Here is a 53,800-nt window from a genome sequence, read left to right as displayed (position 1 = left end):
TTGAGTCATGATCGTCTCCTTGTCTGTTAGTTTTGTCAAAACCATCAAAACAAAGAGCGGGATCTGGCTCAACCTTTTTCTTCATCTGCCGTTACCTATTTTACACCAACCTTTGAGACGCTACCTAACCAGGCAGGATTGGTCAAAAAATGATGATCAATACCAGAGGAAGTACTATTCTAGGGAGTTGATCAAATATTCCAGGCTCTATGACGTAAGTGAAGAAGCATATGACCAGGCTTCGACGTATTCTCTCACGTATTTCCTGCGTACTTTATTCCGTAAAAAGAAGTTCATTGAAGGTCAGCTAGATATTCTGAGGCATGCCCTCAGACTTGATTCTGTGATTGGCCTGCTGCCAACCGGCGGGGGAAAATCGCTCATCTACCAACTGAGTGCTCTCATGCAGCCGGGCTTCGCCCTGGTTATCGAGCCCATCAAGTCCCTGATGAAGGACCAATATGACGAAATGCTGATGCTGGGGATAGATTCCGTCTACATCAATTCTGATAAGAGCAAGGCTGATAAAGCGACCGCAGAGTTCAAAATGCTATCGGGGCAAAGCTTGTTTACCTTGATCTCACCCGAAAGAATGCAGATCCAGGAGTTTCGCAACGCATTGATGGACATGGCCGCTGAAGATAACTATTTTAACTATTTCGTGGTTGACGAAGCCCATTGTGTTTCTGAATGGGGCCACGACTTTCGGCCCAGCTATCTGAGCCTGGCAGCTAATGCCAATAGGTTTTGCAAACCCTTTGATGCCGGAGATATCACGGTCATCGGGCTTACTGCAACCGCCTCTTTTGATGTTCTGACCGACGTCCAAGCTGAGTTGGAAATCAAATCCCAAAAACCAATCCAAGTAGAAAAAGCACTTTCCCTCAAACGGGATGAGATAGTCTATAAATTCATCAGGTTTTCAGCCAAAAAAAACACAGAAGACGGTAAAAAAATTGAGTCGATTAAATTGGCCAAGAGACAAGAACTCCTCAGTCTGTTAAATGATCGCTTGATTGAGGATATAAATAGTGTCAACAGAACCTTGGGTCAGGAAAGCAAGAACTTCCTGATTAATGGCAATACCGGTATAAAACTTAACGATGAGACAGGAATCATAGTGTTCTGCCCCCATGCCACTGGTGTACTGGGAGTTAGCACAAAGGTTGGTCAGAAAACTGATAATCCAGTTACCGGAACTTATGAGTTTCTGGCGAGGGAGCTTCAAATCGAAAGGAACATCAAACCAGGCTATTATAGGGGAGGTTTGGAATCAGACTTCAAAGATAGCAGCATGGAGGACTATCAACGTTTATACAAGGAGAACAGGATCAACCTGATGGTCGCGACCAAAGCTTTCGGTATGGGTTTCAATAAGCCCAACATCCGTTTCAGCGTGCATTTGAACTTTCCTGGTTCGATAGAAGGTTTCTCGCAGGAGACTGGGCGCATAGGCCGAGACAGGAAGCTCGCGCTGGCATACCTGATGTATTCAGATCTGGATATGGAAGTACCAAGGTATCTACACGATAATAACTACCTTGAGGTTCAACGGGAGCTTGAACTTACTAAGAAGATACTAAATTACAAAGATAAAACCGAGAATAAGTCAATCAACGACTGTTTACGGGACAAGGGTCGTAAACGGGATTTTGTGATCGAAGTAGATTCGGACGATAGTTCATATACAGAATACATTGGGGTTGGTAAAAGAAAAAACAAGACTGTCTTTGGTAAGATCATCTACAGGCTTGCTTTGGTTGGTGTAATTGATGATTATACGATAGAATATCGCAAATCAACAGTTTACCGGCTGACCATAACCCCAAAGGAAAGGGAATCATTGACAACAACCATGAAAAACTATCTGATGAGGTACTTTACTGAGAAAAAAGCGCAGATAATGGTAGATGAGTTCTTCAAAAACAAGGATAAGCCAAACTACAGCGATCTGATAAGATATTACATTGAGTTTGAGCATAACTATATAAAAAAGAAGAGAGAACAAGCCATCTCGGACATGGATTTTGCTTGCCGCTATGGACTGGATAATCAGGATTCGGATCCTCTTTCGGAAAATTTTCGTGAATACATCGATGTGTATTTCAGTTCCAAATACTTCCGGGATAATTACTTCACCCCGGACGGAAGAGAGGCTTCCCTTACCAATGCCACAGAACGGGGCAAAGTGCAAAGTGAAGATATTATAACCCTGTTTATCGACATCGTAAAGAATGATGCCGGTGGCCTAATCCCTAATTGCAAGGAACTTCGTGGTGCGTGTATAAGGCTTCTGAACGACAATCCAAACAATTACAGCCTTCATATTCTAAATGCGTTCACCAATATCATCATCTCCAAGAAAAAGACATTGGAGTTCAATCAAGGCACGAAAGAGCTGCTAAAGGGTGTATCCCTGTATTTGGAAAGCAGAAGTGAACTGCTTGGTTTCAAAGAATTCAAGGCACTTCTGGGGACATTTTGGCATAGTGTTAGTGAAGAAATGCCGGATTTTGAAAACCACCTTCATCAGACAACCGGATATGATTTCAATAATCTTGAAACGCTGGCCTATTTGGCCAGTGCAACCCAGTCCATCTCGAAAACAGTTAAAGGAGATTAACATGGAAAACAAGGATGTACAAGAATTTGCAGGCAGTCTATCCACTCTTATTAACAAAATCAAAAACAACATCGAAGAACTTGAGGGTACATCCGGATCTCTTCGGGCCCAATTGGATGGACAGCAGGACAAAATAAACCAACTTGCTGCCCTTAATGACCAAATCACAAATTCGGTAAATGAATACCGAGTATTTATTTCCCATAACCTTGATGATCTAACCAACCAATATGAGGATTTTACCAAGGAGCAATCTGAGAACACCGCTGAATTGGCAGAAAAGATAGAAACCTTTAAAGATATCTTAGCCTCCTTTAAGGTGACCATGACCAGCCTTGGGGTTGATCTGAACGAGATTGCGGAAGACACTTCAAAGAAGATCGATACGTTTGTAACTCAATTGAATGAAAGTTACGAAACCTGGAATACCAACTCAAGTACATTGATAACCGGATTTGAAAGCAGACTTATGGAACTGGATCAAAAGATATCCATCAAGCTCGACTCAGCAGCTAAAACTGTTTCTGAAAAACTTGAGATAACTCTAAGAGGAATAATTGATGCACTCGAAGCTACTAACGCAAGTATAAAACGGGTATTGATGATAAATTATGCTTTGACACTTGCAGCCATAGTGGCTATTGCATTGGCCATTATATTATGAGGATAAAGGTTGGATTCATAATTATTTCTATAATTCTAATGACGCGTATAGCGTGGTAACGATTCGCTGTTTGACTCCGGAACGAAAGATTTACTTGATCAATTCACTTCGGAGATTACTGTTGAAAAGCTACTCGGCTGACACACTATTATCAGCGTACCCGAATCCAAATTTTACTCCAATAATCTATACCACCCCATTTTATTCAAATTCCTGAGTTGACCCAGGATACCTTTCTGGACTTTTCTACCGATTTTGGGCACGTTTTGGCGGGAGATAACCACATAAATGTGCTTCCTTAGGTCTACAACCTCTATCGATGCCAGAGCCTCAAGATAGATATAGACCCACTGTCTGGATTTGCCAATTGCTTCTGCAATATCTCGGATGGACTTGAATCTGCCTTGTTCCAGGATCTCCAGTAGCCTGTGAGCATCTGTTATGCTGAAAGTCCAGCCTTTATAATGCTGATAGCCGATCCTGGCTTGGTAGCGGTTGGCTCGGACGTAGATAGGAGGACTATCTTCTATCTGCTTGATCGCTTGGCTTTGGAGTAGTTCAGGCAGTAGCATTTCTATTGCTTCTCTGCTTACACTGGTCAGTTTGGCTATAAGTTCTGCATTGAATGGGCGGTCATATTGGCTGACGAAGTTGAGGATCAGTTCTTTGTCTGTCATGTTATCCTCAGTCATCCAGATCGGCTTGGGTAACCAGTTCAAGGTTCTTGTATCTGCCTATCTCTTCCACAGAGCGGATGAGCTTCATGGCTTTGCGGACATTACCGCAAGAGTGGAAGTGGACATAGTCGACTATGTCAGAATGGAACTTGATCTCCAAAACCTCACTGCATAGTTCTGCAATGTCCTTCTTGGGTAGGTCTTGGAACTCATAGAAGAAATTGCATCTATCGAAGTAATACTCGTTGATCTGATTGAGTTTATCCTTGGCATTCTGCATTCCGACCAGGATCACTATCGCTGTGGTCACATCCACGATATCCCTGATCGCTCCCAAGAGCTGTGGGTGTCGGAAGGCGTAGTCAATTTCATCAACAACTATGATCGTATCCTTGTGATCCTCCAGAAGGGTTATACACATCATGAAGAGGTCATTGGCTGTTCCGTAGGGGATGTATTCTCCCATGCCAAATCTCTTGTATAAGGCTAAGAGCAGCTTGGATGCGAAAGCCTTGGGAGTGGTAGTTGCCTCCAGCCGGACATATAGATAGCCCTTACTGAAAGCAATCCGACTCGCATAGGTGGTCTTTCCCGGGCCTGGTCTGCCATACAGCAATCCAAGCCCCACCATCTCCAGCTTAGGTCTGGTTAGCAGGTATTCGATGCATTTGTCTGCGGCTATCACGTTCTGCGTTCTGACGAGTGTTCCCTGTTTCATGTTATCCTCCTAATTTATCCCGATGCGTTTGAGGAGTTCCGCTCTGGAGAGGTGTGCGAATGGTGACTGCCCATTCTTGGCCTCATCCTGTGATTGCTTATCATCAGGCAATTCTGCTGGGTTGGAGATCTTTTCCGCTGGATCATGATCTTCAGATTCTATACCTGTGGCATCTTTTGTTGCGGTGGCAGTGGGTGCTTCATCTGATGCTTCTTGTTCAACCTGGGCTCTTTGTTGAGCTTTGTAGTACTCTCTGGCTGTTTGGCTGAAGCCGATCGCAAACTCCAGGGGAGGCTTATCATTACTAGTCTGGTATTCGAGCCCTATACGGTCGAACGATTCTTTGATTTCCTTGAGGATTATCCTATCCCTCTCCTGCTCTGCCAATCTCTCCTTCTCTTCCGCATCAAGCTTCTCCCGTTCTTCCGGACTCAGCATATCCGGATGTTTGGGCTGTCTCATCATCATCTTTCTGGTCATCTCCTCGATGATCTCGTCACTATCCTTAGGTGGTGCTTCCAGCATGGAAGGACTGCTGAAGAGCGCTCTGGCACCCTGATCCTCAAACTTCTCCTGCTTAGATGGGGAGTTGCTCAGTATCTTATCGACAGCCTTCTGCGAGTTGATCACCCACTTCTTGGCACTGCGTTCTTTCTCTCGTCTAAGACCCTTGATCTCTTTGTATTCCTTGTTCAGTTCCTTATGCGAGACTGCCTTGTCCATCGAGACTTCAATGAAGGGATGCTGCGTCTTTCTTAGTGCAGCCTGGCAGATGAAGACATCGTTCTTGTCATAGACCACGATCCACCTGGCATCGCTGTAATCGAACCTGATGATACAGGGCTGTCCCACATGATTAACAAGTTCCCGGTGCCAGTAGACCTTTTTATCCAACCTGATACCCTCCGCGCGGATATTCTTGCGTTCCATCGCCATCATCAGGAAGTTGAGCCTGGAGATCTCTATCTGGCGACTCTCGGCTATCCTGGCAGCACTGAAGACCTCATAGGGTGTGCGTCTGTTGAGTGAGCTATGCGGTGTCTCTCCATAACAGAATCTCACATAGAAGGCGATCATCTGCATTGTCTCTTCAATGGTAGGTGGCTTACCGGTATAGATCTTCTTTGCCCAGACTTCATTGCGATTCAGCACAGATGGCTTGTCGTCAATCGATGCGCCTCTAAAGGTAGTGATGAACCGCTCAAACTGCTCCTGGAAGGTCTTGAAGAAGCGTTCGATGATCTTGGCTTTGGCATTGTAGCTCTCGGCGAATCTTACTCCGATATTGAGTCTGGGAAAGATGCCACCCAGTTCTTTGTTCAGATCATGCTCTTCCCATTTCTCATGAAAGAGTTTGGCTCGGAAGGCTTTGCCGTTATCCAGATAGACATACTTTGGTAGCACTGCCATCGTTCCGCTATTGTTATCTGCGATCTGGGCGCAGTTGATAAAGCCATTACGGAAGGCAGTGAGGATATGCTGGCTATCTTCAGTGAAGGCGAGTGAGGCTCCCACCGGATACCTACTTGCCCAGTCCATCACCATGATCATCGTCATGCGTTGGGCTCTGCCGGTCTGGGGATTGAGGATATCGAAGGAGAGGGTATGTCCATCTGCCACCCAAACTTCACCTACCTTGAGAGTACTATCGTCTCTGCGGATAGACTTGATTATCCGCTCAGAAACATACTTGCTGCCATCCCTGGCCTGATGCCACTCTGCCGGATGCCTGGCAGCCCATTCCTCGCACCAGCGTCTAAGCGTCCGTTCATTGGTTTCGGATTCTATTATTTTGTTTCTGCTCATCTGTTTGAGGTTGGTGATGGCAGAGCCGATTTTGATGCGATTGGGATTGAGCAGCAGGTGCAGCAGATACTGCTGTTCCTGATAGCTGATCTTGCGTTCTTTGTACTTGCCCTTGCTCTTATGGATCAGGGCATACATATCCAGATTGGTCTCATGGTAAACGCGTAACCACTCTCGCAGTGCCCGCTCTTTTCGGGGTCCCTTGAGATTGTAGAGCTCCGGCACCAGTCTCTTGCCGTTATAGTCACTGGTGATCCGTTTCCAAGCTAATACTTTGGACTCAGCTCCATATACTCTGCGAATCACTTCCTGGCAGAACCTGCCGTAGAGTTGAGCTTCATCACTGTATAACAGCCTTTCCTCTTCCACCGGAGCCAGATCGAGAAAGTCACTGCCGAAGTCGATCACTACACCATTTTCCTTGGCTTCGTGGATTAGGGTGAGTTTACGCTCGAACTCCAGATTGTCTTCATAGGTCTCATAGACGGTCTCTGACTCCAGATCGTCTTCTGAACTATCATCTTTGGCCTTGGCATTGTACTGCTGGCGGTAGCCGAGCAGGAAGCTATAATCGACAGACGTATCACCTTCACCACTAACTTTGCCTATTCCAGCCTTTACCTCTGGAGCTACTTTACATCTGCCACCGCTCTTGATCTCCAGCTTTAGTCCCTGGCTTTCCATCAGTTCTTGCAGTTCATTCAGTTTACTGCGATACTCTCTCAGGAACTCCTCAGTCGGTCTGCCGCTATAGGGAAACATCTGAACCTCCTGCTTTCTCGCTAACCTTAGAAGCCAGATCCTTACCGCTCTCGTAATAGACCAGGAAAACGCTGGAGTAGCCATGCTCACCTAAACCGATCTCTTCCTCAAAGTAGAGCTCCGGTTTGCGCAAGCTGTCTCTGAATCTGTCATACTCAGCCTGAATGATCTCCTCTGTTGCCAGAACAAAGGTCTTGATCGTGGCTCCGTTCTTGGTGGGGATCTGATGCTTGAGCGCGGTCAGCTTCCCGGCATCGACCATTCTTCTGATCGTCTTCAGATTTTTGTTCAGCAACATGGCAACCCTGTCGATGGGTAACCAGATCAAATCCACATTAATGTCCATGTCCAAATCCTTCAAATACTGCGACCCGCTTGGACCTTTCAGCCGGGAATCTTGAAAAATGAGCTCAAGCGCTTGGACATTTTGGCCTCTCATCATAGTTATCAATGAGTTAAGCCTCATGCCTACCCCCGCTTGGACAGGGGTACCCGCTTGGACATTGCCCTGATTCACCCGTTTCTGCACTTCCGCTTGGCGTTGTTTCTTGGTAGTCATTCTACACCTCTCTTATGTATTTAGTAGGGTGCTAAGAACTACAAGCGCAGAACCTTGGGAAGTCTTTTCTGCGAGTTTGCCAGCTTTCTTACGCATTCTCCGGCAATACTTTATATTCCACCTGGGTCACACTATAATCTTTAGTATTGACTCCAAACCGCCTTGCAGCAGAATGGCATCTGGAACTAATCTTGCAGCCATGCGGATATAGTCAATAGCAAAGTTTCTACATGGAGTTCACGATGAATAAACCGACTATCGGACAACGCCTTAGCTTGGTGATTAAGGCCATGCGACTCAAGGATTACCAGTTTGCCACTAAGTATGGCATCTCCCGTGCCTCGCTTTCCCGCTACAAGCTAAACGAGAGATATCCCGATCCGGAGTTCTTAGAAGCACTCTCCAAAGATCAGATCAACATCCACTGGCTCTTTACAGGAAACGGCTCCATGCATGCCAAAGATGAGTTTCAAGAGCTCATCCAATCCATCCAGGCACCTACACCCCCAACCAATCCAGACAGCTCAATCCCCACCATAATCTCTCCAATCCTGCACCCTATCACCAATCAGGACTTCGATCCCACTAGATCTATCACCTTTCCCATAGTTGGAGAGATAGCTGCCGGACCGCCGATGGAGATCAAAGACGAGTGGAGTCAGGTGGGGCAGATCCAATTACCAGTCTCATTCCTGACCGGCAACCCCAAGCAATACACTGTCTTTCAAGTAAATGGCAGAAGCATGGAGCCCGTGATCCAGCATCAGGACATCGTGGTCATCAAGAGTGATCTGAGCTGGGAAAATGCTGATGGTAAAATTGCAGTTGTAAGGACTGACGATGGTCTCACCATCAAGAAGGTGCAGATCGATCACCGCAGGCAACAGATTGTCCTCCAACCATTTAATATAGACTATCCGGTTCTTGTTTTAGACTCGGATTGGAATTACGGAGCTTTCCTGATCGGCACAATCGCACTCCAATTGCGGTTTTTCTAATTTCAAAGTTCCGATTTCCCAACTGCTCTTTCCAAAGCTTGTCCAAACGCCTCGCTAATTTGCAGTAATAGTGTCAGCAAACAGTCCAAATACGTCCAAATCAGCGCTTGGACATTTCCATAACCAGTCCATCGCAACTCACCACCACATAAAGCCTTATCCCCACTTTCCCCTTGTGTCACAACTTGCAGCTTTGGGTGTCAGTTTATACAGGGGCTGAAAAAGCGCCGGGAAGACAACTAAAGTAGCATCGCGTTGCCCGGCGGACAAGGAAAATCATTGACATATTAGCAGTCTGTTTTTTTTGGGATTATCACAAACATATGAGGAGTATAAAAATGCTCAGGTATAAACTGCTTTCCAAGCTGCACCGGGCCACGGTTACCGAGTGCGATCTGAACTACAACGCCAGCATCCAGATAGACAGCGAGCTGCTGAAACTGAGCGGCATGCACGAGCATGAGCGCGTGGAGATCTGGGACGTGAACAACGGAGCGAGATTTTCCACCTACATCATCGCCGCGGCACCCGGCAGCCGCAAGATCAGCATCAACGGCGCCGCGGCCCGCATGGTGCATACTGGCGACAGGATCATCGTAGTCAACTACGGCCTGATGGACGAAGCGGAGATGGAAACTTACCAGCCCAGGATCATCATTTTGGGTGAGGGCAACGAACCGGTTAAATGATGCGTGTTTGCCAGACGGTGGCGGAACTGCGCCAGGCCCTGGCTGAGATCAGAGGGGACCTGAGGGTGGGTTTTGTGCCCACGATGGGCGCGCTGCACCGGGGCCATCTTTCCCTGGTGGAAAGGTGCGCGGTTGAGACCGATCTGAGTGTCGTATCCATCTATGTGAACCCCGCCCAGTTCGGTCCCCAGGAGGACCTGGGCAGATATCCGCGCGACCTGGAAGGCGATCTGGAACTGCTGGCCCGGCACAGGACCGACCTGGTTTTCTTTCCGGACGACGCGCAGATGTATCCCCCGGGGTATCGCACCTGGGTGGAAGTGGAGGGCCTTGCAAACGTACTCTGCGGGGCCAGCCGGCCCGGACATTTCCGGGGAGTGGCCACCGTGGTGCTGAAACTCACCCAGATCGTGAAGCCGGATCTGATGTTCATGGGCCTGAAGGATTTTCAGCAGATCGTGGTGCTGGAGCGCATGCTGCAGGACCTGAACAGCGAAACGCGCATCGCGCGCTGCCCCATCGTGCGCGAGGACGACGGGCTGGCCCTGAGTTCGCGCAACGTGTTTTTGAGCCCGGAGGAACGCGTCCGCGCCCGATGCCTTAGCCAGGCCTGGAAACAGGTGCGGGCGATGGTCGCCAGGGGCATCAGGGACAGCCGGGAACTGCTGGCGGAAGCGGAAAGAATTGTGCTGGAAGCCGGCGGAAAGATAGACTACATCAAGATCGTGGACTCCGACACCCTGGCCGACGCGGACCCGGTGGACCAGAATTCCCGCCTGCTGCTGGCCGTGAAGATCGGCAACACCAGGCTGATAGACAATTCTTCACTACCAGCTTGACAGCCGGACGGGCCGCAAAAACTTGACCCATCAAGCTTACCATATATACATTCCAGATATCACCCGCGAAAGTGGCGGAATTGGCAGACGCGCTGGACTTAGGATCCAGTGGGGTGATCCCGTAGGGGTTCGAGTCCCCTCTTTCGCACCATAACATTCAGGAGACAAAGTGCAAACAGAATTCAAACAGATCGACCCGACCACCAAAGAGATAGTTCTCACCGTGGAAACCGAAAGGGTGGACGCGGCCTACCAGAAATATCTGCGGAAAGCGGCCAAATCGCTGGAAGTGCCGGGATTCCGCAAGGGCAAGGCCCCGCTGAGCATGGTTATCAGGCTGCACGGCGACAGGATCAAGGACTATTTCGAGAAGGACTTCGTGGACGAAGCTTTTGGCGAAGCCGCGCGGGAGCATGAGATCCGCTTCCTGCTCTATCCGGAAGTGAAAGAGATCGAATGGCAGCAGGGATCAGAGATGAAGATCACCCTGGAGATCGAGCATGAACCGCCGGTGGAATTCAGGCAGCTGGACCATCTGCAGGTGCCCTTCCAGCCTCTGGTGCTGGAAGAGGAGGTGGAGAAATTCATCCAGAACCTCAGCACCGAGCACGCCACCGTCCAGGACGTGGAGTTGTCCATAGCCGGGGACATGGTGAAGGGCCACCTGATCTTTGAACAAAACGGCGCCGGGCATACCCGCGAAACAGCGCTTTACGCCGGCGACGAGGAGGTGGAGAATTTTCCCGGACAGTTCGTGGGTGTCCGCACCGGCGAGAAGGTCGAGGCGGAAGTGGATGGCAAAACAGTGGCCATGCTGCTGCCCCACGACAGCGAACTGGCTGTGGAGGATGACAAAATGTACGCCTGCAGCTTTGAAGTGAGCGCCATCACCCGCAACGTGGTGCCGGCCATTGACGACGAATTTGCCAAAGACATGGACTTTGCCGACCTGGCGGAAATGCGGGCCAAGATCGCGGAAGACATGAAAGCCAGGATCGAGCACAGCAACTTCGACGGCGAAAACTCCGCCATCCTGGCCAAACTTTACCACGACAACCAGTTTCCCCTGCCCAAAAAAACCCTGCAATACATCGTGGCCCAGGAGCTGGAAAACTACGACGAGAAATACCGGCATTTACTGCAGCAATACGTGATCGAAAAGGTGATGCAGGACATGGCCAGCATGTACCTTCTGGCCGCGCTGCAAAAACAGAGTGGAGTGGAATTCAGTGATGAGATGAGCGACGCCTACATAGAACACAAAGCCATCCTGGAAGACACCAATCCCGCCGCTTACCGCGAACACAACGAGGAAAAGATCGCCGGAGAGGACTTTCGCGAAGGCGCGCTGAACTATCACATCCTGCGCGGGATCGCCGCCACCTGCACATTTGTGGAGCCGGAGCCGGAACCGGAGCAGCCTGAAAACACCGAGTTTGAGGTTTCGCAGGAAACCGAGGAGGAAGAGGTATGAGCTACATTCCCATCGTGATCGAACAGGTGGGCCGCACCGAGCGGGCCTACGACATCTATTCCCGGCTGCTGAAAGACAGGATCGTCTTTGTCAGCGGCGTGATCGAGGACAACCTGGCCAATTCCATCGTGGCGCAGCTGCTGCATCTGGAAGGCGAGGATCCCGAACGCGACATCTACATGTACATCAACAGCCCCGGCGGGATAATCTCCTCCGGGCTGGCGATCTACGACACCATGCAGTACATCAAACCCAACGTGAGCACCATCTGCCTCGGCCAGGCCGCAAGCATGGCCGCGCTGCTGCTGGCTTCCGGCCATCACGGCAAGCGCACCGCCCTGCCCAACAGCCGCATCATGATCCACCAGCCTCTGGGTGGCGCGCAGGGCCAGGCCAGCGACATCGAGATCCAGGCCCGGGAGATCCTCTATCTGCGCGAGCGGATGAACGAGATCCTGCACAAACACACCGGCCAGGACCTGAAAAAACTGATCGATGACACCGACCGCAATTTTTACATGGACGCCCTTCAGGCCAAGGAATACGGCATCATCGACGAAATGATCGCCACCCGGAAATAACTTGACGGGATTTGAGGCAAAGCAATAGATGACCCCAGCGGCATCCAATCCGACCAATAAACCAGGAGGATTTCTTGGATAAGTTCAAGAACCTGAGCTGCTCATTCTGCGGCAGAAACGAGCTCGAGGTGAAAACCCTGATCCGCGGGATCGCGGGAAACATCTGCGACGAATGCATCGCCATGTGCCACAACATTGTGGTGACCAGCGTTCCGGAGACCACGGAAGAGGTGACCGACCTGCCCCGGCCCAGCGAGATCAAGAGCTATCTGGACCAGTACGTGATCGGCCAGGAACAGGCCAAAATGATCATCTCCGTGGCGGTTTACAACCATTACAAACGCATCTTCCGCCAGGAGAGGAACGACTCCATCGAGCTGGAGAAGAGCAACATCATGATGATCGGCCCCACGGGCTGCGGCAAGACCCTGATCGCGCAGACCCTGGCCAACTATCTGAAAGTGCCTTTTGCCATTTCCGACGCCACCACCCTCACTGAAGCCGGCTATGTGGGCGAAGACGTGGAAAACATCCTGGTGCGCCTGCTCCAAGCCGCGGATTATGACGTGGCCAAAGCCGAGCGCGGCATCGTTTACATCGACGAGATCGACAAGATCAGCCGCAAATCCGAAACGCCCTCGATCACCCGCGACGTCTCCGGCGAAGGCGTGCAGCAGGCTTTGCTGAAGATCCTGGAAGGCACCAAGGTGAACGTTCCGCCCAAAGGCGGGCGCAAACACCCGCAGCAGGACTTCATCGAGATGGACACCAAAAACATCCTCTTCATCGCCGGCGGGGCCTTCTTCGGCCTGGAAAAGATCATCAAGGAACGCCTGGACACCAAGGCTATCGGCTTTGACGTCAAGCTGGGCCGGGTGACTGAAGACTACAACATTTTTGACCAGACCGTCTCCCACGATCTGCTGAAATACGGGCTGATCCCCGAACTGATCGGCCGCATGCCAGTGCTCTGCACCCTGCACGAACTCAGCGAAGAAGCGCTGGTGGACATCCTCACCCAGCCCAAGAACGCCATCTGCAGCCAGTACAAGAAGTACTTCCAGATGGACGGCGTGGACCTGGAATTCGACCCCGACGCCCTGCGCGAGATCGCCAGCATCGCCATCAAGCAAAAAGCCGGCGCGCGCGGCTTGCGGGCCATCATGGAAAAGTTCATGCTGAAGATCATGTACGACATTCCGGACATGGAAAAGCTGCGTGGCTGCAAAATCAGCGCGGACGTGGTGAGCAAAGGCATTTCACCCGAATACACCTTCACCGGCAGTTCCGCCCGCAGGAAAGCGGCCGGGACCAGTTGATGGGCCCTGGCGATGAAACGCGGGCTGCTGCTGTTGCTACTGCTGGCCTTGGTGCTGCCGGTGCTGGCCTGCGTGGCCGCGGAAGGCGAGCTGAGGATCCGCAACCGCAGCGCTGACGAGATCTGGGTGAGCGTGGCCAATTCGGAACCGCGCAAGATCAGCGGCTGGTCGAACTGGTCGCTGTTTTACAAAGAAACCGCCATCCTCAGCGTGAGCTACATCGGCAACTACGTTTTTGCCGACGCGGTGGAGCAGACCGTGCGCCCGGGGCTAATCTCCACCGTGGACGTGCTCCCCTCCGGCGGCGCCATCGCCTTTGCCAACGATGCCGCGCTGGCCATTGCCGAGGTCTATATCTCCCCCACCGGCGATCTCGACTGGGGCCCGAACGACCTCGCCGGCGTCCTAAACCCCGGCCAGACCACCATCTGGACCGTTACAGAAGGTACCTGGGACCTGAAGCTGGTGGATGCGGACTACCGCGAATATTACAAATACGGCATCGCCGTGACTGCCAATCAGACCCAAAGCCTGAACTTTTATGAGTTTGGCAGGGAAGGCGACGCCAAAAACGCCTCCCTGGACCAGCCCTCAGACAATTAGAACAAGGAAGAACCATGACTGCTGAAATCACAGCGCCGCGCCGGGAACGCCTGGCCGCACTCCTTTCCGACGGCGAACACGTTATTGTCTTTGCCAATACCCAAGGCAAACTGCAAAAGTTTAGCCAGGACAAAAATTTCCTTTACCTCACTGGGCTCAACCATCCTGAACTGATCTATGTGGCGGGCAAATTTGGCGGTCGCTTCAACGAGATGCTCTTCATCGAACGCAGCGATCCCGAACGCATTGTCTGGGAAGGCGAAAAACTGGACGCGAAGGAAGCCACGGGGATCAGCGGGATCCAGCGCGTGCGCTATCTGGACGAGTTTTACCCCACCCTTTCCGCGATGTGTCCCTTCATGCAGGTGATCCATGCCAACCTCGGCTTCGCCGGCCTGAACCAGCCGCCCACCCTGGCCATGCACATGCTGCAGCCCGTGCGCGACCGCCATCCGCAGATCCAGATCAACCAGCTGAACGACCTCATCGCCCCGCTGCGCAAGCTCAAGGATGCCTGGGAGGTGAAGCAGCTGCAGAAGGCCATCGACATCACCGGCCAGGGCATCGAAGACATCGTGGGTTCCGCCACGGCAGGCATGATGGAATACGAGCTGGAAGCCACCCTCTTTTACCGCATGCAGGTAAGCGGGCTCCAGGCCTGGGGTTTTTCACCCATCATCGCCGCCGGGATCAACGCCGCCACCCTTCACTACGAAAAGAACAACTGCCGGGTGGGCGAAAATGAACTGGTGCTGATGGACGTGGGCGCCGACTGCAACGGCTACAGCGCCGACATCACCCGCTGTTTCCCCAGCGGCCGGAAGTTCACCGCGCGCCAAAAGCAGATCTACAGCCTGGTGCTGGAGGTGCAGAAAGAGGTGATCGCGGCCGTGAAGCCCGGGGTGACGCTATCCGAACTTAACGACATTACCAAAAAGGGACTGGCGCGGGGACTGATCTCCTTGGGCCTGATCGATTCCGAGGACCAGGTGGGCAGATATTACATGCACGGCGTGAGCCACTTTCTGGGCATGGACACCCACGACCTCGGCGGCCGCGAAGCCGCTCTGGAAGAGGGCAACGTGATCACCGTCGAGCCCGGGCTCTACCTTCCGGAGGAAAGCCTCGGCGTGCGCATCGAAGACGACGTGCTGGTTACCAAAACCGGCTCCAAAGTGCTTTCCGCCAAGATCCCCAAGGAGATCAAGGACATCGAGAAACTGCGCCGCCGGGTGAACGCGTCATGATCAGCAAAGCCATCTATCCCGGAACTTTCGACCCCATCACCCTGGGCCATGTGAACATCTTGGAAAAGGCCGCCAAACTCTTTGATCGGGTGATCCTGGCCGTGGCGGGCTACACGGGCAAGGAAAACCTGTTTGGCCTGGAAGAGCGCATCCGGCTGTGCTCGGAGGCTGTGAAACACATTCCCAACGTGGAGGTGCGGGGTTTTGAAGGCCTGGCGGTGGAGTTCGCCCGCGGGCAGGATTGCCGGGTGATGATCCGCGGCTTGCGCGCCGTTTCGGATTTTGAGTACGAGCTGGCCCTGGCCCTTACGAACACCAAGCTCGATCCCGCCATTGAAACCCTGTTTCTGGTGCCCAGCCTGCGCTACATGTACCTCTCATCTTCCATGATCCGCCAGCTGGCAGAGCTTGGCTCCGAACTCAAGGATTTCGTGCCGGAAAATGTGGCCCAAGCCCTCTCGGAAAAGCTGAAAGATGGCTAAGAAAGCGGATCCCGCCCCCAAAGACGTCACTCAGATCTCCGACCGCGCCCTGCCCACCGACGTGAACGCCGAAGCCGGAGTGCTTTCGGCCATGATCATCGATTCCAGCATGGTGAGCAAAGGCATCGAAACCATCAAGGAAGAATATTTTTCCCGTGCCGCCAACAAGCTGGTCTTCCGCGCCATCTGCGAGCTTTTCAACGAAGGCGTGGAAACCGACCCCGTAACCCTGGCCAGCCGCATGGAGCGCAACAACACCCTCGAAAAGGCCGGGGGAATACCCTATATCAACGATCTGGCCGACTTTGTGGTCTCGAGTGCCAACTTCGACTACCACCTGAACATCCTCACCGAGAAAGCCCTGCTGCGGCATCTGATCGTGGCCTGCAACGGCATCATCGAATCCTGCTACAGCTCGCCCAAATCCGTGAAGGACATCGTCGACGAGGCCGAGCAGGAGATCTTCAGAATAGCCGAACTCCCTCACCATCAGGGTTTCCAGCGTTTCGACGAGATCAGCCACGAGGTGCTGAAGACCATCGACGCCATCGCCACCTCGAAGATCCCGGTGGTGGGCGTTCCCAGCGGCTACGGCGACCTGGACCGCCTCACCGGCGGGTTCCGGCCAGGCCAGTTCATCATCATAGCCGCGCGCCCCGCCATGGGCAAAACATCCTTGGCCCTGAACATCGCTTCCCACGCCGCGGTGAACATGGGTAAAACAGTGGCCATCTTCACCATGGAAATGGCCGCCGACGAAGTGATCATGCGCATGTTCAGCAGCGCTTCAGAAGTGAACATGGACGCCATGCTCAAGGGTTACGGGATGAACGAGGAAAAGCTCATCCGCATCATGCAGGCCTCCGAAGTGCTCTCCGCGAAACCCATCTACATAGACGAATCCGGCACCAACACCCCTCTGGACATCCGCGCGAAAACGCGGCGTCTGGCCGCCGACGCCGGAGGCATCGACCTGGTCATCATCGACTATCTGCAGCTGATGACCCTGCCCAAGGACCGCGACAGCCGCCAGCAGGAGATCTCGGAGATCTCACGCGCGCTGAAGATCCTGGCCAAGGACATGAAGATCCCGGTGGTGGCCCTATCCCAGCTCAACCGCATGCTGGAAACCCGCGAGGAAAAACGCCCCCGCCTGGCTGACCTGCGTGAGTCCGGAGCCATCGAACAGGACGCCGACCTGGTGATGTTCATCTACCGGGACGATTATTACTTCGGCGAGAAATCGGAAAAACCCGGCGTCGCGGAAGTGATCGTGGGAAAAAACCGCCATGGCTCCACAGGCTCGGTTGACCTCGGCTTTGTAAAGGAATACACCCTCTTCCGCAGCATCGACACTGCGCATGAAACTTGATTTCCTGGCCGGTGTGGGCGCTTTCACCATCTTCAACGGCAGGGTGCTGAAACGCCTGCCTCATCTGGGCAAAAGGCGTCAGGAACTTGTAATCCAGATCAAGCGCATCGGCGTGGATTCCCTGCCGCTGATCGCCCTCACCTCTTCCTTCACCGGCCTCGTGACCGCGCTGCAGCTTGTCTATCAGGGACGCGGCTACATTCCGGACCACCTCTTCAGTGTATTGATCAGCAAATCCACCATGATCGAGCTGGCGCCGGTGCTCACGGCCCTGGTGATGACCGGCAAGGTGGGGGCTGCCATAGCCGCGGAGATAGGCTCCATGAGGGTTAGCGAGCAACTGGATGCCCTCAGCAGCATGAGTGTGGAACCCGAGGAATTTCTCTACCTGCCCCGCATCGCGGCCGGCGTGGTGGCCTTTCCCCTGCTCACCATCTTCGCCAACGTGGTCGGCATCGGCAGCGCTTGGTTTTTCAACTGGCTGCGCAACGGCATCCACTACCACACTTTTTTCAACAACATCCGCAGCTACTTTCAAACCTTCGATCTGCTGAGCGGCATCGTGAAAGCGATCGTGTTCGGCTTCGTGATCACTTCCCTGGCCTGTTTTTTTGGCGACCGCACCAGAGGCGGCGCCGAGGGCGTGGGACGCAGCACCATGCTAACCGTGGTCTATAGCGCCGTGTGGGTGCTGGTGATGGATTTCATCGTGGCTTTCGTGATCTTGGGCAGCGTGTGATGCAAGCACGCAAGCTGATCCCCGCCGCCACCGCGGTCACGCTCGCTTTGCTGCTGGCCTGCGGAGATTGCAAGCCCAAACCTGAACCGAAAGCGGAAAAACCCGCCCCGACCAGCTCTCTGACCATCTTCGCCCTGCAGCACATCCGCTCCTCCGGCTTCGAGGCTGCCGTCCTCAAGGACTTCGGGGCCAAAAACAACACCGCTCTGAACGTGGTGATCTTCCCGGACCTGATCTCACTGATGGATTCCCTCAGCGTGTCCGACAGCCTGGCCAATGCCGACCTCGTGCTGGGGCTGGACAGCTCGTTCGCCATCTCCGACACCATCCTGGATCCCTTTGCCGCCCTACCGGAGATCGCGCTCTCGGAAATCAGCCACGAGATCCCCCGCGACCCGGACCAGCGCCTCATCCCCTACGCCAGCGCCAATCTGAGCTTCATCTGCGACACCCGTAAATTTCCGGACCCGCCCCGGTCTTTTGGCGAACTCCAGGACGCGCGCTATTTCAACCAACTGGCCCTCTGCGATCCCTCCGCCACCGGCCTGGGCCGCGCTTCCCTGCTCTGGACCGTGGCCCTGTTTGGAGAGCGCGGATACGAGCAGCTTTGGAATAGCTTCCGTAAAAATGTCCGCCATCTCTATGCCGACCATCATGAAGCCTTGAACGCTCTGCGGAAGGGAGATTGCGGCCTGATGATCGGCTACAACTCTGTTCCGGCCTGGATCAGCGAGTTTTACCCCTCCGAAAGCCACATCCAGGCTGTGATCCCCCAGGAAGGATCGTTTCGCCACACCGAATACGCCGCCCTGTGCAAAGGCGCCGCCAACCGCGCCACCGCCCTGCTTTTCCTGCGCCATCTGATCTCCGCGGAAACCCAGCAATTTGTGATGTTCAAGCTGGCCATGCTGCCCGTGAACGGACGCACCCCCCTGCCGAGAGGCTTTGCCCGTGTGCCCTGGAGCGTTTACAGCGTCAACAGCCGCCTGGATAGGTATGAAGCAGCCCAAAACCTGCCCCTCTGGCTGGAAAACTGGGATCGCCTGATCAAAAGCCTCCCCGGCCTCTGAAGATGCTGTCCCTGCCGCCAGTGGACCTGAACGTGGTTCTGTATGAACCGGAAATACCGGCCAACACCGGTAACATCGGCAGGCTCTGCGTGGGCACCGGAGCCACTCTGCACCTCATCCAGCCCTGCAAATTCCTGCTCACGGACAAGGCGCTCAAACGGGCCGGGTTGGATTATTGGGAACACCTGGAACTGAGGCTGCACAAGGATTGGGAGGAGATCCCCCTCCTCTGCCCACCGGAGAGGATCTGGCTCTGCAGCACCAAAGCCCGGCGCAGCTATCTGGACGCGCGCTATCAACCGGGCGATTTTCTGGTCTTTGGTCCCGAATCGCGCGGCCTGCCGCGAACACTTCTGGAGGCTTACCCCTCACAAACCCTGACCATACCCATGCACCCCCAAATCCGCTCGCTGAACCTTTCCAACGCCGTCGCCATAGTCTTGTTCGAAGCGCTGCGCCAGATCGGCTGTCCCCGGGGCTGAGCCAGATCTGGCGGCGTGAGCCAGGGGAAACAAACTCCAGCTGGGAATATTTTGTGGCTCAAGTTCATTTATGGTGGGTAAACTCTAGTACCCTATCCGTCATTCCAGCGCAGGCTGGAATCCAGGTCTTTTATCGGGTTCGTAGCGCAGCATGCCAATGCTGCTTTTTGGCTTTTTGCAGGATCGGAATCCTGCGCCACGGGGCTTTTCTGGATCCCAGCCTACGCTGGGATGACGGACCCACTCTATTTGAACATGAGCCTATTTTGTCACCCAATCCACCTGGTTTGACATCAAGCCCCAAAGAAATGGGCCCGGGTGTTGATCCCGGGCCCTTCTGATGTATGCAGATTTTTTAGAGTCAGAACTGAATGTCATCAAGTTCCAGCGGGGTGAGCATCAGCGCTTCACCATCGCCGAAATCACGCCAGAGTTCATAAACGCGGATATAGTCTCCCAGAAATTCGTCCAGGGCGGCATTCCGCAGGGACGTTCCGAGGGGATTTCCCTGGAGTTTGATCTGCACGCCCGCCTGGGAGGTGGTGGCGTCCACAAGCTTGATGTGGCCTTTGATGCCGGTGAGTTCGCGCATTTCCTCCACAGCGGTGTCGAGGCCGCCAAGCGCGTCCACAAGCCCGTTCTCCAAGGCCTGTTCGCCGGTCCAGACGCGACCCTGGGCGATGGCGTGCACCTGGTCGTAATCCAAACCGTCGCGTCCGGCGTCCACTTTCCTCACGAAATCTTCGTAAACGGCTTCAATGTATCCGGACATCCGGCTTTGCTCTTCCTCGCTCCAATAGCGGTGGGTGGCTCCGACATCGGCGTTGGCGCCTTTCTTCACAGTGGACCAGTTCACGCCGAGCTTGTCGTAGAGCTTCGGCAAGGCGAACGAGAGCCCGATCACCCCGATGGAGCCGGTGATGGTGGCAGGCTCGGCCACGATGCGGTCCGCCCCGCAGGCGATGTAATAGCCGCCGGAACCGGCCACGCCGGCCATGGAGACCACCACGGGCTTCTTGTTTTCGCTTTGGGCCAGTTGGAGTTCACGCAGGATGATGTCCGAGGCCTGGGCCGAGCCGCCGCCGCTGTCCACGCGCAGGATGATGCCTTTGTACATGGGGTTTTTCCGCGCGGCGCGAATCAGTTTCACCGTGTTTTCGTGGGCGATCACGAAGCCGGGCTCGCCTTTGCCCATCACGATGTTGCCCTGGGCGTAGATCACGGCAATGAGGTTCTCGCGGGGCTGGCTCCAGCTATGATCGATATATTGGGGAACGCTGCCCTGGGTTCCGGCAAAGCTGAATTCGTCCTTCAGCAGCTTGTTGAGTTCGTCTTCATAGATCACCTTGTCCACCAGGCCCGCCGCGAGGGCGTCTGAGGCCAGGTAGTAAGGACCGGCGTCGATGGTTTCCTGCACGGAGCTTTTCAGTTTGTCGCCCCGTCCCGCGTTCATGGCGGCTGCCATCTGGTCGTAGATGCTCTGCAGCAGGGAATCGTAAACCTCACGCTCGGCCGCGGTCATCTCAGTTTCGGAAAACATGTTGCCGGCGTTTTTGTATTTGTGGCTGCGGAAGTTCATCACCTCCACGCCCAGGCTGTCCAGCAATTCCTTGAAGTAGGGGCTGGTGGTGGAAAGGCCGCGCAGGTCCACCGCTCCCAGCGGATTTAGATAGATGGCGTCGGCGATGGAGGCGGCGAAGATGTAGCCGGCGTTGCCTATATTGTCGAAATAAAAGACGACGTTCTTGTCGGCGGCCTTGAATTCCTGGAAGGCGGCGGTGAGTTCCTGCAGCAGGGCGTAGGAAGTGGAAAAAGAAGGATTCTTGAGCAGGATGCCGTGCACGGAGGGATCGTCTTTGGCCCGGTTGATGTCGGCGATCACGCTTTCTATGCTTTTGCTCTGGTCGTCCATGATCCTGATCTTGCCGAAACTGTATTGCGGTCCGGCGTAGGTCTTGATCTCCCCTCCCAGCTTCATCGCGTACCAGTTTGTGCCGCGCAGGCCCAGGAAGGGGCGGAACACGTTGTCCGTGAAATGGATGTAGGGCACACTGATGTGATCGGTGGCGGATTTTCCGGTGGCGATGGCGCCGAGGTCGGTCTTGCCGAGGCTGAGGCTGAAGTTCATCCAGGCGGTTTGCTTGTCCAGATTGTAGGAAGCGCCGATGTTCAGGCCATCCACTATCCTGGTGTGAGCGCCTACCACGAGGTCGTTGAACCCGTAGCCGCTGCCGCCGTCCTTGTCGTAATCGATATCCGCGCTCAGTTCCAATCGCTCGTCCCTGATCCCTTTAACAAAGGCCAGGGGCCTCAGCGCCGCGCCGGCGTGGTAGGCCGGGGATTGTTGATAGGGGTTGTCCAGCCGGAGGGCCAGAGAGGTTGAGCCGTGGGGCCTGTAGGTGAGGGCGCTGCGCCAGTCGCCGTGGCCGATGTCGCCGTTGGCCCAGCGGTAATGCGTGCCCAGGTAGAGGTTTGGCAGAATGTTCCGGGGCAGCATTTCGGTGCCCAGGGCCAGGGTGTGGAAATTCATGCCGTTGTCGGCCCCATCCTTGGTGTATTCATAGGTGTAGCTGAGGTTGTCCAGATTGGCGAAGATCCAGTAGTGCTGGCGGAATTTCCAGTCGGCGAGCGTGTGGGCCCAGCCCAGTCCGCTGGCGTGGCCGGTTCCCAGCAGGGAGGGATTGGCCAGCGGGATGAAGAGGTTGTCGATGCTGGCGGTGGGATGATCCAGCCCGGTGAGGTCAAGGTCTTGCCACGCGGGTGTTTGGGCGCAAACGATCGCGGGTAGAGAGAGAAGGAGCAACAGGCTCCCCAGGATATGTTTCATTCATCCTCCTCGGTGAACAGAATGATCTGAATGTTTCCGGCCCGTTCCGGTCTGCCTTCAGTGCGGCTTTCCATGGTCCGGAATTCCAGCCCGGGAGCGATTCCCGGCCTTGGCATTTCATTTTCAGTTGTGGCTTTTTTGTCAATATAAATCATCTTCAGCTTAGCTCCCTAAACTTGTAAAGCCAGGCCCCGGCCACGGTGAAAACCGCGCTGAGAGCCAGCTTGAGCGCCGAAGTCCAGGAAAGGATCGTATCCCAGCCCCTGCTGATCACAGCTTGGACATCGGGCGCTTCCAGCACGCCAACAGATGGATCGATCTCCACCTTCAGGGCCACCATCCTGCCCAGAAACTCGAACAGCGAGGGAATGCGCCAGCCGGTGGTGTAGTTCAGCACGCCGATCACCACCTCGATGGCCAGCAGCACCAGAAGCCCCATCAGGAAAGACTTGCGTTTGAAAACGCCCGCGAACAGCCAGGCCAGCGAACCCACGAACAGGATCGTGAGGCTGCCGCCAACAAAGGATTGCAGCCAGCCCGTGAGGCCGTAGTGGAATTCCCCGGAAAACATCTGGCGGCCCACTGCCGTGATCACAACCGCGTTCAGCAGCGACAGGACGCCGAACAACAGGATCACTGCCAGGCTTACAAGCAGGAACTTGCTGCCGGCGATCTTCAGAAATGAGACCGGCTGGGAAAAGTGCAGGATCTCGCAGCGGCGCTTGAAGCCGCCGTTGATCACGCTATCCGCCAAACCAGCCGCGCTGAGCAAGGAAACAAAGCCCAGCAAGGTGGTGATGGCGGCCGCCGTTCCATACAGCATGAAGGCGTCATAACCTGCGGGCATTCCAGAAACCTGCATCAGCGCGCCCAGATCGTGCCCCCGGATCAGGCTGATGATCCAGCCGATCAGGGCGGTAACGTACACTCCGCCGGTTATCCACAGCGGGATCAGGACCCCCGCCCAGTTGGTGTCCCATTCTTTTTTTAAAAGAGCTTTACACTGTTTCATCTGTTCCTCCCACCACGGACAGGAAAAGGTCCGCGAGATTGGCCCGGTTGTAGCCGGCGCCGGGGATGTCCACCTCGGAATCCAGCACCGCGCTGGTCATTCCCAGGGTGTGGGAAACCAGGCGGGGTTTGTAGTTGAGGATCTCGGGCTCCCGGTCGCTGGGCAGGGTGACCACCCGCAGCCGGCTTTTCAGGCTTTCCATATCTTCGTGCAGCAGGATCCTCCCGCGGTCGATGAAGATCACTTCCTGCAGCAGGTCCTCCACCTCCTCCGCCTGATGGGTGGAGATGAGGATGGTCTTGCTCTCGTCGAAGAACTCGCCCAGGATGGTGTTGAAAAACTCCTTGCGGAAGGCGATGTCCAGACCCAGGGTGGGTTCGTCAAGCAGCAGGAACCTCACATCCAGCGACAGCGTGATCAACAGGTAGAGCTTCGTTTTCATGCCTTTGGAAAGTTTGCCCACCTTGAACTTCGGGGGCAGGTTGCTGATGGCGAGCAGCTTCTGGGCCCGTCCGTCGTTCCAGCGGGGATTCACACCCCGGATGTAGTCGATGGTCTGGCGCACGGTGAGGCGGTCGTCCAATCCACTCACGTCCGGGATGAAGGCCACTTCCTCAAACACGCGGTGGTCCCGGTGTTTGATCTCCCTCTCCCCCAGCTTCACGCTGCCCTCGTGGTTCAGAAAACCCAGCAGACAGCGCATCAGGGTGGATTTTCCCGCTCCGTTCTTGCCCAGCAAACCGATGATCCGGCCGCTGCCCAGGTTCAGATTTACATCGTCCAGGGCTTTGAACTTGCCGTAGTACTTGCTCAGGTTGTTGGTTTGGTAGATGAATTCACTCATCCTTTCCTCCATATATCGTGTTTAAGCTTTGCATGATCTGTGCTTTGGGCAGCTCCAACTGCCGGGCTTTGCGCAGCACCGGCTCCAGGCTGTCCGTGATGAAATCTTTTCCGCGGGCACTGATGATCAGTTCCCTCGCGCCAGGGGCCACAAACATCCCCACCCCCCGCTTTTTCTCCAGCACGCCTTCCTCCACCAGAAGGCTGAGGGCGTTGCCCACCGTGATGGGATTCAGCCCGTACTCGCTGGCCATCACTCTCAGGGAGTGGATCTGCGCCTCTTCGGCCAGCGTCCCTTCCAGGATCAACTCCTCGATGTGGGCTCGCAGCTGCAGGTAGATCGGCGTGTCGCCGTTGAATATCTTCATAACCACCTCTGTAACGTTATTTACCGTAGTATCACCGTAGCGATGTAGCCAAGTATTACACTACCACATTCCTGTCAAGATTTTTTTTGCTTTTTGCTCCAATTGGCCTTTCGGAAACGAGGTGGATGCTGCCTGTAAATCTTTTCTGAAGCGTGTATTGGTGGATGTTGATTTTTTTTCTCATTATCAAATGGAGTGGATGCGACTGCCTTTATCCAGGTCATCCTGTTCATCCCTATTCTCTTTCCGAAATTCCCTCCCCCGGTAGATCCCCGCCTGCTGTGCGGCGATCATTCGGGGGCGATGCGGGGAACATATTCGCGCTGGTAAACATACCCCAATAAACGAGCATATGAGAAAACATGGATGCGCGGAAAAAACATGAAGCGCTCAATTCCAGCATCCAGCCCTTTCCTGGGTCCTCACGCTTCCCGGTTTGGGAGCATTTTTCCCTACAACCCGGTTTTTTCATCCGTTCATATGTTTCAAAGGGATGAGGAGCAGGCCTCTTTGAAGCAGCTTACCGAGGGCAGCAAGCTGGATGAGGAACGCCACCTGCTGAAGAACCTCCAAAAGGCGCCGGAGCCGGGACTGGAGCATTCCCGCCTGCTCTGCAAATCCCGCCTGCCCTAGCGGGTCTTCCGCAAGTGCGTGGAGAGCTTGGTGGAAAAGCAGGCGACACTCTGCCATAAGGACGAGATCGGTTACATGAACAGGGTCAGCGTGAAGTGTTACCTCAATCCCGCCTTGGAGTAAGTGGACATCAACTGACCGTTACGGAGATAAGGGGCTGCCAAAAGCGGCCCCTTTTTTGGGCTATGAATTCTATGAATTCTATCAATTCTATCAATTCCCTATACACGGCCCCTTTTTTCTAGGCTATGAATTCTATGAATTCTATCAATTCTATCAATTCCCTATACACGGCCGCCCCGGCTGTCGTTTTTGGGAGGGTAATGGTAAAACCTGGACGCAAGACACTATATTACATATATATACCTATATAACTACTAATACCTACTAATTTAGTATATATTATACATATGTATATATACACCAGTATATTAGATATCCATCATCCCGGTCCTGGACGGAGAGGTTGAAAAGGGGCCGTGTATAAGGAATTGATAGAATTGATAGAATTGATTGAACTGATTACCGCATATTCACAGAATCCTCTGTTCCGGTCAATGTCATCCCGGACTCCGGGATCCAGAAAGACCTGGATGCCAGCTTGCGCTGGCATGACGGACAGCCCCGTAGCGCAGGATGCCGATCCTGCGAAAAGCCAAAACGCAGCATTGGCATGCTGCGCCACGGCCACGCCACCCCGTTAAAAGAACCGGATGCCAGACTGCGCTGGCATGACGTAGCTGGAGTCGAGCGACGCAGGAGCATCGACTACAGCAGAACCCTCATTCACCGGACCCAAACCCACGCCATTCCGGAACGGAGCGCCTCTGGCGGGAAGAGACGTCGGGGTCCTCGCCGGACAACTTGTAGGCCGGTGGGGTGAAACGGATCCAGCCCTTGCGGGAATAGCCAGTCCAGGAGGGCATTACCCGGACCGTCTGGATTCCGGGTCTGGCTTCACCACCCGGAACAACGGAGAGCGTAAAGGCAATTGAAAGATCTGCATCCAGCCGATCTCGCAACCCACTCGGTTTGCAAAACAGCCAAAATTAGTGTCAAGCTTATTCTCTTATTCTGTAATGAGTAAGGATTGATTCATGATACTGGCGATCCGGTGATGTGAGCGTTGGAGTCGCTCCCTGTGAGGCCAATGCCCCCGACAGACTGGATTGTTTTCCTGCGTTCGGAATTACAGTGGTTTGAGGCTGGGCGGGGGTTGGCCTGGATCCCCTTGCCGACATGGAAAAAAAGAAATCTTGACAGAATAAAACCATGCCGCGAGCGTGCTTTTTTTAAGTTCATAAATCCGGGAATGACATGAACAAGAATAAATACGGACATGATGATCGGTTGCCCGCTTGCTTCCCCGTACGCGGAGAACAGCTCTGGGCAAGATATCCGGCGGAAACGGGGCTGGCGAGTTTTTTTCCATGCCGTGGTAATTGCGGATGAACAAAGCGCTTCTGATCCTGTTGGTTTTCCTGGCCGCGGCTGCGGCGGCCGGCGGCGAGAAGATCTCCCTGGCCCAGTATTACCCCTGGTGGAGTCAGCTGCGCTGGGATTATAGGACCCAGGAAGGCGATAAGACCTTTACCCAGGTGGTCACCTGCATCCTGCCCAAAGACAGCAAGAAAGCAGGCTGGGACTTTTATCTGGACACCCGCAGCGTTCGCCACACCAAGTATTATTACAAGGTCGACGGCGACTGGATCTATCTGGTGCGCATCGACGTTAAATCGAACCTCTTCCCCATTCCGCTCACCTTCCACGTGAAACCCCGCATGCCGGCGTTTCCGCTGAAGATCAACGATGTGAACACCTTCAATTGGCACTGGGAAGGCAAATACACCTCCGTGCTGGTGAAAAAGACATTCACGGCGGACTTCAAGATGAAGCGGAACGTGCCGGTGGATACCTACAAAGGCACCATGACCGGCCTGAAACTCTACGCCACCTACACCGATGGCGACACGGTGGACCACCTGGAATCCTGGCATGTGAAAGACCTTGGCCTGGTCTACTTTTCCGGCCCCAACCACTTCAAGCACCTGTTCAAGATAAAGACCTGACGCGCCTCCGGCAGCACGATCTGGAGGAAAAGGGGATGAAGAGACAAGGCTGACGGCGCGGCAGGGTGGAACAGATCAACAGGTGAACAGATGAACAGGGTCTTTAAGCGTGAAAAGGTGTTAGGGTGATAAGTTGAAAGAGTGTAACGCTGTCCCGGGCTGTTCAATTTGAAAACCCGTCAGCTAAGTCATTCCGGGACGACGCAGTCGGACCCGGAATCCAGACGTTCCGGGTAATGCCCTGGGAGGGTGTCGATGCATACTGCGTCTGGATCGATCCCGCATTGGCCTGTGTCTGGGTGGGCTATTCCTGCCAAGGCTGCATCCCTTCTTTTCGCGCGGGAAGCGTTCCGCTTTGGTAAGACGCGCGTTCGGGACGGGCGGATGAGGCGGTCAGCCCAGAAAAAGTCTTGACAAAAGGTTTCCAAAGAGATTTTGGTGATTGTCTATGTCAATAATCGTTAAAAAATTTGGCGGTACTTCCGTGGGCAGCACCGCCCTGATCCAGAACATCGCCCGCAGGATAGCGCAGCAAAAGCGTCCGGAAGATTCGCTGGTGCTGGTGGTTTCAGCCATGGCCAAGACCACGGACGAACTGATGCAGCTGGCCCACGGCATTTCCGAGCATCCCTCCCGGCGCGAATTGGACATGCTGCTAACCGCAGGCGAGAGGATCAGCATGTCGCTGCTTTCGCTGGCTTTGCAGAAGGAAGGCTTCGGCTCCATCTCGTTCACCGGTTCTCAGAGCGGGATCATCACGGACAACCAGCACGGCAACGCCCGCATCCTGAACGTGAACGCCTTTCGCATCAACCAGGAGTTGGGCGGCGGCAAGATCGTGATCGTGGCCGGGTTTCAGGGCGTTAGCCAGGCAAAGGAGATCACCACCCTGGGCCGGGGCGGATCGGACACCTCGGCGGTGGCTTTGGCCTGTTACCTGCAGGCCGGGCGCTGCGAGATCTTCACCGACGTGGACGGGGTTTACACCGCCGATCCCCGGGTGGTGCCGAACGCCCGCCTGCTGAAACGGATCGGCTATGCCCAGATGCTGGCTTTGGCCTACAGCGGCTCCAAGGTGTTGCATCCCCGGGCCGTGGAATTCGCCAGCAAATACCAGATCCCCGTGGAGGTGAAAAGTTCCTTCACTTTCGCGCCCGGGACCCTAATCCACACAGAAAAAGCAAGCAAGGAAGAGATGATGGAAGAACGCAAGATCACGGCCATCGCGCACAAGGAAAACCTGATCCGCCTGGAACTGGCCCGCGACGCCAAACTGACGCCGCTGCTGCAGGCCTGGACCAACGAGATCTTCAAATACGCGGTGGGCGACCACAGCATCGAACTGATGATCGAGGAAAAATACCGGGGCGAAGCGGAGTATCTGCTGCAGCAACACGCGGTGGAAGCCCTCACCCGCGAAGCAGGCCTGGGCTATGTGACCCTGGTGGGTCTGGGCATCAACCTCGATCCCGGCTGGCTGGCCCGCACGCTGGAACTCTGCGCCCCCTTCGGTCTCCGCCGCGTCCAGCACAGCGACATGACCATCGAACTGCTGCTGCCCTCGGATCAGGTGCGCCCCTGCGTCCTGAAGCTCCATCAGGCCTTCATTGGAGAGGGAAAATGAGATATCTGGTAACCAGCGCCCTTCCCTACGCCAACGGCAAACTCCACATCGGCCATGTGGCCGGGGCCTATCTTCCGGCGGACATCTTCGTCCGCTGGCTGAAACTGCATCACGAGGATGTGATCTACATCTGCGGCACGGACGAACACGGCACCCCGATCTCCATTTCCGCCGACCAGGAAGGCGTGAGTCCCGCCGAGGTGGTGAAACGCTACCATGAATCGATCAAGGCCGCCTTCGCCGCGCTGGAGATCGATTTCGACAACTTCTCCGGGACCTCCCGGCCCGCCCACTACCAGCTTTCGCAGGATTTCTTCAGCGCCCTCTACGACAAAGGGCACGTGATCCCGCGCGTGACCCGGCAATTCTATTGCGAGCACGACAAACGTTTTTTGCCGGACCGCTATGTGGAAGGCACCTGCCCCCGCTGCGGGGACCCCGGCGCCCGCGGAGACCAGTGCGACGCCTGCGGCCAGATCTACGAGACCACCACCCTCGTTGAGCCCCGCTGCAAGATCTGCGGAAACCAGCCGGTGATCCGCGAAACCACCCACTGGTACCTGCAGCTGAACGACTTTTCGACCCATCTGGAACGCTGGATCGCCAAAAAGGACTATTGGAAGGAAAACGTCCGCAATTTCATGCTCAACCTGCTGGAACAGGGACTGGTGGAGCGCCCCATCACCCGCGACCTCAGCTGGGGCGTGCCAGTGCCTCTGGCCGACGCCGGTGACAAGGTTCTCTACGTGTGGTTCGAAGCCCCCATCGGCTACATCTCATCCACCGTGGAATGGGCCGAACGCAGCGGCCAACCGGACCGTTGGAAGGATTACTGGCTTGATCCCGAAACCAGGCTGGTCCACTTCATCGGCAAAGACAACATCATCTTCCACGCCCTCATCTGGCCCGCAGTGCTGATGGGGCAAAACCAAAGCTACTGCCTGCCCTACGACATCCCTGCCAACGAATTCCTGAACCTGGAAGGGAAAAAACTCTCCACCAGCCGCAACTGGGCCATCTGGGTGGACGAGATCGTGGAAAGGTTCCCCGCCGAATACCTGCGCTACTATCTGGCCTGCATCGCTCCGGAAAAGGGCGACAGCGATTTCTCCTTCCGCGATTTCCAGCTGAAGGTGAACGGCGAACTCAACAACGTGCTGGGCAACCTGGCCAACCGCGTCTTCGCCTTCGCGGGCAAGAACTTTGACGGCAAGATCGCCCATCCCCAGCTCAGTGCCTCCGCCCAGGCCCTTTTGGATGAGGCTTTCACCGTTTTCCGGCAGATCAACGCCGGCTATCAGGACTATCAGGTGAAAGCCAATACCCGCCTGGTGATGGATATCGCCCGCCTGGGCAACCGCTTCTTCGATGAACGCAAGCCTTGGGCGGAGATCAAGACCGATCCCGAGACGGTGAAAGAAACACTCTGGACCTGCCTCACCCTGCTGCGGTTGGTCTCCGTGGCCCTCTTCCCCATCCTGCCCTCCGCCATGGACCGCCTGCGCGGCATGATGGGCCTGGAACCCCTGGCGAAATGGGAACAGCCGGACCTTGGCGCGGATTACACCCTGCGGGATACCAAACCCCTCTTTGCCAAGCTGGACGACGCCCAGATCGAGGCCGAGATCGCCCTCCTGCATCAGAAGGCCGCTCAGGCCGGCATGCCCGAAACATCCGAACCCATCAAGGCCCAGATCACTTACGATGATTTCTCCCGCCTGGACATTCGCGTGGCCACAGTGCTGGAGGCCGCTCCGGTGCCCAAGACCGACAAGCTGCTGCATCTGAAGGTGGACCTCGGCAGTGAACAGCGGGAACTGGTGGCCGGCATCGCCGAACACTACAAGGCCGCTGACGTTACCGGCAAACAGGTGCTGATGCTGGTGAACCTGGAGCCCCGCACCATCCGCGGGATCGTTTCGCAAGGCATGGTGCTGGCTGTGAACACCCCGGACACCCTGTTGCTGGTCCATCCCGCCAAAGCTTGTCCGCCAGGATCGGTGGTTAAGTAAATACAATACATATCGATGAAATATGGTCTAATAGTTAAAGCTTTGCTTGCGATAGTTCTGGCTGTTTATGGGGCGGGACTGAACAGCGCTGAGTATCAGGACGGGCAACTGTACATTGAGGTGTTGCTCTGCTCCGGGGCCAGTATTGATCTGGATCCCGCCAGCGGGGTCCCTGTGGACGTGAACCTTTCCGAACGGGACTTCCCGCTTTCACGCGGCATTCAAACCCCCGTCCGGATCACATTGGAGAGCGGCGCCTCCCTTTCCGGATGGAGTTGGCTGGAAAGCTGCGAACCCTGGAACGATGATTCCGAAGGTGTTTTACGGGAGGCCTTTGCTTGGGAGGATTCCAGCCTGGTGATCCGGCGGGAAAACCTGGTCTATTCGGAACAAATCTTCCCGGACAAGGCCACAGCGCAGAAATACGCCCGGTTGGCCGGGATCAGCGAAAAGCAGGTCCTGAGCATTCCGCTTACTCACGCCACGGTCCGGGTGACTGGGGCCAGGGGAGCGGTTCAATACCTGGAAACGCCGCTGCGTTTCAGTTCCGCGGATCCCCTCCTGCTGGACGGAGGCAAGCTGGGTTACGACGGCGAGTTCCTGCTGAAATGCGTGGAAGGCAGGCTGGTGCTCACTCATTTGTTGCCTCTGGAAGATTACGTGGCCGGGGTGATCGCCAACGAGATCGGCAGCAGCGCGCCTCTGGAGGCGATGAAAGCCCAGGCCGTGGCGGCCAGGACCCACGCCGTGAGCCTGCTGCTAAGCAACCGCCATAAAAAGGACGGCTACGACCTCTGCAACACAACCCACTGCCAGGTTTACAAGGGCAAGCACCTGCAGAATGAAAGGGTCCGGGCCGCAGCAACAGACACCGCGGGTGAGATCCTCATCCGTGAAGGCCGTATCGCCGACGCCACCTACCACAGCTGCTGCGGGGGCAGGACCGATTCCTCCAAGGCCATCTGGGACGGCGCTTCCCTCCCCCACCTCAGCGGAGTGCTGTGCGATGAAGCGGCTGCCGGTTACAATCTATCGGCCGAAGTGGACGCGAGGCGCTGGATCTCGGTGGCTGGATCCAAAACGGGCGGTAGCGCCTGGGAAGCCTCTGCTTCCGCCTGGATCAAGCAATTGGGCCGCAGGGAGCTGGCCAAAAACGTGGGCTTGTCCGATATCGAACATCTGGTGATCAACCGCCGCGGTAGCTCGGGGCGGATCACGGACATCACCTTTTACGGCGAGAAGGCCGTGCGCTACACCAGTGAATACAAGATCCGCCAGGCCTTTGGCGGTGCCAAATCATCCTTCTTCTTCATTGAGGGCGGCTTTGTGCTGGCCGACAACGGCGGGGTGGTCATCTATCCTTTGGGAACGGTTTCCATCAAAGGCCGCGGCTCGGGACACGGCGTGGGTATGTGCCAGGTGGGGGCTTTGAGGAAGGCCCGCTCCGGCGAGGATTACCGGCAGATCCTGTTTCACTATTATCCGGGCACGGAAATTGGCACAAACTGGATGCGACATGAATGACCAACTTTGGCGGGGAACCGCTTTTTCAGGACAGTTCCGGGTGCTGGCGGTATCATCCACCCAAACGGCGCAAACGCTGCGCGACCTGCACGATCTTTCACCGATCAACACGCTGCTGCTGGGCAAAATGATCTCCGCCGCGGCGATGCTGAGCCTGGACCTCAAGCTGCCCGAAGGCGAGGTTTCGCTGCGAGTGGACGGGGACGGGCCTCTGAAAGGCGCCCTGATGATCTGCTCCGGCGGCGGCGATCTGCGCGGCTACGCTTTCGAGCCCCGGCTCTGGCTGGAGGAAAACGAAGCCAACCTTTTCCCTGTGCGGGCTTTGGGAAACGGTACCCTGAGCGTGATCCGCAGCTATCCGAACAAAAAACCGGCGACTGGCACCACAGCCCTCTCCGCAGGCGAACTGGCCCTCAACCTGGCGCACTATTTCGACCAATCGGAGCAGATCCCTTCTGTTGTCAACCTCGGCGTATTGATCGATAAAACCGCTTCTGTTCGGGCTTCCGGGGGGTTCATCATCCAGCAGCTGCCGGATGCCGATCTCAGGCTGGCCGACGAACTGATCGCCGCCTTGAACAAGACGCCCAACGTTTCGGACCTCATGGACATGGGGCTGGCGCTGCCGGATATCCTCAAACGCTTTGTGGTGAAGGAAAGCGAGCTCGAGCTCACTCCGGCTGGTTCCATCCGCTACAACTGCAACTGCTCGAGGGACCGCTTCGAACGCGCCCTGCTGCTGCTGGGGGAACAAGAGCTCTCCACCATGCAGGAGGGCATCGATCCCCAATGCCATTTCTGCAACGCCACCTACCACTTCAGCGCGCAGGACATCAACGCCCTGATCGCAGCTTTAAGGGAGAAGCCATGAAAAACCTTCTGATCCTTACCCTGTTGATTGCCACAGGGCTTGGGGCCATCAGCACTGAAGATTTCGCGTGGCTGCTCGACACCGAAAACTTCGCGACACTGCAAAACCACGCCAACAAAATTGAGGAACTGCTGGCCGGACCGGAAACCGAGGTCCGCCTTGCGCTGGAACACTCGCTCCGGGCTGACTTGCCGGAATTGGAACTGCGCTGCCGCGAGCGGCTGGCGCTGGGGCACCACTCTTTGGAAGACGCGCTGGCCTGGTTACGGGTCGCCGATCAGACCAGGGTGGACAACGCCACCTTCGAGAAAGTGCGGCAGCAATTGGTGGAGGAATTCAGTTCCCCAGACGAGCAGATCGTGTTGGACCACTTTCTGTATGGGACCTCGGACGAGGATTTCATGCAGGAGTTGCGCCACGTTCGCGGCTACAATCCAGTGATCGAGGACCTGGCCCGGGAGGCGATCGACCGGATCAGCGTGGAAAGCTCCGACTCGCTGGCTTTGGCCCTCATCGACACCTTCGAGCGCGACTTTCCCCTCTCCGAATGGGGCCAGGTGGCCTACTACTACAAACTTTATCATCTCTCCGGCGCCGGCAATTTTGATGCCATGGACGCCCTCATTCAGGAAAAGGGATTCCAGTCCGACCTGCATCTTTACATTTCCGCCATCTACATGCTCAGCCCCGCCTACAGGCGTTCCCGGCCGGACAATGCCCTGCTGCTCAACCAGGTGGCCTTCATGCTCGATTCCGCCCTGAACGACTATTCCCACGAAGAACGTGTGCGGGTGCTTTATGATTTCCACACTCCGGAGGAATGGTACACCCGGCTGCGCTTCACCCGGCTCAAGGCTGAATACTTCTCGCTGCTGGCCGTTCAGAACCTCTTCGGCGACGAAGCAGGGCTCATCGCGCTGCTGCCGTCTCCCGGTCCCGCTTTGCAGCAGTTGCTCAACGAAATCCAGGCGCTCTCGTTCGCGAACAACGACCGGGGTGACCTGGCGGAAATCAGCTATTGGCAGGGGCGGATCGAAGCGCTCCCGGACCAGGATTTCTTTCTCCTGCGGGCAGCCCGGAGCTTCACCCGGTCGCTGATGCTGGGATCACCGCGCCGAAAGTACGACGAGGCCTGCCTCACAGCCCTGGATCAGCTGCGCTCAAGGTTGGGTGTGAAAGCCGATCTGATGACCTGGGCGCGTTCCCTGGCCGGCTACCGGGGTGCCATTTTCGAGGAACATCCTTTCCCGGACAAGCGTTACACTCGGGTGGCCATCGGCGATTACAACAACGACGGCTACGGCGATCTGCTCTTCAATGGCAACTCCCTCTACCGCAACGAACAGGGGCAGGATTTCGTGGCCGTGAGCGATTCCGTGAACATCAGCCAGTTGAGCTCCAACGGCGGGCTCTGGGCCGATTTCAACCTCGACGGCTGGCTGGATTTCGTGGCCATTTCCCACAACTCCGAGGGCCTCGGCGATGCCCTGATGAAGAATCAGGAAGGCAGCCGCTTCGTGAAGGTGAACGAGCGCGCCGGCGACATCGATGACCGCCATCCCACCGAAGGTGCCGCCTGGGTCAAAACCGGCGACACAGGCTATCCCTCGCTCTACGCCGCCAACTACGAGACCTGGCAGGTCCAGGCCGGCTATCCCGACTTCTTCTGGCAAAACGACGGCGGCTACTTTAGCGATAAAAGCGTGGAACTGGGCTTCCGAACACCCGACTACACAAGGAACCCGGGTCTGGCGGGACGGGGCGTGGCCCCCGCGGATTATGACAACGACGGCGAACAGGAGATTCTGGTAACCAACTACCGCCTCACCCGCAATTTCTGCTGGGACCATGCCGACAGCCTATATCTGGACGTGGCCGCGCGGGACGGACTGAGCGGACGCTGCAAGGATGGCTGGTACGGCCACAGCATCGGTGCCGACTGGGGCGACTACGACAACGACGGCGACCTCGACCTCTTCGTCGCCAACCTGGCCCATCCCCGCTACATCGACATCTCGGACGTGAGCCAGTTGCTGCGCAACGATGGCTGGGCCTGCAAGGTGATCGGAGCCGACACCCTCTGGCACTGGCAATTCACTGATGTGACGCGGGAAGCGGGCATCACTTACGATGAACTGCACTCCGATCCCCTTTGGCTGGATGCCGACAACGACGGCTGGCTGGACCTCTTCATCACCTCCGTTTACCAAAACGACCGCTCCTACCTCTATAAAAACAACGGCGACGGCACTTTCACCGACGTGACCTTCCTGGCCGGAGCGAGGGTCTTCAACGGTTGGGGCAACGCCACCGCGGACCTGGACCGGGACGGCTTCACCGATCTGGTGGTGGGCAGCGGCAACGGCACGAAGATCCTCTTCAACCGCGGCCACAACGGATTCCACTCGCTCTTCGTAAAACCCGTCTGGAAAAGCGGCGAAGTGCTGCTGCTAACCGATCCAGCGAAGTTTTCCCAATATCCGAACTCCCCTGCTTTCGGAACCCGGGTGGAAATAAAGCTGAGACGACTCGACGGCAGCGAATACAGCCTGGTCCGTGAGCTCAGCTCCGCCAAGGGCACCACCTCCCAAAGCAGCCAGGAACTGCATTTCGGCCTGGGCGGGGCTGAGATCGTCTCCATCAGGAAGATCAACCATGCGCAAGATTAGGACCAAGCTGCTCACTCCGCTCACCCCGGACGCCGCCGTGATCTACCGGGACCACGTGATCGCCTGGGATGAAGCCGGAATTGCTTTCATCCGCCGCTTCGATCCAGCCCAGGACAACGATTGCGAGGACCGCCGCGACCTGCTTTGCCTGCCCGGCCTCATCGACGTGCACGTGCATCTTTCCCAATACCGCATCCGAGGCGCCTACGAACCCTCTTTGCTGAGCTGGCTGGAACGCCACGTTTTCCCCGAGGAGGCCCGCTCGGCTGATCCCGCCTACGCCCAGGCCCTCTCCGACGAGTTTTTCCAGGCCCTCTTCGCCGCCGGCACCACCACGGCCGTGATCTACACCGCGCCTTTCGCGGAAGCCTGCGACATAGCCTTCGCCAGCGCCGCGCAAGCTGGCGCCAGAGCCTTGATCGGCATGACCATGATGGACCGCAAAAGCCCTCCGGAGCTTATCCAAACCACGGATTACGCCTACTCCCGCTCGGTGGACATGTATGAGTGCTGGCATGGCCGAAACCCTCTGTTGGACTATATCTTCACCCCGCGTTTCGCGCTTTACTGCTCCGCGGAACTGATGTCCCAAACAGCTGGATTCGCCTCCCAGCAAGGCGCCTGGATCCAGACCCATCTTTCGGAGAACCGCCATGAGATCGAGCAGGTGCTCGAGCTTTTCGGCGCGGAGTCCTACACCCGGATCTATGAAAAGCTGGGAATGCTCACAGAAAGAACCATTCTCGCCCACGCCATCCACCTGGATGCGGCTGAACTAGATATTCTGGCCTCCCACGGCTGCAAGATCGCCCACTGCCCCGATTCCAACTTTTTCCTGAAGAGCGGTGAATTCAACTATCCCGCGCTAAGCGCCAAAAAGTTGCAAATTGGCATTGGCAGCGACGTGGCGGCCGGCACCACCCTGCACATGCTCTATCACGCCAAGCTGGCCAATTTCCGCCAAAGCGCGCACTCCCTCAAGCCCGAACGGCTCTTCCACCACCTCACCCTGGGCAATGCCAGCCTGCTGGGCCTGGACGACAAGATCGGCAGCCTGGAGCCCGGCAAGTCAGCCGACCTCTGCTTCCTCAAGCTTCTCGCCACCGCCGTCCCCGATGAGGAACTGCTCTCGGCGCTCTGCTTCTGGGGCCACGAGTGGCCGGTGGAGGAAACCGTGATCGCGGGCAGGACAGTTTTCCGCCGGTTGGAACCATAATTGCATTGTATTGACAAAACTGAACCTCATCTGCAAGAACGGGTCCCGCTGGGGCCACTCATAATTTTAGCATCAAGCAAGGAGAGACACGTGAAAAATGCAGTCCTGATCATCCTGTTACTGGGATTCATTATTACGCTGCCCGCTTCCCTGGTTTGGAACGACGCCGTTCCCATCCGCCAGGGAGTGAACATCGAATGGTTCCGCACCGGAACGCAAACCGCCGACGGCAGCGCCATCTACGTTTGGTCCGACACCAAGCTGGGCGAGCGTGACCTTTGGGCGCAAAAGGTTGACGCGGCCGGAAACATGGTCTGGGGCGAGCCCCTGCTGATCGACGGCAAGCCGGACCGCCAGGAAGACCCCGTGATCACCATGACCTCGGACAACCATTTCATCATCGCCTGGATCGACTTTTCGGACGACTTGGACGGCAACGTTTACGCCCAGAAGATCGACACCAACGGCCAGTTGCTCTGGCCCGCGGGCGGAAAACCCGTCTGCACGGCCGTTGAAGTGCAGATCGCGCTGAACATGGAGCCGGACAACGCCGGCGGCGCTTACATCGTTTGGTCGGATTCCCGCAACCCCAGCAAAGACCTTTACGGACAGCGGCTCGACGCCTCCGGAAATCCCGTCTGGGCCCTAAACGGCATTCCCATCGCCAACGGCACCGGCGACGAGGAACAAAACACCATGCTGCCGGACGGACAGGGCGGCCTGATGATCGCCTACACCCACAGCTACGTGGGCGCGGAAGACATTTTCCTCAAACGCTTCAATCCCGACGGAAGCATGGCCTGGCCTCAGCTGGTGGTGCTTTCCGACGCCACCGGCAGCCAAAGCAAGGTCCGCATGGCCACCCTCACCGGCGGGGAATTCATGTTCACTTGGCAGGATCAGCGCAACACTGATCCAGACATCTACGCTCAGAAGGTGAACCTGGCCGGGCAGCTGCTCTGGACCGATCCCTTCGTGGTTTACGGAGATTCCGGCTCCCCCGGCTTCACCCAGCAGCTAAACCCCAGGATAGTGGCCACCAGCGACAACGCTGCCATCATCATCTGGGAGGACAAGGACCTGGACGACCAGTATACGGACCTCTACGCGCAGAAGGTCGGCGCGGCCGGAAACTTGCTTTGGGGCGCGAATGGTGTGCCCCTCAGCGTCGCGGATTTCGCCCAAAGCGGGCCTCGCATGGCTTCCGACGGAAACGGCGGCTGCTACGTTGTTTGGGATGACCTGCGCAACGGCAACACGCCCAATGACGACATTTACGCCCAACATCTTTCCGCCTCTGGAACCTCCCTCTGGGAAGCCAACGGCAAGCCCGTCTGCACCGCCCCCAACCAGCAGAACAGCGGTTTGGTGAAAGTGGCCAACGGCAACGTCTTCATCAACTGGATGGACATCCGCAACGGCAGCGTGGGCATCAACTTCCAAGTTTACAATTCCGCCGGCACCCCCCAACTGGCCAACAACGGCGAGGAAGTTTTCTGGGGTCTCAGCGGCGACACCCCGCTGGACAACTATCTGATCCTGCCCCGGGCCAACGACACCGTGATCCTCTGGCAGGACACCCGCTTCGCCAACCTCGGCTACCAGATCTATTTCCAAATCCTCAATCCCGACGGCAGCGTGGCCCTGGAACCCAACGGCCGCCCCGTGACCCTGTCCACCGGCTACAACCAGCTCACACCCAGCGCGGTGGTCTCTCCAGACGGACATATCGCCGTAGCCTGGGAAGACAACCGCAACCCCAACCCCAAGATCTACCTCCAGTTGCTGGATCCCAACGGAAACAGGCTTTGGGGCGACACCGGCATGGAACTCACGGACATGGACCCCCTCAGCCAGAAAGACCCCCGCATCAGCTATCTGGACGGCAATTTCTACGTCGGCTGGTCGAACTACGACCAGGTCGGCGCCAGTTACCGCTACCACGTGTACGGCCAGATGATCCAGAACGGCCAGAAGCAGTGGGGCGCGGACGGCGTGATGGTGAGCACCCTCACGGGCGCTGAACTGAACGACGAATGCGTGATCACCGACCTCAAGGAAAACTATTACTCCTGGCAGCGCTTCAAGCCTTCCGATTTCACCCAGAGCGTTTATGTGAAAAAGCTGGGCCCGGACGGCAGCGCCGCCACCGGCTGGCCCACAGCCGGACAGCTTGCCTCCACTCACTCCAATTACGATACCGCCCAGCGTTTTCCGATTACCGCCAAGACCGATCAGGGCATCTTCGTGATGTGGCAGGACGGGCGTGGCGACTTCATCCAAAACTATTACGGACAGCATCTCTCCACTGCCGGAGAACGCCTCTGGGAACCGCTCGGAGTGAATCTGGCCGATTACGGGCGCGAACAGGAAAAACCCACCCTGGTGGACAAAGACGGCTTCAGAAACGAGATCGTCTTCGCCTGGTGCGAAAACATCAACGGCATGCACGACATCATCGCCCAGAAGTATTCCCTGGCCGGATCACCCCTCTGGGGCGACCTCGGCAATTTCGTGGTGCAGAAAGACAGCACCCAGTCCAATCCCACCCTCGCCCGCTTCGACAACGGCGGCATGGTGATCGCCTGGGCGGACTACTATGATATCGAATCCGACATCTATTACAAATACATCAAGTCCGACGGCACCTTCGTGCAGGTCTCGCCTTTGGGCGATGTGCTCACCGACGCCGGGAAAATGCAGTACAATCCACTCATTGTGACCCACGGCAACGACGCCTACGCTCTCTGGGCGGACGGACGCTCCAGCGGCAAGACCGAGATCCTGGGCCTCTACGCGCAAAGGCTTTCCAACGCCACCGTGGCCAACCTCGATCCCGTGGTGCCAGGCTTGGAAGCATTCCGGCTGCTGCAGAACCATCCCAACCCCTTCAATCCCAGCACCAGCATCGGTTTCCAGATCGGTGACCCCTCCAAGTCCCACACTCTGGAGATCTTCAACCTGCGCGGCCAGAAAGTGAAAACCCTGGCCAGCGGACACTTGGAGAAAGGCAGCCACATCGTTGTCTGGGACGGCACCGACGCCAGCGGTCGCGGCGTTTCCTCCGGCATCTATCACTACCGCCTCAGCAACGGTTCGCAAACGCAGACCAAACGCATGGTTCTGATGAAATGACCCCTGCCTGATAAAGCAGAACCCTTTCTGCCAGAGGCCCCGCTTGCCGGGGCCTCCCTTTTTTGGCTCTGGATTGGCCCTTTTTCCCCTCCCGTTCGCCCCTTGCCCGCCTCCCGCTTAGTTCCCGCCTAACAGGCGGGAAGTTAGGGGGAGGCTAATGGGAAGTGAATGGGAAGAGGCAAAGGGGGCGGTGATTTCAGGACTTCACAGATCAACCAAGTGAGTCCTTTACCACCAAGATTAGGCATGTCCTTCCGGGTAGGCGTTTTAATGCCGGGGACCCGGAATCCAGACGACCCGGGTAATGCCCTGGGAAGGTGTCGATGCAGACCGCGTCTGGATAGACCCCGCATTCGCCTGTGTCTGGGATGGGCTATTCCCGCAAGGGCTGGATTCGAATCACCCCATCGGCCAACAGGTTGTCCGGCGAGGACCCTGACGGATCTCCAGCGCTGAAGCATCTGCGTCCGGAATGACGTAGGTTTAGGAAAGGGTGGGGGATGTTCTGCTGTAGTCGATGCTCCTGCGTCGCTCTGTTCCATCGCTGCTACACCCTTCCAGGGACGTTGATCTGTTCTCCCCAGATCTGGGTTAGAAAAAGAGTTTCACCCCCAAGGGCCGGTGATCGGAGATCTGGTCGGAGTAGTTTTGCCAGTTGCCCATGTATTCATCCACCCGGATCACCCGGCAGACGCTGTCGGCAGCGTCGAGGGCGCTGAAAAGTTCGTTGGTGACCATGATGTGGTCGATATGCGAAACGTAGGAAGGGTAGGAAACGTTGTTGTAGGTGGGGGCCAGGGCGATGGGCATGTCCGCGAAGCGATACTCCCCAGGTTTATCCAGAAAGACCTGGAAGACGTTGTATTCCGGCGGTTCGGCGATCTGGTCGTTCATGTCGCCCACCACGATCACCTTCTCGTTGGGCAGGTTTTGCGTGATATGCTGGTCCAGCATCTGGCAGGCCAGGCGACGGCGGTATTCCTCGTCCCAGGGGTCGGTTTCATCTATATGGTTGTTGCCGTAAGCTTTGAGATGGTTGTTGATCACCTTGAAGTTTTGCCCCTGAAAATCGAAGTCCAATATGTAAGGCGCGCGCGGAAAGGGATTGGTGTCGCCTTCGAAGATGGTGTAGGCGTCGTTGACCTGGATCACGCGGGTGTCGTAAAGAAAGGCCAGGCGATAGGTGTTGGTGGCGGTGTAGATATGGGCGGAGTAGTTCGGGATGAGGCTGGCGAGTTCGTTGAAAGCGGTGTAGTCCATGATCTCCTGGAAGGCGATGACGTCTGCTTTCATCTGCGGTATGATCTGGGCAATGGTTTGGATGCTGGCGGTGTCCAGCGGGAACGTGCGCAGATTCCAGGTGACGATCTCAAGGGAAGCATCGGTGCCGAAATTGAGAATGGCATCGTCTTCCGGCGGCACCAGCGGGGTGTTTGTCCCGCAGCTGAAAAGCGCGATGGCGGCCAGCAGCGGCAGCAGGGTCAATCTGAGTGATCTGTTCATCATCCGTCCAGGTTTCTTTTTTAGGAAATTATAACCGAAGCAAGAAACTTTCCAAACGTCACCCAAATATCAAGCCCGGCGAATTTACGGAATGAAATTTGCATACCAAGGGGGTCAGTATCATGGGAGGATACCGATGAGAAATTACCTTTTGATAGTGATAATGCTGTCCCTGAGCCTGCTTTACGCGGCTGTTGGGGACATCTGCCAGACCACCGCCACCGGGGTTGACGCGCGCCTGAAGGGCCTGCGATCGGCCCCCCAGAACGCCAGCGAGATCAGCGATCCCGAATTTCCGGAAACCACGCTGCTGTCCCGCACCTACGCCCTGCCCTTCCAAAGCGTTGAACTGAGCGTGCAGAACCTGGAATGGAACGTTTTCGACCGCGGCGGGAATTTCCTGTACACCGAGCAGAACCGCGGCCTGGACGCCCTGAGCGTCGGCAACAGCTTCAGCTTCCGCGAGATGCGGGGCTTCACCGTGCTCATCCAAACCCAGATCGACGACGGAGAGAGGATCCGCACCCTCGCTAACGCTGAATTTTCTTTGACCGGCCAGCAGCCCCTGGACATCCCCCAAAGCGTCTCCCCCGCTTTCATCGACGCCTACAGGGTACTGGCGGACAACTTCGACACCTCCTATCTGCGCGACCTGCCCGTGGCCCGGCCCAGGATGCTGATCCTCAGCCACGCCAACCTGGCCAATTACCAGACCGACTTCGTGCAGTGGAAACGCCAGCAGGGTTTCGACGTCTACGTGGCTTATCCCAGCGAGACCGGAACTTCCCTCACCGACTACCGAAATTTCATCCAGAACCACTATCAGCAGTATCAATGCGATTATCTGCTGCTGCTGGGCGACGTGACCGGACAGGGCTCCTACACCATCCCCACGGCGTTTTATCCCTCTCCGGAATATGCCGAGAACGACGCCGACGACCATCAGTACACCCTGCTGGAAGGCGACGACTACTTCCCGGAGATGCTGGTGGGCAGGCTGTCTTTCAACGACATCTCGGAATTTCTGACCATGGCCAGTAAAACCGTGAGCTACGAACGCGCGCCGTTCATGAACAACACCACCTGGATGACCCGGGGCCTGACAGTAGCCGGAAACTACGCGGAAGGCGGCCTCAGGCCGATCACGCCGGTGCAGATGTCCCGCTGGCTGCGCGACAAAATGCTGGACCACGGTTACGCCGCGGTGGACACCGTTTTCTATCCTCCCACCTATCCCGGCACCCCGGACATTACCGCCGCCATCAACCAGGGCGTGCAGTTCATCAGCTACCGCGGCTGGGGTGACGCCAACGGCTGGCATTATCCTTCCTTTCACAATCCGGACCTCAACTCCACGGTGAACGGACCCCGCATGCCGGTGGTCTTTTCCATCGTCTGCAACACCGGCGACTTCGCCAACCCGGTGAACCCCAGTTTCGGCGAAAAATGGATGCGCATGGGCAGCGTGGCCCAGCCCAACGGCTGCGTGGCCTTTGTGGGTCCCAGCGATCTACACACCAAGACCCGGCTGAACAACTCCATCTCCAGCGGCTCTTTCCGCAGCATTTTCGACTACGGGGTGCGCGGCTTCGCCTCCAGCGTGCTGATGGGCAAGATCGAACTTTACAAGAATTTCCCCAACGACATCGGCCCCAACCAGTATGTGGCCTTCTATTACCACGTTTACAACCTCCAAGCCGATCCCAGCCTCAAGATGTGGGTGCTGGTGCCGGACAGCATCCCGGAAAGCGTGATCGAAGGCGGGCTTGCCTTCTCCCCCAGCGCTTCCCACATCCGCGTCAACGCCCCGGCCAACAATGGCGCGCTGGTAACCGGAACCCGCAACGGAACGGACTTCAGCCACGCCCAGGTGAAAGACGGCTTTGCCATCCTGCCGATCGATCCCGAAGCCAGCGGAGACCTGATCCTCACGGTTTCCCAGGATAATTTCCTGCCCCTGGTGCGCACGCTCACTCCCAGCGGACCCGCCGGCATCGGCATTACCGCCAACAGTGCAGAACAGCAGACCCTGATCCCTAACAACGTTTTCAACGGTGAGATCACTCTGAAGAACTTCACCGCGGCGCCCGTCACCGTGAGCGACCTTTCCCTCAGCGCGGAGGACTTCGCGACCGTGGACTACAGCCACAGCCCCTTCAACCTTGCCGCGGGCGGGACCCATACCATCAGTTTCAACATCACCGGCCACGCGGACATCATTCCCCGCCGCAATATCAGCTTCAGCCTCCAGAGCGACGCAGCGGACCTGGACCAGCAGTTCCAGATGTACGGCGGCGGCGCGGAATTCACCATCCTGGGAGCTACGGGGACCATCGCCATTGGCGGTACCTCCAGCGTGGAATTCCAGGTGATGAACACCAGTTCCTTCCCCCTCAGCGATGCCCTCGGGCAGTGCATATCCCTCACCGGCGCGGCTAGCTTTGTCAGCGGCGGCACCGTGAACCTCGGCAATTTCGGCCCCGGCGAGACCAAGACCTTCAGCCTGGACATCACCGTGGGAGCCGAGGCCTGGCACGGCCGCAACCTGCCCATGAAGCTGGTGGTGAATGCCAACGGATATACCAACACCACCTTTTACCACCTCACGGCCGGCACTCCGGCCACAACTTCCCCCACCGGTCCTGATGCATACGGCTATTTCGCCTACGACAGCACCGACACCGGCTTTCCCCAAGCCCCCATATACGAATGGATCGAGACCGATCCCGCCCTGGGCGGGCAGGGAACCGTTTGGGAGGTAATGGACGACGGTTCACTCACGGTGGACCTGCCTTTCAACTTCCGGTTCTACGGCCGCGACTACAACCATGTGACCATGTGCTCCAACGGCTGGATCTCGCTGCTGCCCACCGACATGACTGATTTTTACAACCACTACATCCCGGCCGCGCTGGGACCCTACGCCATGATCGCAGGCTACTGGGACGACCTGAAAGGAATGAAAACAGGCGTAGACAGCCTGGGCGCCGGCATCTTCAACAACATGCGCCTCATCCGCTGGTACGACACGGCCAACAACCGCTACATCGTGCAGTGGAACGACGCCTATAACCAGTATAACATCGACCTGCTGGACAACGCCTCCCTCGAGAAATTCCAGATCATCCTCCTCCCCCAGCCGGACCGCGACGGCGACATCGTGATCCAGTATCACACCGTGGACAACCCCGGCACCACCACCAACTATTGCACCGTGGGCATCGAAAACCACTCCCAGACAGTTGGTCTGGCCTACACCCACGGCAATTTCTACCCGCCCACGGCCGCCCCCCTGCAAGCAGGGCTGGCGGTGAAATTCACCACAGTGGCCACGGATAGCTACGTGGACGCGGATGATCCTGTGATCGCGCCTTTCGCGCTGCAGCAGAATTATCCCAACCCCTTCAATCCCAGCACCACACTCTCTTTCTCGCTGGCGAAAAGCGGACAGGCCCGCCTGGCGGTTTACAACACCAAGGGCCAGCTGATCAGGACCTTGGTGGACAGCGAGCTTCCCGGCGGCCAGCACAGCGTGGTCTGGAACGGCCTCGACGACGCCGGCCGGTCTGTGAGTTCCGGAGTGTATCTCTATAAACTGGAAGCCAACAGCGCCAGCCAGACCCGCAGAATGCTCCTGATGAAATAAACCTCAGTTGATGTAGCCGGGGGCAACTGATCCCCCCGGCACAAACTTAATGGCAGCGGACGGAGACCTTCGTCCGCTGCTTTTTATGTCTCAAAGTCCAGGCTTCACAAAGCTTACCCCTCCCCGCCCCTCGATGTTCCGTGCCCGCCCAACCGACGTCCAGGCCATGCCCGCGACGGGGCATGGGCTGAAAATCAACAGAGCGGGGAGAGGGCAGAGAGGATCGGGGGCGGTGGCTGGGCCTGATTGGCTTCCCTTAAATCCTTGTCAATCATCCAATTCAGCCCCTTGCCCAGATTTGGAAAAACCATCAATGTAACCACTTGACCCGCTGTGATGAAAATTCTCCACATATTCCGTGATGGCCAAGCCATTTTTTTTGTTGACATCTTTGGCTGATTCATAAACGTGAAATATCACATTCTCAGCCACTGAGGTACGCGCCAATGAAGATGGAAGAGCTCAACTACTATTATAACAAGTTCAAGTTCGGAGAGGACATATTTCACCAACTGATGCAGAAACGGGTGCGCGACATACTGCTGGTTTCCACATTTTACGACGCCTTCATCTTCGAGCAGGATGGCCGGCTTTCGGAACAGATCTTCGGTGAGTACCGGCAACTGAACCTCACCACCGCCCCCCGCATCACCAGCGTCCCCACCGGGGCCGACGCCATTGAAAAGCTGAAGGAGCACAGCTACGACCTGGTGATCACCATGATGCGCATCGGCGAGATCGGCCCCTTCCAACTGGCGAAGGAGATCAAAACCCACCATCCCGACCTGCCCGTGCTGCTGCTGCTGAACGTGGCCTCGGACTACATCATCTGGGAAAACCACCCCGAAGACAAGCGCTACATCGACGACGTGTTCCTCTGGAACGGCGACACCAAGCTGTTTTTGGCCATGGTGAAGGTGATCGAGGATCGCATGAACGTGGATTTCGACACCGCCAACGGCCTCGTGCGCGTGATCCTGCTGGTGGAGGATTCCGTGCATTACTATTCGATGTTCCTGCCCTCACTTTACAGCGTGATCATGCGCCAGACGCAGCGCCTGATCGAAGAGGAGGTGAGCGACATCAACAAGCGCCTGAGGATGCGCATCCGCCCCAAGGTGATCCTCGCCCACGATTATGAAGAAGCGATCGAGGCCTATCACCGCTACAAGGATTATCTGCTCTGCCTGATCTCGGACGTGCGCTACAAGGTGAAGGGCGAGGTGGATCCCCAGGCCGGGGTGAAGCTGCTGCGCCACATCAAGATGACGAACAAGGACCTGCCCATGATCCTGCAATCCTCGGAAGACGTGAACCAGGCCAACGCCGAGGAACTGGGAGTCAATTTCCTGAACAAGAACTCCAAAAGCATGCTCTCCAACCTGCGCAACTTCATGGTTTACAACCTCGGCTTCGGCAATTTCGTGTTTCGCAACGCCGCCGGCGAAGCCATCGACGAAGCGGCCAACATCGCCGAGTTTGAGGAAAAGATCCTCAAAGTGCCGGAGGAATCGGTGGTCTTTCACAGCCAGTTCAACCACTTTTCAAACTGGCTGATCGCCCACGGTGAAGTGCAGATCGCCAAACGCATCCGGCCGATGAAGATCGAGGATTTCTCCAGCAAGGACGAGCTGCGGAAATTCCTCCACCACACCTTCCGTACGGTGCGCATCGACAAGAACCGGGGCAAGATCATCAATTTTGACGCTGTTTCGCTCACCGAGCTGAACCAGATCATCAGGATGGCCGAGGGTTCTTTGGGCGGCAAAGGCCGTGGGCTGGCTTTTCTGAACGCCCTGCTCTGCACCATGGATTTCGAGAAGAAATTCGAGAACATCAGCATTTCCCTGCCCAGCACCGCGATCATCGGCACGAACGAGTTTGACGTCTTCGTGGAGACCAACAACATTCTGGACGAGGTGCAGGACAAAAGCGATGAGGAGATCGATGCCATCTTCGTGCAGGGCCAGCTTTCCGAGCAACTTGTGAAGCGCCTCGAGATCTATCTGGACGGCGTCCACTATCCCGTCGCGGTGCGTTCCTCCAGCCTGCTGGAAGATTCCCAGGCCCAGCCTTTGGCCGGGGTTTACCGCACCTTCATGCTTCCCAACAACCATCCGGACAAGATGTATCGCCTGCGCCAGCTCATGGACGCCATCAAACTGGTTTTCGCCAGCGTCTACCTCAGCGACGCGCGCAATTTCCTGGAAGCGCTGAACTTCAAGGCGGAAGAGGAAAAGATGGCCGTGATCATCCAGGAGACCGTGGGCACCCTCAAGGGTGATCAGTATTACTATCCCCACATCTCCGGGGTGGCCCAGTCCTACAACTTCTATCCCACCAGCTACATGCTCCACACCGACGGCATCGCGAACATCGCCCTGGGCCTTGGTAAATCCGTGGTTGAGGGCAAGCTCAATTTCCGCTTCTGCCCCCGCTATCCGGAAACCGAAATGCTGCCCCAAACCGAGATGGTGCGCTCCGCCCAAAAGGAATTCTACGCCTTGGACCTGGCCCGCAACGATTTTGACCTCACCCAGGGCGAGGAGATCACCCTGGCCAAGCTGAACCTCCGGGATGCCGACAAGCACGGCGTATTGCGCTATCTGGCCTCGGTTTGGGATTATGAGAACTATCGCCTCACCGACAACCTGGAAGAACGTGGCCTGAAGGTGCTGACCTTCAACGGCATCCTCAAGTACCACCATTTCCCACTGGCCAGGATCATAGAAGAGCTCCTGGAGATCGGCGAGATCGCTCTCGGCATCCCTGTGGAGATAGAATTCGCGGTCAATCTGGACATCGATCACACCCAAAACAGCAAACCCACCTTCTACATCCTCCAGGTGCGGCCTCTCTCCGTGAACACAGACGCCTACCGCATCGACGCCTCCACCCTGGATAAAAGCGAGCTGCTGATGTACACTGAACACGGCATGGGCAACGGGGTGATCAACGACCTCACCGACGTGGTCTATCTGGATCCGCGCCGCTTCGACAAGATCCGCACCGTGGAAATGCAGCAGGAGATCGAGCGCTTCAACGACGCGATGGCGAAGCAGGGCAAACGCTACATCCTGATCGGCCCCGGGCGCTGGGGCTCGCGGGACAAGTTTTTGGGCATCCCGGTGCGCTGGCCCCAGATCAACCGCGCCAAGGTTATCCTGGAGACTGGTCTGCGCGATTTCATCGTGGAAGCCTCTCAGGGGACGCATTTCTTCCACAACCTGGTGGCCATGAACGTGGGTTATTTCACCATACCATATGTTTCCAGCACGGATTTCGTGGACGTGGAATGGCTGCTGCGGCAGCCGGAAGCCAAGCGCGGTGACTTTTTCGTGCATCTCCAGTTCGACCACCCCCTGGTGGTGCGGATGGACGGCAAGACAGGGCTGGCCGTGATCCACAAGTGAGCCGCGGCAGGAAACGGCGCGATGATCACCTCGAACTATTGGTCCCTTGAGCTTGAACAGCTGGATCAGATGATGCCCGCGCGGGTGCGGCACATTCTGATGATCGCCTCGCTTTACGATTCTTTTGTGTTCGAGATCGACGGCTTCCTGGCGGAGCATGTGGAGGAGGATTTCCACCTGATGAACCTCACCACCCAGCCTGCCATCTACCATTCCTCCTCGCTGGCCAGCACCATGAGCCTTCTGGAACTGGAGAGCATCGACCTCATCATTGTGCACCTGGCCTCCATGCGCTCCATCTCGCTGGAACTGGTGAAGAGCATCAAGGCCTTCAATCCTGAACTGCCGGTCTTTTTCCTGATGGGCGCACCGCAGGACCTGATGTTTGTGGAAAACCACCTGGACGAACTCAAGGAAGTGGAGGATTTCTTCTATTGGAACGGTGATTCCAAGCTGGTGCTGGCCATCATCAAGCAGTGGGAGTTCATCCGCAACATCGGCAACGACGTGAAGCTGCTCCCGGTGCCGCTGATCCTGGTGGTGGAAACTTTCATCCCCTACTACTCACAGTTCCTGCCGCTGCTGCAGGAACAGGTGTTGCTGCTGAACCAGGCCGTGATCCGCCGCGAACACCAGGACGTGAACAAATCGCTGTACATGAATGCCCGTCCCCGCGTGATGCTGCTGCACGATTACGAAAGCGCCCTGGACTTCTACCACCGCTACGCCGACCTCATCGTGGGCATCATCAGCAACGTCAATTACCACTACATGGGTTCGTCTTTCCGCGACGGCGGCCTCAAGCTCCTGCAGGAAGTGCGCAAGGACAGGCCCAATCTGCCTTTCCTGCTGCAAAGCTTTAACCCCAAGTATTACGATATCGTCACCAGCAACGAGGGCGAGTTCCTCTACAAGGACCTCCCCGGCCTCAAAAACCGCCTCCGCCGCTGGCTGGAGCAAGAAGTCGGTTTCGGCAAATTCATCTTCCGCCTGCCCGACCAAACCGTGGTGGGCGAAGCGGAATCCCTGATCGGGCTTGCCCGCAAGCTGGCCGGGATCCCGGACGAAAGCCTGGCCTACCATTATCGCAACGGCCACATTCACAACTGGCTGTGCACCCACGCGGAACTCGCCCTGGCCAACTATGTGGACAAGTTTAAGGAGATCAACGAGATCCACGTTCTGCGCGAACGCCTGGGCGAAGCCTTCCAGTCACTCATCTCCTACCGCCGCCGGGAGAAGATCCAGGACTGGAACGAGGAAAGCGATTTCAACCTGAACCTGATCTACAAAGTGGGCGACGACTCCATTGGCGGCAAGGGGCGTGGCCTGGCCTTTCTGAACGTGGTGCTGAACCGCTACAGCAATATCATCGAGAAATATCCCGAGGTGCGGATCAGCGTGCCCGTCGCTGCGGTTCTGGCCACCGGGGTATTCGACGCTTTTGTGGCCGCCAATCCCACCCTGGCCAGCATTCCCGAGGAAGAGAACCTATCGGATGACGAGGTGGACCGGCTGTTTCTGGATTGCCGGCTGCCCGCCTCAGTTATCCCAGTTTTGGAGCGGATCATTGCCCAGGGCGCTTTTCCGCTGGCCGTGCGTTCCTCCTCCATCATGGAGGATTCCATCGCCAATCCTTTCGCCGGCGTCTTCCGCACCTATCTGATCCCGAACAGCCATCCCGATCCCGCCACGCGGCTCGATCAACTCTCCCAGGCCGTCAAGCTGGTCTGGTCCTCACTCTATCAGCGGTCCGCCCGGGTTTACCGCGAAAAGCTGCGCATCCCCGCCCGCGAGGAGAAGATGGCCGTCATCATCCAGAAGGTGGCCGGCTCGCTGCACGGAGAGCATTTCTACCCCCTTGTCTCCGGTGTCGCCCAATCCTACAATTTCTACCCCGGCACGAACATGACCCACGAGGACGGCGTGGTTACCCTCTCCACCGGCCTGGGCAAAACCGCCGTGGAGCGCGAGCGCACCTTCGCCTTTTGCCCCCGCTTCCCCAATCGCGACATGTTCCGCGCCATCGACATCGTCGAGGCCGCCCAGCGCCATTTTTACGCCATCCAGCCCAGCCTCACCGAGTTTGATCTGATCAGCGGCGAAAACGCCTCCCTGGACCGCGTGCGCGTTACCCAAAAACTCTGCGAGACCGACCTCAGCCTGCTCTCCTCAGTTTGGGACTACGAAAACCGCGAATTCAAGGACGGACGCCACATCCCGGGCCCGCGGGTGGTCACCTACCGCAAATTGCTCCACTACGCGGAATACCCCCTCTCCCCCATCATCCGCGACCTGCTGCTGCTGGGCCGCGAGGTGCTGGGCTGCGAGATCGAGATGGAATTCGCCTTCGACGTAGATCCCCAAAGCGGTTTGGCCAGTTTCCACCTCCTCCAGGTGCGCCCCATCGCCGTTAACATCCGCCACTATTCCCAGTCGCTGGAAAACTTCGCTGCCAAAAAGGACGAACTGGTGGTCTATTCCTCCTACGCCCTGGGCAGCGACATCGTTGAAGAGGTGGACACGGTCATCTTCATCCCGCCCGAGCGCTTCGACATCGTCAAGACCGAGGAAATGGCCGCCGAACTGGATGCCCTGAACCAAAAAATGCGCGAGCAAGGGCTCAAATATGTGCTGATCGGTCTCGGACGCTGGGGCTCCAGCGACCGCTTTCTGGGCATTCCTGTGAACTGGAGCCAGATCTGCAACGCCCAGATCATCGTGGAGGTCGTGCTGCCAAACATGTCCATCGAGGCTTCCCACGGATCGCATTTTTTTCACAACCTCTTCTCAATGAACGTGGGTTATCTCACCGTCTGGGAGAAGGCTGTGAACGACTTTCTGGCCTGGGACTGGCTGCTCGGGCTGCCCACCCTGGACGAGGGTAACTACTTTCTGGTGAAGAAAACCCCCCGTAACCTGCAATTTTTGTTTGACGGAAAGAACGCCGTCATAATTAAGTGATCCTATGTGCCTTTTCAGCTGTGAATGGTCAATAAACTCAGGTTTAATGCCGTTTCCAAAGCATGGGCGCTGCCAGTTTAAATGAAAAGCGTGTTCAAATCTATACCATGGAGGTATGCAATATGACAAAACACGAATTTCTACATCAGGTTTCTGCTAAAAACGCGGATCAGCCCGAATTCATCCAGGCTGTCACCGAGGTGGTCGAGACAATTTGGGACGTTTACGATTCCAACCCTCAATATCGCAAGGCAAAGATCCTCGACCGGCTGGTGGAGCCCGAGCGCGTGATCATTTTTCGTGTGCCCTGGCAAACCGACACCGGCGAGGTGATGGTAAACCGTGGCTACCGCATCGAATTCAACAGCGCCATCGGCCCCTACAAGGGCGGGATCCGCTTTCACCCCAGCGTAAACATGGGCATCCTCAAATTCCTCGGTTTTGAACAGATCTTCAAAAACAGCCTTACCACCCTCCCCATGGGCGGCGCCAAAGGCGGCTCGGACTTCAATCCCCGCGGCCGCTCCGACGAAGAGGTGCAGCGCTTCTGCCATTCCTTCATGCTGGAGCTTTACCGTCACATCGGCCAGTTCACCGACGTTCCCGCCGGGGACATCGGCGTGGGTAAACGCGAGATCGGCTTCATGTACGGCATGTTCAAAAAGATCACCAACGAGGTCACCTGCGTGCTCACCGGCAAAGGCCTGGAATGGGGCGGCAGCCTCATCCGCCCGGAAGCCACGGGTTACGGCACCGTCTATTTCGCCGATGAAATGCTCAAGACCAAGGGGGATTCCATCGCGGGCAAAACTGTGCTCGTCTCCGGCTCCGGAAACGTGGCCCAGTTCGCCATCCAGAAAGTGAACCAACTGGGCGGCATCCCTGTCACCGCCTCCGATTCCGACGGCTTCATCCACGATCCGGACGGCATCAAAGGCGAAAAATGGGAATTTCTGATGGAGCTCAAAAACATCCGCCGCGGCCGCATCAAGGAATACGCGGATGAATTCGGCGTGAAATATTACGAGGGCCAACGCCCCTGGTCGATCCCCGGCCAGATCGCCCTGCCCTGCGCCACCCAGAACGAGATCGACGGCGAAGAGGCCAAAACCCTCATCAAAAACGGCTGCCTCTGCGTTTCTGAAGGCGCGAACATGCCCACCACCCTTGAGGGCGTGGAAGTCTTCCTCGGCGCCAAGATCCTCTATGGGCCCGGAAAAGCCGCCAACGCTGGTGGAGTGGCCACCTCAGGCCTGGAAATGACCCAAAACTCCATGCGCATTTCCTGGACCCGCGACGAGGTGGACGAAAAGCTCAAAGGCATCATGAAAGCCATCCATGCACAGTGCGTCAACTACGGCAAGGAAGGTGAATTCACGAACTACGTTCGCGGCGCCAACATCGCCGGCTTCATCAAAGTGGCCAATGCCATGATGGATCAGGGACTCATCTGATCCAAACGCCACACAAGGCATAGGGGAAAGCGCCACCGCGTTTTCCCCTTTTTTTTCACCAACTGACCTATTTTGGCTCAGATCATTTATGGCGGGTAACCGGACCGTCATCCCAGCGCAGGCTGGAATCCAGGTCTTTTGATGGAGTTTTTTTGGCTCAAGTTCATTTATGGTAGGTAAACTCTAGTAAGACCTTTGCACATAATCCTCAGGGTCTGGTGAAAAAGTAAGAGCATTTAGGATCAAAAAGTAGTTTTTGAAATCTGCAAATAATTCTTGACAAAATAGATAGGCTCATATTTTGTCACTCTAT

At 56.3% G+C, this 53,800-nt stretch carries 37 protein-coding genes and 1 tRNA gene; 28 read left to right on the top strand and 10 right to left on the bottom strand.

Annotated features, from left to right (window positions below):
• Positions 1 to 7 precede the first annotated feature (7 nt).
• Positions 8 to 2,623, top strand: coding sequence for a DEAD/DEAH box helicase (locus tag LHW45_06305; protein MCB5285185.1), 2,616 nt, complete (start codon positions 8 to 10; stop codon positions 2,621 to 2,623).
• A 1-nt stretch (position 2,624) separates the two neighbouring features.
• Positions 2,625 to 3,287, top strand: coding sequence for a hypothetical protein (locus LHW45_06300; GenBank protein MCB5285184.1), 663 nt, complete (start codon positions 2,625 to 2,627; stop codon positions 3,285 to 3,287).
• 173 nt (positions 3,288 to 3,460) lie between these two features.
• On the opposite strand, the gene LHW45_06295 is transcribed toward LHW45_06300, so the two are convergent.
• The 4 genes from LHW45_06295 to LHW45_06280 are packed head-to-tail and all read right to left on the bottom strand — an operon-like array spanning position 3,461 to position 7,809.
• Positions 3,461 to 3,964 (bottom strand): hypothetical protein, encoded by a 504-nt coding sequence (locus LHW45_06295; protein MCB5285183.1) that lies wholly within the window; start codon positions 3,962 to 3,964, stop codon positions 3,461 to 3,463.
• Between the two features lie 7 nt (positions 3,965 to 3,971).
• Complete coding sequence (locus LHW45_06290) at positions 3,972 to 4,682, bottom strand: ATP-binding protein (protein ID MCB5285182.1); 711 nt, start codon at positions 4,680 to 4,682, stop codon at positions 3,972 to 3,974.
• Positions 4,683 to 4,691: 9 nt separating this feature from the next.
• A complete protein-coding gene (locus tag LHW45_06285; protein ID MCB5285181.1) occupies positions 4,692 to 7,250 on the bottom strand; it encodes a Mu transposase C-terminal domain-containing protein in 2,559 nt (852 codons plus the stop codon).
• The gene (locus tag LHW45_06280; protein MCB5285180.1) at positions 7,237 to 7,809 is read right to left on the bottom strand and encodes a hypothetical protein; all 573 of its coding nucleotides are present in this window, start codon (positions 7,807 to 7,809) and stop codon (positions 7,237 to 7,239) included. The genes LHW45_06285 and LHW45_06280 overlap by 14 nt, the downstream gene beginning before the upstream one ends.
• Positions 7,810 to 8,051: 242 nt before the next feature.
• Between LHW45_06280 and LHW45_06275 the strand changes: the two genes are divergently transcribed.
• The 14 genes from LHW45_06275 (at position 8,052) to LHW45_06210 (ending at position 19,704) form a co-directional block, all read left to right on the top strand.
• Positions 8,052 to 8,807, top strand: coding sequence for a hypothetical protein (locus tag LHW45_06275; GenBank protein MCB5285179.1), 756 nt, complete (start codon positions 8,052 to 8,054; stop codon positions 8,805 to 8,807).
• 338 nt (positions 8,808 to 9,145) lie between these two features.
• Positions 9,146 to 9,496, top strand: coding sequence for an aspartate 1-decarboxylase (locus LHW45_06270; protein ID MCB5285178.1), 351 nt, complete (start codon positions 9,146 to 9,148; stop codon positions 9,494 to 9,496).
• A complete protein-coding gene (gene panC / locus LHW45_06265) occupies positions 9,496 to 10,335 on the top strand; it encodes a pantoate--beta-alanine ligase (GenBank protein ID MCB5285177.1) in 840 nt (279 codons plus the stop codon). Before LHW45_06270 ends, panC begins: the two co-directional genes overlap by 1 nt.
• 65 nt (positions 10,336 to 10,400) lie before the next feature.
• Positions 10,401 to 10,486: transfer RNA gene (locus LHW45_06260), tRNA-Leu, on the top strand.
• 18 nt (positions 10,487 to 10,504) lie between these two features.
• A complete protein-coding gene (locus LHW45_06255) occupies positions 10,505 to 11,809 on the top strand; it encodes a hypothetical protein (GenBank protein MCB5285176.1) in 1,305 nt (434 codons plus the stop codon).
• Positions 11,806 to 12,390 carry an ATP-dependent Clp endopeptidase proteolytic subunit ClpP gene (gene clpP / locus LHW45_06250; protein ID MCB5285175.1) on the top strand — a complete coding sequence of 195 codons (585 nt, stop codon included), beginning with the start codon at positions 11,806 to 11,808 and terminating at the stop codon, positions 12,388 to 12,390. Before LHW45_06255 ends, clpP begins: the two co-directional genes overlap by 4 nt.
• 74 nt (positions 12,391 to 12,464) lie before the next feature.
• On the top strand, positions 12,465 to 13,709 hold the full coding sequence (gene clpX / locus LHW45_06245) for an ATP-dependent Clp protease ATP-binding subunit ClpX (protein ID MCB5285174.1): 1,245 nt from the start codon (positions 12,465 to 12,467) through the stop codon (positions 13,707 to 13,709).
• 12 nt (positions 13,710 to 13,721) lie between these two features.
• On the top strand, positions 13,722 to 14,312 hold the full coding sequence (locus LHW45_06240) for a hypothetical protein (GenBank protein ID MCB5285173.1): 591 nt from the start codon (positions 13,722 to 13,724) through the stop codon (positions 14,310 to 14,312).
• A gap of 14 nt (positions 14,313 to 14,326) precedes the next feature.
• On the top strand, positions 14,327 to 15,559 hold the full coding sequence (locus tag LHW45_06235) for a Xaa-Pro aminopeptidase (GenBank protein MCB5285172.1): 1,233 nt from the start codon (positions 14,327 to 14,329) through the stop codon (positions 15,557 to 15,559).
• Complete coding sequence (gene coaD / locus LHW45_06230) at positions 15,559 to 16,041, top strand: pantetheine-phosphate adenylyltransferase (GenBank protein ID MCB5285171.1); 483 nt, start codon at positions 15,559 to 15,561, stop codon at positions 16,039 to 16,041. Before LHW45_06235 ends, coaD begins: the two co-directional genes overlap by 1 nt.
• Positions 16,034 to 17,413 carry a replicative DNA helicase gene (dnaB, locus tag LHW45_06225; GenBank protein ID MCB5285170.1) on the top strand — a complete coding sequence of 460 codons (1,380 nt, stop codon included), beginning with the start codon at positions 16,034 to 16,036 and terminating at the stop codon, positions 17,411 to 17,413. The genes coaD and dnaB overlap by 8 nt, the downstream gene beginning before the upstream one ends.
• Positions 17,403 to 18,152 carry an ABC transporter permease gene (locus LHW45_06220; protein ID MCB5285169.1) on the top strand — a complete coding sequence of 250 codons (750 nt, stop codon included), beginning with the start codon at positions 17,403 to 17,405 and terminating at the stop codon, positions 18,150 to 18,152. Before dnaB ends, LHW45_06220 begins: the two co-directional genes overlap by 11 nt.
• Entirely contained in the window at positions 18,152 to 19,222 is a 1,071-nt protein-coding gene (locus LHW45_06215; protein MCB5285168.1) for a thiamine ABC transporter substrate-binding protein, read from the top strand. Before LHW45_06220 ends, LHW45_06215 begins: the two co-directional genes overlap by 1 nt.
• 2 nt (positions 19,223 to 19,224) lie before the next feature.
• Complete coding sequence (locus tag LHW45_06210; GenBank protein ID MCB5285167.1) at positions 19,225 to 19,704, top strand: tRNA (cytidine(34)-2'-O)-methyltransferase; 480 nt, start codon at positions 19,225 to 19,227, stop codon at positions 19,702 to 19,704.
• 361 nt (positions 19,705 to 20,065) lie between these two features.
• On the opposite strand, the gene sppA is transcribed toward LHW45_06210, so the two are convergent.
• The 4 genes from sppA to LHW45_06190 all read right to left on the bottom strand — a co-directional run bounded on the left by sppA (position 20,066) and on the right by LHW45_06190 (position 24,754).
• Positions 20,066 to 22,531, bottom strand: coding sequence for a signal peptide peptidase SppA (sppA, locus tag LHW45_06205; protein MCB5285166.1), 2,466 nt, complete (start codon positions 22,529 to 22,531; stop codon positions 20,066 to 20,068).
• A 157-nt stretch (positions 22,532 to 22,688) separates the two neighbouring features.
• Positions 22,689 to 23,543: a hypothetical protein gene (locus LHW45_06200; GenBank protein MCB5285165.1), complete on the bottom strand. Its 855-nt coding sequence runs from the start codon at positions 23,541 to 23,543 to the stop codon at positions 22,689 to 22,691.
• A complete protein-coding gene (locus LHW45_06195) occupies positions 23,530 to 24,387 on the bottom strand; it encodes an ABC transporter ATP-binding protein (protein ID MCB5285164.1) in 858 nt (285 codons plus the stop codon). The genes LHW45_06200 and LHW45_06195 overlap by 14 nt, the downstream gene beginning before the upstream one ends.
• Positions 24,380 to 24,754 carry a GntR family transcriptional regulator gene (locus LHW45_06190; protein MCB5285163.1) on the bottom strand — a complete coding sequence of 125 codons (375 nt, stop codon included), beginning with the start codon at positions 24,752 to 24,754 and terminating at the stop codon, positions 24,380 to 24,382. Before LHW45_06190 ends, LHW45_06195 begins: the two co-directional genes overlap by 8 nt.
• A 2,081-nt stretch (positions 24,755 to 26,835) precedes the next feature.
• Here LHW45_06190 and LHW45_06185 point away from each other — a divergent pair.
• The 8 genes from LHW45_06185 to LHW45_06150 all read left to right on the top strand — a co-directional run bounded on the left by LHW45_06185 (position 26,836) and on the right by LHW45_06150 (position 40,507).
• Positions 26,836 to 27,456, top strand: a complete 621-nt coding sequence (locus LHW45_06185) for a hypothetical protein (protein ID MCB5285162.1) — start codon at positions 26,836 to 26,838, stop codon at positions 27,454 to 27,456.
• Between the two features lie 448 nt (positions 27,457 to 27,904).
• Positions 27,905 to 29,080 (top strand): aspartate kinase, encoded by a 1,176-nt coding sequence (locus LHW45_06180; GenBank protein ID MCB5285161.1) that lies wholly within the window; start codon positions 27,905 to 27,907, stop codon positions 29,078 to 29,080.
• On the top strand, positions 29,077 to 31,092 hold the full coding sequence (metG, locus tag LHW45_06175) for a methionine--tRNA ligase (GenBank protein ID MCB5285160.1): 2,016 nt from the start codon (positions 29,077 to 29,079) through the stop codon (positions 31,090 to 31,092). The genes LHW45_06180 and metG overlap by 4 nt, the downstream gene beginning before the upstream one ends.
• Positions 31,093 to 31,134: 42 nt before the next feature.
• Positions 31,135 to 32,616: a SpoIID/LytB domain-containing protein gene (locus LHW45_06170; protein MCB5285159.1), complete on the top strand. Its 1,482-nt coding sequence runs from the start codon at positions 31,135 to 31,137 to the stop codon at positions 32,614 to 32,616.
• Positions 32,609 to 33,487 carry an Hsp33 family molecular chaperone HslO gene (locus tag LHW45_06165; protein ID MCB5285158.1) on the top strand — a complete coding sequence of 293 codons (879 nt, stop codon included), beginning with the start codon at positions 32,609 to 32,611 and terminating at the stop codon, positions 33,485 to 33,487. The genes LHW45_06170 and LHW45_06165 overlap by 8 nt, the downstream gene beginning before the upstream one ends.
• A complete protein-coding gene (locus LHW45_06160) occupies positions 33,484 to 36,156 on the top strand; it encodes a CRTAC1 family protein (protein MCB5285157.1) in 2,673 nt (890 codons plus the stop codon). Before LHW45_06165 ends, LHW45_06160 begins: the two co-directional genes overlap by 4 nt.
• Positions 36,143 to 37,372 (top strand): amidohydrolase family protein, encoded by a 1,230-nt coding sequence (locus tag LHW45_06155; GenBank protein MCB5285156.1) that lies wholly within the window; start codon positions 36,143 to 36,145, stop codon positions 37,370 to 37,372. The genes LHW45_06160 and LHW45_06155 overlap by 14 nt, the downstream gene beginning before the upstream one ends.
• A gap of 90 nt (positions 37,373 to 37,462) precedes the next feature.
• Positions 37,463 to 40,507 carry a T9SS type A sorting domain-containing protein gene (locus LHW45_06150; protein MCB5285155.1) on the top strand — a complete coding sequence of 1,015 codons (3,045 nt, stop codon included), beginning with the start codon at positions 37,463 to 37,465 and terminating at the stop codon, positions 40,505 to 40,507.
• A 591-nt stretch (positions 40,508 to 41,098) separates the two neighbouring features.
• Here the strand turns inward: LHW45_06150 and LHW45_06145 are convergent.
• A complete protein-coding gene (locus LHW45_06145; protein MCB5285154.1) occupies positions 41,099 to 42,010 on the bottom strand; it encodes an endonuclease/exonuclease/phosphatase family protein in 912 nt (303 codons plus the stop codon).
• Positions 42,011 to 42,146: 136 nt separating this feature from the next.
• On the opposite strand from LHW45_06145, the gene LHW45_06140 reads away from it, so the two are divergent.
• Positions 42,147 to 45,656 (top strand): C25 family cysteine peptidase, encoded by a 3,510-nt coding sequence (locus tag LHW45_06140; GenBank protein MCB5285153.1) that lies wholly within the window; start codon positions 42,147 to 42,149, stop codon positions 45,654 to 45,656.
• Positions 45,657 to 45,923: 267 nt separating this feature from the next.
• Here the strand turns inward: LHW45_06140 and LHW45_06135 are convergent, their stop codons facing one another.
• Positions 45,924 to 46,088 (bottom strand): hypothetical protein, encoded by a 165-nt coding sequence (locus LHW45_06135; GenBank protein MCB5285152.1) that lies wholly within the window; start codon positions 46,086 to 46,088, stop codon positions 45,924 to 45,926.
• Positions 46,089 to 46,102: 14 nt separating this feature from the next.
• On the opposite strand from LHW45_06135, the gene LHW45_06130 reads away from it, so the two are divergent.
• From LHW45_06130 to gdhA, 3 genes are all read left to right on the top strand, one after another.
• A complete protein-coding gene (locus tag LHW45_06130; GenBank protein ID MCB5285151.1) occupies positions 46,103 to 49,069 on the top strand; it encodes a hypothetical protein in 2,967 nt (988 codons plus the stop codon).
• A gap of 21 nt (positions 49,070 to 49,090) precedes the next feature.
• On the top strand, positions 49,091 to 52,033 hold the full coding sequence (locus LHW45_06125; GenBank protein ID MCB5285150.1) for a PEP/pyruvate-binding domain-containing protein: 2,943 nt from the start codon (positions 49,091 to 49,093) through the stop codon (positions 52,031 to 52,033).
• Between the two features lie 122 nt (positions 52,034 to 52,155).
• The gene (gene gdhA, locus LHW45_06120; GenBank protein MCB5285149.1) at positions 52,156 to 53,487 is read left to right on the top strand and encodes an NADP-specific glutamate dehydrogenase; all 1,332 of its coding nucleotides are present in this window, start codon (positions 52,156 to 52,158) and stop codon (positions 53,485 to 53,487) included.
• The last annotated feature ends 313 nt before the right edge of the window (positions 53,488 to 53,800 follow it).

Source organism: Candidatus Cloacimonadota bacterium (assembly GCA_020532085.1).
Lineage (GTDB): Bacteria > Cloacimonadota > Cloacimonadia > Cloacimonadales > Cloacimonadaceae > Syntrophosphaera.
The sequence above is the reverse complement of the archived record's forward strand: the minus strand, read 5'-3'. Positions and strand labels throughout refer to the sequence as shown.

Bases quoted from the DNA above. Each gene is read 5' to 3' on its own strand.
- LHW45_06215 (MCB5285168.1), top strand. From the start codon at position 18,152: ATGCAAGCACGCAAGCTGATCCCCGCCGCCACCGCGGTCACGCTCGCT.
- sppA (MCB5285166.1), bottom strand. From the start codon at position 22,531: ATGAAACATATCCTGGGGAGCCTGTTGCTCCTTCTCTCTCTACCCGCG.
- LHW45_06235 (MCB5285172.1), top strand. From the start codon at position 14,327: ATGACTGCTGAAATCACAGCGCCGCGCCGGGAACGCCTGGCCGCACTC.
- LHW45_06180 (MCB5285161.1), top strand. From the start codon at position 27,905: ATGTCAATAATCGTTAAAAAATTTGGCGGTACTTCCGTGGGCAGCACC.
- LHW45_06160 (MCB5285157.1), top strand. From the start codon at position 33,484: ATGAAAAACCTTCTGATCCTTACCCTGTTGATTGCCACAGGGCTTGGG.
- gdhA (MCB5285149.1), top strand. From the start codon at position 52,156: ATGACAAAACACGAATTTCTACATCAGGTTTCTGCTAAAAACGCGGAT.
- LHW45_06155 (MCB5285156.1), top strand. From the start codon at position 36,143: ATGCGCAAGATTAGGACCAAGCTGCTCACTCCGCTCACCCCGGACGCC.
- LHW45_06210 (MCB5285167.1), top strand. From the start codon at position 19,225: ATGCTGTCCCTGCCGCCAGTGGACCTGAACGTGGTTCTGTATGAACCG.
- LHW45_06190 (MCB5285163.1), bottom strand. From the start codon at position 24,754: ATGAAGATATTCAACGGCGACACGCCGATCTACCTGCAGCTGCGAGCC.
- LHW45_06195 (MCB5285164.1), bottom strand. From the start codon at position 24,387: ATGAGTGAATTCATCTACCAAACCAACAACCTGAGCAAGTACTACGGC.
- metG (MCB5285160.1), top strand. From the start codon at position 29,077: ATGAGATATCTGGTAACCAGCGCCCTTCCCTACGCCAACGGCAAACTC.
- dnaB (MCB5285170.1), top strand. From the start codon at position 16,034: ATGGCTAAGAAAGCGGATCCCGCCCCCAAAGACGTCACTCAGATCTCC.
- LHW45_06185 (MCB5285162.1), top strand. From the start codon at position 26,836: ATGAACAAAGCGCTTCTGATCCTGTTGGTTTTCCTGGCCGCGGCTGCG.
- LHW45_06140 (MCB5285153.1), top strand. From the start codon at position 42,147: ATGAGAAATTACCTTTTGATAGTGATAATGCTGTCCCTGAGCCTGCTT.
- clpP (MCB5285175.1), top strand. From the start codon at position 11,806: ATGAGCTACATTCCCATCGTGATCGAACAGGTGGGCCGCACCGAGCGG.
- LHW45_06290 (MCB5285182.1), bottom strand. From the start codon at position 4,682: ATGAAACAGGGAACACTCGTCAGAACGCAGAACGTGATAGCCGCAGAC.
- LHW45_06165 (MCB5285158.1), top strand. From the start codon at position 32,609: ATGAATGACCAACTTTGGCGGGGAACCGCTTTTTCAGGACAGTTCCGG.
- LHW45_06200 (MCB5285165.1), bottom strand. From the start codon at position 23,543: ATGAAACAGTGTAAAGCTCTTTTAAAAAAAGAATGGGACACCAACTGG.
- LHW45_06270 (MCB5285178.1), top strand. From the start codon at position 9,146: ATGCTCAGGTATAAACTGCTTTCCAAGCTGCACCGGGCCACGGTTACC.
- LHW45_06275 (MCB5285179.1), top strand. From the start codon at position 8,052: ATGAATAAACCGACTATCGGACAACGCCTTAGCTTGGTGATTAAGGCC.
- panC (MCB5285177.1), top strand. From the start codon at position 9,496: ATGCGTGTTTGCCAGACGGTGGCGGAACTGCGCCAGGCCCTGGCTGAG.
- LHW45_06300 (MCB5285184.1), top strand. From the start codon at position 2,625: ATGGAAAACAAGGATGTACAAGAATTTGCAGGCAGTCTATCCACTCTT.
- LHW45_06125 (MCB5285150.1), top strand. From the start codon at position 49,091: ATGATCACCTCGAACTATTGGTCCCTTGAGCTTGAACAGCTGGATCAG.
- LHW45_06220 (MCB5285169.1), top strand. From the start codon at position 17,403: ATGAAACTTGATTTCCTGGCCGGTGTGGGCGCTTTCACCATCTTCAAC.
- LHW45_06295 (MCB5285183.1), bottom strand. From the start codon at position 3,964: ATGACAGACAAAGAACTGATCCTCAACTTCGTCAGCCAATATGACCGC.
- LHW45_06280 (MCB5285180.1), bottom strand. From the start codon at position 7,809: ATGACTACCAAGAAACAACGCCAAGCGGAAGTGCAGAAACGGGTGAAT.
- LHW45_06285 (MCB5285181.1), bottom strand. From the start codon at position 7,250: ATGTTTCCCTATAGCGGCAGACCGACTGAGGAGTTCCTGAGAGAGTAT.
- LHW45_06130 (MCB5285151.1), top strand. From the start codon at position 46,103: ATGAAGATGGAAGAGCTCAACTACTATTATAACAAGTTCAAGTTCGGA.
- LHW45_06305 (MCB5285185.1), top strand. From the start codon at position 8: ATGATCGTCTCCTTGTCTGTTAGTTTTGTCAAAACCATCAAAACAAAG.
- LHW45_06240 (MCB5285173.1), top strand. From the start codon at position 13,722: ATGAAACGCGGGCTGCTGCTGTTGCTACTGCTGGCCTTGGTGCTGCCG.
- LHW45_06145 (MCB5285154.1), bottom strand. From the start codon at position 42,010: ATGAACAGATCACTCAGATTGACCCTGCTGCCGCTGCTGGCCGCCATC.